Origin of the sequence: Cognatundibacterium jejuense (assembly GCF_014284255.1) — a bacterium.
GTDB classification, from domain to species: Bacteria; Pseudomonadota; Gammaproteobacteria; order Burkholderiales; family Burkholderiaceae_D; genus Undibacterium; species Undibacterium jejuense.
The window spans coordinates 115,344-172,396 of sequence record NZ_JACOFV010000008.1 but is presented as its reverse complement, the minus strand read 5'-3'; the positions used below and the strand labels follow the sequence as shown (position 1 = coordinate 172,396).

The 57,053-nt window shown below is 48.0% G+C and carries 59 protein-coding genes (2 of these 59 cut by a window edge); 24 read left to right on the top strand and 35 right to left on the bottom strand.

Going from position 1 to position 57,053, the window contains the following annotated elements:
- The 6 genes from H8K32_RS10445 to H8K32_RS10420 form a co-directional block, all read right to left on the bottom strand.
- Window positions 1-268, bottom strand: partial view of a M23 family metallopeptidase gene (locus H8K32_RS10445; protein ID WP_186912437.1) — the beginning only. The gene continues 704 nt to the left of window position 1, outside the view; the window shows 268 of its 972 coding nt (coding positions 1-268); it begins with the start codon at window positions 266-268; its stop codon lies beyond the left edge, outside the window.
- A 1-nt stretch (window position 269) separates the two neighbouring features.
- Window positions 270-869, bottom strand: a complete 600-nt coding sequence (locus tag H8K32_RS10440) for a hypothetical protein (RefSeq protein ID WP_186912436.1) — start codon at window positions 867-869, stop codon at window positions 270-272.
- Between the two features lie 25 nt (window positions 870-894).
- A complete protein-coding gene (locus H8K32_RS10435; RefSeq protein WP_186912435.1) occupies window positions 895-1,701 on the bottom strand; it encodes a tRNA-uridine aminocarboxypropyltransferase in 807 nt (268 codons plus the stop codon).
- Window positions 1,702-1,887: 186 nt separating this feature from the next.
- Entirely contained in the window at window positions 1,888-2,076 is a 189-nt protein-coding gene (locus tag H8K32_RS10430; protein WP_186912434.1) for a rubredoxin, read from the bottom strand.
- A complete protein-coding gene (locus tag H8K32_RS10425) occupies window positions 2,073-2,264 on the bottom strand; it encodes a rubredoxin (RefSeq protein ID WP_186912433.1) in 192 nt (63 codons plus the stop codon). The genes H8K32_RS10430 and H8K32_RS10425 overlap by 4 nt, the downstream gene beginning before the upstream one ends.
- Complete coding sequence (locus H8K32_RS10420) at window positions 2,261-3,457, bottom strand: alkane 1-monooxygenase (protein ID WP_246447260.1); 1,197 nt, start codon at window positions 3,455-3,457, stop codon at window positions 2,261-2,263. The genes H8K32_RS10425 and H8K32_RS10420 overlap by 4 nt, the downstream gene beginning before the upstream one ends.
- Window positions 3,458-3,630: 173 nt before the next feature.
- Between H8K32_RS10420 and H8K32_RS10415 the strand changes: the two genes are divergently transcribed.
- Complete coding sequence (locus tag H8K32_RS10415) at window positions 3,631-4,515, top strand: helix-turn-helix domain-containing protein (protein ID WP_186912432.1); 885 nt, start codon at window positions 3,631-3,633, stop codon at window positions 4,513-4,515.
- A gap of 165 nt (window positions 4,516-4,680) precedes the next feature.
- Window positions 4,681-4,875 (top strand): hypothetical protein, encoded by a 195-nt coding sequence (locus tag H8K32_RS10410; protein ID WP_186912431.1) that lies wholly within the window; start codon window positions 4,681-4,683, stop codon window positions 4,873-4,875.
- Window positions 4,876-5,121: 246 nt separating this feature from the next.
- On the opposite strand, the gene H8K32_RS10405 is transcribed toward H8K32_RS10410, so the two are convergent.
- From H8K32_RS10405 to H8K32_RS10390, 4 genes are all read right to left on the bottom strand, one after another.
- On the bottom strand, window positions 5,122-5,745 hold the full coding sequence (locus H8K32_RS10405) for a glutathione S-transferase family protein (protein ID WP_186912430.1): 624 nt from the start codon (window positions 5,743-5,745) through the stop codon (window positions 5,122-5,124).
- A gap of 43 nt (window positions 5,746-5,788) precedes the next feature.
- On the bottom strand, window positions 5,789-6,061 hold the full coding sequence (locus H8K32_RS10400) for a KTSC domain-containing protein (protein ID WP_186912429.1): 273 nt from the start codon (window positions 6,059-6,061) through the stop codon (window positions 5,789-5,791).
- Window positions 6,062-6,086: 25 nt separating this feature from the next.
- Window positions 6,087-6,461 (bottom strand): nuclear transport factor 2 family protein, encoded by a 375-nt coding sequence (locus H8K32_RS10395; protein ID WP_186912428.1) that lies wholly within the window; start codon window positions 6,459-6,461, stop codon window positions 6,087-6,089.
- A gap of 62 nt (window positions 6,462-6,523) precedes the next feature.
- On the bottom strand, window positions 6,524-7,006 hold the full coding sequence (locus H8K32_RS10390) for a hypothetical protein (RefSeq protein WP_186912427.1): 483 nt from the start codon (window positions 7,004-7,006) through the stop codon (window positions 6,524-6,526).
- 227 nt (window positions 7,007-7,233) lie between these two features.
- On the opposite strand from H8K32_RS10390, the gene H8K32_RS20585 reads away from it, so the two are divergent.
- The 3 genes from H8K32_RS20585 to H8K32_RS10375 all read left to right on the top strand — a co-directional run bounded on the left by H8K32_RS20585 (window position 7,234) and on the right by H8K32_RS10375 (window position 11,177).
- Complete coding sequence (locus H8K32_RS20585; RefSeq protein ID WP_281388519.1) at window positions 7,234-9,207, top strand: methyl-accepting chemotaxis protein; 1,974 nt, start codon at window positions 7,234-7,236, stop codon at window positions 9,205-9,207.
- 389 nt (window positions 9,208-9,596) lie between these two features.
- Window positions 9,597-10,379, top strand: a complete 783-nt coding sequence (locus H8K32_RS10380) for a bestrophin-like domain (protein ID WP_186912425.1) — start codon at window positions 9,597-9,599, stop codon at window positions 10,377-10,379.
- A gap of 18 nt (window positions 10,380-10,397) precedes the next feature.
- Window positions 10,398-11,177, top strand: a complete 780-nt coding sequence (locus tag H8K32_RS10375) for a bestrophin-like domain (protein ID WP_186912424.1) — start codon at window positions 10,398-10,400, stop codon at window positions 11,175-11,177.
- A gap of 123 nt (window positions 11,178-11,300) precedes the next feature.
- On the opposite strand, the gene H8K32_RS10370 is transcribed toward H8K32_RS10375, so the two are convergent.
- Window positions 11,301-11,792, bottom strand: a complete 492-nt coding sequence (locus H8K32_RS10370; protein ID WP_186912423.1) for a 3'-5' exonuclease family protein — start codon at window positions 11,790-11,792, stop codon at window positions 11,301-11,303.
- 107 nt (window positions 11,793-11,899) lie between these two features.
- Here H8K32_RS10370 and H8K32_RS10365 point away from each other — a divergent pair, with 107 nt between their 5' ends.
- Both H8K32_RS10365 and H8K32_RS10360 read left to right on the top strand, forming a co-directional pair.
- Window positions 11,900-12,697: an HNH endonuclease gene (locus H8K32_RS10365; RefSeq protein ID WP_186912422.1), complete on the top strand. Its 798-nt coding sequence runs from the start codon at window positions 11,900-11,902 to the stop codon at window positions 12,695-12,697.
- Between the two features lie 45 nt (window positions 12,698-12,742).
- Entirely contained in the window at window positions 12,743-13,039 is a 297-nt protein-coding gene (locus H8K32_RS10360) for a hypothetical protein (RefSeq protein WP_186912421.1), read from the top strand.
- Between the two features lie 22 nt (window positions 13,040-13,061).
- Here the strand turns inward: H8K32_RS10360 and H8K32_RS10355 are convergent, their stop codons facing one another.
- The 5 genes from H8K32_RS10355 to dnaA all read right to left on the bottom strand — a co-directional run bounded on the left by H8K32_RS10355 (window position 13,062) and on the right by dnaA (window position 19,233).
- Complete coding sequence (locus tag H8K32_RS10355; RefSeq protein ID WP_186912420.1) at window positions 13,062-13,397, bottom strand: nucleotidyltransferase family protein; 336 nt, start codon at window positions 13,395-13,397, stop codon at window positions 13,062-13,064.
- Window positions 13,394-13,813 (bottom strand): nucleotidyltransferase substrate binding protein, encoded by a 420-nt coding sequence (locus H8K32_RS10350; protein ID WP_186912419.1) that lies wholly within the window; start codon window positions 13,811-13,813, stop codon window positions 13,394-13,396. The genes H8K32_RS10355 and H8K32_RS10350 overlap by 4 nt, the downstream gene beginning before the upstream one ends.
- A gap of 77 nt (window positions 13,814-13,890) precedes the next feature.
- The gene (gene gyrB, locus H8K32_RS10345) at window positions 13,891-16,395 is read right to left on the bottom strand and encodes a DNA topoisomerase (ATP-hydrolyzing) subunit B (protein WP_186912418.1); all 2,505 of its coding nucleotides are present in this window, start codon (window positions 16,393-16,395) and stop codon (window positions 13,891-13,893) included.
- 239 nt (window positions 16,396-16,634) lie between these two features.
- The gene (gene dnaN / locus H8K32_RS10340; protein WP_186912417.1) at window positions 16,635-17,741 is read right to left on the bottom strand and encodes a DNA polymerase III subunit beta; all 1,107 of its coding nucleotides are present in this window, start codon (window positions 17,739-17,741) and stop codon (window positions 16,635-16,637) included.
- A gap of 103 nt (window positions 17,742-17,844) precedes the next feature.
- Window positions 17,845-19,233, bottom strand: coding sequence for a chromosomal replication initiator protein DnaA (gene dnaA / locus H8K32_RS10335; protein ID WP_186912416.1), 1,389 nt, complete (start codon window positions 19,231-19,233; stop codon window positions 17,845-17,847).
- 604 nt (window positions 19,234-19,837) lie between these two features.
- Between dnaA and rpmH the strand changes: the two genes are divergently transcribed.
- The 5 genes from rpmH (at window position 19,838) to mnmE (ending at window position 24,087) form a co-directional block, all read left to right on the top strand.
- A complete protein-coding gene (gene rpmH, locus H8K32_RS10330) occupies window positions 19,838-19,972 on the top strand; it encodes a 50S ribosomal protein L34 (RefSeq protein ID WP_061535510.1) in 135 nt (44 codons plus the stop codon).
- A gap of 40 nt (window positions 19,973-20,012) precedes the next feature.
- Window positions 20,013-20,423, top strand: coding sequence for a ribonuclease P protein component (rnpA, locus tag H8K32_RS10325; protein ID WP_186912415.1), 411 nt, complete (start codon window positions 20,013-20,015; stop codon window positions 20,421-20,423).
- Window position 20,424: 1 nt separating this feature from the next.
- Window positions 20,425-20,724, top strand: coding sequence for a membrane protein insertion efficiency factor YidD (yidD, locus tag H8K32_RS10320; protein WP_186912414.1), 300 nt, complete (start codon window positions 20,425-20,427; stop codon window positions 20,722-20,724).
- A 19-nt stretch (window positions 20,725-20,743) separates the two neighbouring features.
- Complete coding sequence (yidC, locus tag H8K32_RS10315) at window positions 20,744-22,504, top strand: membrane protein insertase YidC (RefSeq protein WP_186912465.1); 1,761 nt, start codon at window positions 20,744-20,746, stop codon at window positions 22,502-22,504.
- 176 nt (window positions 22,505-22,680) lie between these two features.
- Window positions 22,681-24,087 (top strand): tRNA uridine-5-carboxymethylaminomethyl(34) synthesis GTPase MnmE, encoded by a 1,407-nt coding sequence (gene mnmE / locus H8K32_RS10310; protein WP_186912413.1) that lies wholly within the window; start codon window positions 22,681-22,683, stop codon window positions 24,085-24,087.
- 159 nt (window positions 24,088-24,246) lie between these two features.
- Here mnmE and H8K32_RS10305 read toward each other — a convergent pair whose 3' ends face one another.
- The 3 genes from H8K32_RS10305 to H8K32_RS10295 are packed head-to-tail and all read right to left on the bottom strand — an operon-like array spanning window position 24,247 to window position 26,172.
- On the bottom strand, window positions 24,247-24,642 hold the full coding sequence (locus tag H8K32_RS10305) for a RidA family protein (RefSeq protein ID WP_186912412.1): 396 nt from the start codon (window positions 24,640-24,642) through the stop codon (window positions 24,247-24,249).
- A 1-nt stretch (window position 24,643) separates the two neighbouring features.
- Window positions 24,644-25,000: an antibiotic biosynthesis monooxygenase family protein gene (locus H8K32_RS10300; protein ID WP_186912411.1), complete on the bottom strand. Its 357-nt coding sequence runs from the start codon at window positions 24,998-25,000 to the stop codon at window positions 24,644-24,646.
- Window positions 24,997-26,172 carry a cytochrome P450 gene (locus H8K32_RS10295; protein ID WP_186912410.1) on the bottom strand — a complete coding sequence of 392 codons (1,176 nt, stop codon included), beginning with the start codon at window positions 26,170-26,172 and terminating at the stop codon, window positions 24,997-24,999. Before H8K32_RS10295 ends, H8K32_RS10300 begins: the two co-directional genes overlap by 4 nt.
- Window positions 26,173-26,251: 79 nt before the next feature.
- Between H8K32_RS10295 and H8K32_RS10290 the strand changes: the two genes are divergently transcribed.
- The 3 genes from H8K32_RS10290 (at window position 26,252) to H8K32_RS10280 (ending at window position 28,866) form a co-directional block, all read left to right on the top strand.
- The gene (locus H8K32_RS10290; protein ID WP_186912409.1) at window positions 26,252-26,950 is read left to right on the top strand and encodes an ArsR/SmtB family transcription factor; all 699 of its coding nucleotides are present in this window, start codon (window positions 26,252-26,254) and stop codon (window positions 26,948-26,950) included.
- Between the two features lie 201 nt (window positions 26,951-27,151).
- Window positions 27,152-27,943 carry a class II glutamine amidotransferase gene (locus H8K32_RS10285; protein ID WP_186912408.1) on the top strand — a complete coding sequence of 264 codons (792 nt, stop codon included), beginning with the start codon at window positions 27,152-27,154 and terminating at the stop codon, window positions 27,941-27,943.
- Window positions 27,940-28,866: a LysR family transcriptional regulator gene (locus H8K32_RS10280; protein WP_186912407.1), complete on the top strand. Its 927-nt coding sequence runs from the start codon at window positions 27,940-27,942 to the stop codon at window positions 28,864-28,866. The genes H8K32_RS10285 and H8K32_RS10280 overlap by 4 nt, the downstream gene beginning before the upstream one ends.
- A 139-nt stretch (window positions 28,867-29,005) precedes the next feature.
- On the opposite strand, the gene H8K32_RS10275 is transcribed toward H8K32_RS10280, so the two are convergent.
- From H8K32_RS10275 to H8K32_RS10255, 5 genes are all read right to left on the bottom strand, one after another.
- On the bottom strand, window positions 29,006-30,154 hold the full coding sequence (locus H8K32_RS10275) for a BMP family ABC transporter substrate-binding protein (protein ID WP_186912406.1): 1,149 nt from the start codon (window positions 30,152-30,154) through the stop codon (window positions 29,006-29,008).
- A gap of 85 nt (window positions 30,155-30,239) precedes the next feature.
- Window positions 30,240-31,151, bottom strand: coding sequence for an ABC transporter permease (locus H8K32_RS10270; protein WP_186912405.1), 912 nt, complete (start codon window positions 31,149-31,151; stop codon window positions 30,240-30,242).
- 5 nt (window positions 31,152-31,156) lie between these two features.
- Window positions 31,157-32,224, bottom strand: a complete 1,068-nt coding sequence (locus H8K32_RS10265; protein WP_186912404.1) for an ABC transporter permease — start codon at window positions 32,222-32,224, stop codon at window positions 31,157-31,159.
- Window positions 32,217-33,773, bottom strand: coding sequence for an ABC transporter ATP-binding protein (locus tag H8K32_RS10260; RefSeq protein ID WP_343067979.1), 1,557 nt, complete (start codon window positions 33,771-33,773; stop codon window positions 32,217-32,219). Before H8K32_RS10260 ends, H8K32_RS10265 begins: the two co-directional genes overlap by 8 nt.
- 214 nt (window positions 33,774-33,987) lie before the next feature.
- Complete coding sequence (locus tag H8K32_RS10255) at window positions 33,988-35,253, bottom strand: glycerate kinase type-2 family protein (RefSeq protein WP_186912403.1); 1,266 nt, start codon at window positions 35,251-35,253, stop codon at window positions 33,988-33,990.
- 131 nt (window positions 35,254-35,384) lie between these two features.
- On the opposite strand from H8K32_RS10255, the gene H8K32_RS10250 reads away from it, so the two are divergent.
- The 4 genes from H8K32_RS10250 (at window position 35,385) to H8K32_RS10235 (ending at window position 41,870) form a co-directional block, all read left to right on the top strand.
- Window positions 35,385-36,530 (top strand): serine hydrolase domain-containing protein, encoded by a 1,146-nt coding sequence (locus H8K32_RS10250; RefSeq protein WP_186912463.1) that lies wholly within the window; start codon window positions 35,385-35,387, stop codon window positions 36,528-36,530.
- Between the two features lie 161 nt (window positions 36,531-36,691).
- Window positions 36,692-38,131 (top strand): metallophosphoesterase family protein, encoded by a 1,440-nt coding sequence (locus H8K32_RS10245; protein WP_186912402.1) that lies wholly within the window; start codon window positions 36,692-36,694, stop codon window positions 38,129-38,131.
- A 301-nt stretch (window positions 38,132-38,432) separates the two neighbouring features.
- A complete protein-coding gene (locus tag H8K32_RS20580; protein ID WP_186912401.1) occupies window positions 38,433-40,022 on the top strand; it encodes a methyl-accepting chemotaxis protein in 1,590 nt (529 codons plus the stop codon).
- Between the two features lie 108 nt (window positions 40,023-40,130).
- On the top strand, window positions 40,131-41,870 hold the full coding sequence (locus H8K32_RS10235) for a methyl-accepting chemotaxis protein (RefSeq protein WP_186912400.1): 1,740 nt from the start codon (window positions 40,131-40,133) through the stop codon (window positions 41,868-41,870).
- Window positions 41,871-41,960: 90 nt separating this feature from the next.
- On the opposite strand, the gene H8K32_RS10230 is transcribed toward H8K32_RS10235, so the two are convergent.
- The 6 genes from H8K32_RS10230 to uraH form a co-directional block, all read right to left on the bottom strand.
- Window positions 41,961-42,545 carry an ATP-dependent Clp protease proteolytic subunit gene (locus H8K32_RS10230; protein WP_186912399.1) on the bottom strand — a complete coding sequence of 195 codons (585 nt, stop codon included), beginning with the start codon at window positions 42,543-42,545 and terminating at the stop codon, window positions 41,961-41,963.
- 48 nt (window positions 42,546-42,593) lie between these two features.
- Complete coding sequence (locus H8K32_RS10225) at window positions 42,594-43,802, bottom strand: M20 aminoacylase family protein (protein ID WP_186912398.1); 1,209 nt, start codon at window positions 43,800-43,802, stop codon at window positions 42,594-42,596.
- A 765-nt stretch (window positions 43,803-44,567) separates the two neighbouring features.
- Window positions 44,568-45,062 carry an ureidoglycolate lyase gene (locus tag H8K32_RS10220; protein WP_186912397.1) on the bottom strand — a complete coding sequence of 165 codons (495 nt, stop codon included), beginning with the start codon at window positions 45,060-45,062 and terminating at the stop codon, window positions 44,568-44,570.
- A gap of 75 nt (window positions 45,063-45,137) precedes the next feature.
- A complete protein-coding gene (gene alc, locus H8K32_RS10215; RefSeq protein WP_186912396.1) occupies window positions 45,138-46,148 on the bottom strand; it encodes an allantoicase in 1,011 nt (336 codons plus the stop codon).
- Between the two features lie 37 nt (window positions 46,149-46,185).
- Window positions 46,186-47,388 carry a urate hydroxylase PuuD gene (locus tag H8K32_RS10210; RefSeq protein ID WP_186912395.1) on the bottom strand — a complete coding sequence of 401 codons (1,203 nt, stop codon included), beginning with the start codon at window positions 47,386-47,388 and terminating at the stop codon, window positions 46,186-46,188.
- 9 nt (window positions 47,389-47,397) lie between these two features.
- Complete coding sequence (gene uraH / locus H8K32_RS10205; RefSeq protein WP_186912394.1) at window positions 47,398-47,751, bottom strand: hydroxyisourate hydrolase; 354 nt, start codon at window positions 47,749-47,751, stop codon at window positions 47,398-47,400.
- A 249-nt stretch (window positions 47,752-48,000) separates the two neighbouring features.
- Here uraH and H8K32_RS10200 point away from each other — a divergent pair, with 249 nt between their 5' ends.
- The 5 genes from H8K32_RS10200 (at window position 48,001) to H8K32_RS10180 (ending at window position 53,121) form a co-directional block, all read left to right on the top strand.
- The gene (locus H8K32_RS10200) at window positions 48,001-48,720 is read left to right on the top strand and encodes a GntR family transcriptional regulator (RefSeq protein ID WP_343067978.1); all 720 of its coding nucleotides are present in this window, start codon (window positions 48,001-48,003) and stop codon (window positions 48,718-48,720) included.
- A gap of 52 nt (window positions 48,721-48,772) precedes the next feature.
- Window positions 48,773-49,750 carry an allantoinase PuuE gene (gene puuE / locus H8K32_RS10195; protein WP_186912393.1) on the top strand — a complete coding sequence of 326 codons (978 nt, stop codon included), beginning with the start codon at window positions 48,773-48,775 and terminating at the stop codon, window positions 49,748-49,750.
- On the top strand, window positions 49,747-50,265 hold the full coding sequence (uraD, locus tag H8K32_RS10190; protein WP_186912392.1) for a 2-oxo-4-hydroxy-4-carboxy-5-ureidoimidazoline decarboxylase: 519 nt from the start codon (window positions 49,747-49,749) through the stop codon (window positions 50,263-50,265). The genes puuE and uraD overlap by 4 nt, the downstream gene beginning before the upstream one ends.
- Before the next feature lie 113 nt (window positions 50,266-50,378).
- Window positions 50,379-51,470 (top strand): porin, encoded by a 1,092-nt coding sequence (locus H8K32_RS10185; RefSeq protein WP_186912391.1) that lies wholly within the window; start codon window positions 50,379-50,381, stop codon window positions 51,468-51,470.
- A gap of 1,024 nt (window positions 51,471-52,494) precedes the next feature.
- Window positions 52,495-53,121, top strand: coding sequence for a hypothetical protein (locus H8K32_RS10180; RefSeq protein ID WP_186912390.1), 627 nt, complete (start codon window positions 52,495-52,497; stop codon window positions 53,119-53,121).
- Between the two features lie 233 nt (window positions 53,122-53,354).
- Here H8K32_RS10180 and H8K32_RS10175 read toward each other — a convergent pair whose 3' ends face one another.
- The 5 genes from H8K32_RS10175 to H8K32_RS10155 form a co-directional block, all read right to left on the bottom strand.
- On the bottom strand, window positions 53,355-54,080 hold the full coding sequence (locus H8K32_RS10175; RefSeq protein ID WP_186912389.1) for a tetratricopeptide repeat protein: 726 nt from the start codon (window positions 54,078-54,080) through the stop codon (window positions 53,355-53,357).
- A gap of 329 nt (window positions 54,081-54,409) precedes the next feature.
- Window positions 54,410-54,904, bottom strand: a complete 495-nt coding sequence (locus H8K32_RS10170; protein WP_186912388.1) for a GNAT family N-acetyltransferase — start codon at window positions 54,902-54,904, stop codon at window positions 54,410-54,412.
- 5 nt (window positions 54,905-54,909) lie between these two features.
- Complete coding sequence (locus tag H8K32_RS10165) at window positions 54,910-55,437, bottom strand: DUF6985 domain-containing protein (RefSeq protein WP_186912387.1); 528 nt, start codon at window positions 55,435-55,437, stop codon at window positions 54,910-54,912.
- Window positions 55,438-55,470: 33 nt separating this feature from the next.
- Window positions 55,471-55,815, bottom strand: coding sequence for a hypothetical protein (locus tag H8K32_RS10160; RefSeq protein WP_222613078.1), 345 nt, complete (start codon window positions 55,813-55,815; stop codon window positions 55,471-55,473).
- Window positions 55,816-56,042: 227 nt separating this feature from the next.
- A protein-coding gene (locus tag H8K32_RS10155) for an HDOD domain-containing protein (RefSeq protein WP_186912385.1) crosses the window boundary here: on the bottom strand, window positions 56,043-57,053 show its 3' portion. 168 nt of this gene lie beyond the right edge of the window; only the last 1,011 of its 1,179 coding nucleotides appear in the window; the start codon falls outside the window, past its right edge — the gene reads right to left on this strand; the stop codon is at window positions 56,043-56,045.

The window sequence follows — 57,053 nt, the reverse complement described above, 5'->3', positions numbered from 1 at the left end:
GCGTTTCACCTGCTGGTATCAAACGTGTAATCGGCCAACTCGTGCTGGAGGCGATATTGTTGGCACTAGTCAAGGTCAGAGTGACTGTTATCGGAATTTGGCTCAGATTTTTCGCAATGACCGTGTCGGCATTTGCCACCTTGACTGTCTCAACGTTGATTAATGGGGTTTCGGCTCCAGAGATTTGGGGCATCAGTAGGCAAGATAGAAACACACATTCCAGCATTTTAAAGATGCAGAACAGGCGACCTGGTTTTCTGGTTTTCATATTAATGCTCCGCCATATAAATTACGCGTGGACAAGTTGGATCTTGCTTGGTTTGTGGACACCAGAACGACACCGTGATCGACCAGCGTTGACAAGAAATTTCTATCAAATCAGGTCGGTTACCCATTCCCATATTGCAAGTCGATTGCAAAGCTTTGTCGATACTGAGTCCCTGAAAGTATCCGTAGCTACTGATTTTTTTCAGTGTAGTCACACCGCGTAAAGGGTCAACTGTGCCAGGACGTACGAGCAATTTGCGTTGAGCTAGTGGGACAATCGTTTCTAATTCTGCCTCCCCACAACTCCATTGGTTGCCATCCCGCCCGCACACGGCAACGTAATACGTGGGTTGACCTGCCAATTGTGCATGCGGGCGGCACTTTACATCGGCAAAATTGGCGCGACCATTGGCCTCCATAGAGCGGGCATCAATTTCTGCTACCGCCAATCCGTATTGAGCACCACACACCGTTTGTTCCAATTGCAGTCTTTCCTGACGCGATAACTTCGCCGGAAAACTGTCGTCACTTGCTTGCGTGGTTGAACACAACGCGGCGTAGAAAAATGCCAGGACATATCGCCACCGTTTCAGCTGTTTCATAAAGAACATACAGAAATGAGTTTGATTAGTTTTGAGGGCTATCGCAGTCAGGTTTATTCATGTTAGCACGTGTTAATCCTGTTATCGCCTGCAAACGCTGATGCAATTCATCATCCCAACTCACTTTGATTTGTTGTTTTGCACGTAAATAATGGTCACTGAACACATCCAGATAGGCATCTAGCGTCTGCGCTGCCAGCGTATCACCCGCCATGCCCAGGCATACTGCGGCGACTTCCGAAGTGCATAAATGATCATCACGTTTAGAGCGGCGTAAGCGATAACGGGATAATTGTTCCGGCGCCAGACTGAGAACGGGGAATGGCAGCAGGTAAGGACTCTTTTTAAAAATTTTGCGTGCCTCTGACCAGGTTGCATCAAGCAAAATAAACAACGGTCGTTTTTGATGAACGGTGGCGCATTCATCGCCATTCGCTTCTGGCAATAATTGATCGACGACACGTTCCGGCGCGACAAATTCTCCCGGAAACACTACATATGGCTGCCATTGCGGATCTGCTAACAGTGCTAATAAAGCAGGGTCCACTTCGGTACGCGCCCAGCCAAACGCCATGGTATCGGGCACTACATCGGCAATCAACCAACCAGTATTGCTGGGTTTCAGGGTTTCATGTTCCGCCATCAGCAGGCACACCCCAGCGCGTGTAGCAACGATGGGACGCAGATGGCATAGACAATGACTTAACACCAGTCGGCAGCCCGCACAACGCTCGCCATGCGGCCCGCCACGCGCCATAAATGGCCGCGTGCTACGTAACAGGCGATTCGCGCGCAAATGTGAGACGGCGTGGGGTGGATGCGTTGGTTTCATGATGACAGCAGGGCAGGAAAGTCCTGCATTTTAGTGCAATCCTGCTGTAGCATGTGCGTCGCTTACATTTTAAAACCTTTAAGTTTTCGTGCCTTAAAACCACGCAACGCAGAGGCGCGGACGCATGGAAGTAAAATAAATGACGTTTAAGGTGTCAATCTTCTTTTGTTTATCCTATTCCTATTCCTATTCCATTAATACAAAGTCACCTTTTGAGGCTGAACAATCGGGGCAGGTCCAGTCTTCCGGAATATCTTCCCAGCGTGTACCGGGAGGGAAGCCATCTTCCGATAAGCCATATTTCTCATCGTAGACCATTCCGCAAGTGACGCAGCAGTATTGGCGGAAGACAGCAGCTTCTGTGGAAGTAATCATACATTTGCCCCTTCCTGTTTATCCTCGGTAAGGGCAATAAAGTCCGGTTTCTCACGCACAAAACATTGCGGGCACGGAAAGTCCGCCGGAATCGCTTGCCAGCGCGTGCCTGCCGGATAGCCTTCGTGCTCGCAACCGTGTTGCTCATCGTAGATATAGCCGCAGTCGGGGCATTGATAGGCGCTCATTCTGGGCTCTCTGATGTTGGCTGATGATAACGTTGGAATAGGGCGTCGCGCTTTGCCGGATCCAGGTTGACCAGATTCATGTCGCCAGCTGCCCACGCCACCACACGTTGATTCATCACCGCAAACCACAGCGGCGGAAACAGCGCCAGAAAGAACATCGCAAAATAGCCTTGCGGCAATTGCGGCACATCATCAAAATCGCGCAACACCTGATACGGTCTGGTCGGATGGGCGTGGTGGTCAGAATGCCGCTGTAAATGAACCAAAAACAAATTCGACAATTTGAAATTACTATTCCATGAGTGTTTTGGCTCACACCGTTGGTAGCGACCATTTGCCTCTTTCTGACGTAACAAGCCATAGTGTTCTACGTAGTTCGCGGAAGTCAGCTGCCACCAGCCAAATATCGCTGCCAGAAATAAATACGGCAGCAAGACTACCCCCCAGAAATACAGCATCAAACCATAAGCAACCAAAGTAAAAGCCCATTGCTGCAAAATCTCATTCTGCGGTGACCACCAATGTTTATTCTGCCGTTGCAAACGACTCGCTTCCAGCTTCAATGCCCTTACCATAGTGCCGGGTAGCGCGCGGCAGGCAAAGCGGTAAATCGACTCACCCAAACGCGCTGACGCCGGATCTTCAGGCGTAGCAACGTCTTTGTGGTGACCTTTATTGTGCTCGACGATAAAGTGACCATAACCGCAACAAGCGATGACCAGTTTGCCAGCCAAAGTTTGTTGGCCATCGGTCACTTTGTGCCCCAATTCATGACCGATGGCGAGGCCAACACCATTCACCAATCCGGCACTCAATCCTGCTCCCAATATTGCGGGCCATGACCATTCCCAATGTGATACCACATACGCCACGCCGATCATCGCAGCCCAATGCATAGCGGTAGCGCAGTACAACACGCGGGCAAAGTAGCGATCGCTTTTTAGCAGTTCGACTTGTTCATCAGAGGGATTGGCGTGATCTTTTCCAAATACAAGATCCAGCGCCGGAATCAGCATATAGCCCACTGGCACCACACTCCAGAACCATGCGCCTTGCTGAAAATGCACTGCCGTATAAGCAGATACCAGCGGTAATGTTGGTAATACAAGCGAAATCAGATACCAGTAACGCTTATGGCTTAGCCACTTGCGTTCCAGCATATTCACCCAACGGTGATTGGTGATGGTTGTCATAAAGGTCTCCGTTATTTTTTGCTGACGCTTTTGATGGTTGGTATATGGTCTGCCAGTATGTTCATTTTGTGCCTTTCTGTTGTTCGAAAGTGCGATAAACTGAGCCTGTTTTTATCAAAAAACGATCATTTAGTGGTCATTGAGCGATTACTCGTCGGCACATCGGAGGTGGGATGAAAGTCTGGGAAGAAGTCAGCAAAATCCTTGGCGTAAAGCCGGTTGTCAGCGCAGAAATTGGCACTCGCTCAGATGATGGTATTGCCTTGCGGGCTGAACGTTACCTGTTCCGGATGACGCAGCGCCAGATACCAGCCTTACCCGCGATGGTCTTGCTCTCGCACCTGGGCGGTGGGCGCGCGCATGAAGGCCACCAACCTGAAGCTGGCTTTGATTCTATCCCTAGTTTTTCGGCGGTGATGCAAGCCAATTGTCCGACTGAATGGCTATTTGGTGGCGCCATCGATGTGGCGATTTTTTACTTTTTAGAACCGTATTCACGCAATGCGATTCGCTTACAAAATCTGATCAGCAGCACACCAACGCTTTACCCATTCAACGATGCGCTCGTCAATGCGCTGGCGCGGCAGATTGTCGATGAACTTAGCAAGGGCAGAGCGGCTGATGAGGTCTATCTAACGCAATTGAGTGCGCTGATGGTGGAGCAAAGTTGTCGTACGATAGAAGGCATGACAGGCAAAGGTATGCGCCCTGATACTTTACAAATCGGGCGTCTGGAAGCGGTTTTAAACTGGATACAAAAAAATCTGGCAGCAGAATTGCCAATTGCCGAGTTAGCACAACACGCCGGGGTCAGCGCCCCTCATTTCCGACGCTTATTTTTGCAAGCCATGAGTGTCACGCCGCATCGCTACGTTTTGCAATTGCGCTTGCAACGTGCCAGCGAGTTATTGACCCGTACCGACTTGTCCATAGAACGCATTGCTCAAGATTGCGGCTTCAGCAGCCAAAGCCACCTGACGGCGAGTTTTAAAACCGCCTACGGGGTCACGCCAGCGCGGATGAAGCAGAAGGCGCGCTTGTCGCAGTTTTCGGAATAAGGGGCGGACATTCACGCTAGCGCCATTTCGTTTTGTGAGGTAGGTTGCACCCGCCTTACGCACTGCTTTTCCGTTGATTTAATACAACTAATTATTGCTAATAATGCTTGTAAAACGCATAATCGTTCAGCAAAAAATCTTTCATACAAAATTTGAGGAGAATCTATGAACAAAACAATGCAAATCTGCAGCATCCTGGCCATGGTGTGTGCGCTGAGTGCCTGTGTTTCAGTCAGTGAGAGCAATATGGAAGGTGGTAAACGTATCGCTGAGATGTCACAGCAAGCTATTGCAACCTGTGGTCAGGGAAATGTAGATAAAGTAACGACGACGAGCTATACCTGCAAGGCAAATAAATAAGAGCAATGTAGATATTGTTATTACTGTTATCCAATGTAATTCAAACCTCATCTTTATTGCATTGATTTTCAATATCTAAAGCGGTCACATTTCGTAGAACCAAGCCGGGAGTCGTCCGGCAGCCGCTTTCTTTTCTTTGCGTCGCCAAAGAAAAGAAAGCAAAAGAAAGTAAAAGAAAGGCGATATTGCAACGACTCCAGTAGGTCTGGTCTGGAGCGCGTCGCACCCGCCCCACAAATACAGCGATTATTTTGCTTCAAACTTCGCGTAATACGCCTGTACCGCAGGCAATGCAGCGATACGTTTCATGTGGGCGTTGAGTGCCGGAGCGACTTTTTCTACCAGGTCGGTCGGTACGTGATCCAAACGGCCAGAATTCAGGCCGCGTACATCCACAAACACTTTTAAATCCGCGATCGTCAAGCGGTTGTCTGCAAAGTATTCGCCGCCGCGTGCCAGCAATTGTTTTTCTAACCATTGCAGATAGACTGGCATAGAACCATTGACCAAAGCCAGACGTGCAGCTCTTTGTTCCTCGCTTGTCATACGGAAAGTAGGGCCCAGTCTGACTGTCGATTCTTCGACAACGTACATCACTTCATCGCACAATAAAGCCTGCAAAGGATCGGTTGGGTACAGGTCTGCCAGTTTGCCTGCGTAGCGCAAGATAGCATCGCATTGCGTGATCACCACACCATCGATTTCCAGCAAGGGCACCTGACCAAACGGCGCGATTTTACGCACATCAGGAAACTCAGCAAATGTAAAACGATGGTCTTCAAACGCAATGCCGCCAATTGCCAATGCAAGTCGCACCGGTTCGCCACGACCGCCATGAAAGTCGAAATAAGTCAGTTTAAGTTGAGACATCTTGTTCTCCTTGAGTAGTGATTATTAATAATTTGTATTACTGTTAATTTTCGCCCAGCGGCTTGAATAAATCATCAAGCCCGGCAGGACGCGATTGAGAGCGCGCTACGCCGCGCTTACCCATAAATTCTTCTTCAATATTATCGCGGTAATAGCTCCACGCAGAACCAGAGCTTGATAGCCGACGCCACACCTCTTGGCCGACGCCTGAATAATCAATCGCGCTGCCATCATCAAACTCAACCCGTAGCACGCGTTCGCGTGGCTCGTAGCCTATGGCACGCAGCTTGCCGGCATTGATACGTTTCATTTCCATCGTGGTCTCCTACGCTTGAATCCGCTTACAGCTCTTCACCAGGCGTTTTCTTGCCGGGTATAAAAGTGATTTTTGCAATTTTATCTTCACGTGCCTCATAAATCACAATCGCTTCCAGCACGCCCGGTCCTTCAGGCAAGGTCATGCGCACACGTTCCTGATCGATCACGGTATTACCCATAACCATGCGTTTCACAATCACACAATGCAAAATCTCGTCCGCGAAGCGTAGCGTATAACGTTCACGCATTGTCGCTTTTCCTTGATACATCAGCGTCGCCGGAAATTCAAATACCTCAACGTCCTCCGTAAAATTGGACAGAAACGGTTCCAGAGCACGGGCATTGTAGGCAAGCAATTGCTGCTCAGCAGCGATTTCAGCGAGATGAGTTGTCGTCATGTATGGTTTTCAGAGGATAGCAGAAACGTTAAAAAAGGTCTGAGAGTGAGCCACAGTACAAATTATTTTGTCTTGCAAGAACTGGTTTGTGCATACACGCTGACTTGTGTATTTTTGCTGATCTCATCGTTGATTGCCGCCGCGGCGTATCCGCATGTCACGTTCTCCGATTGATAACCACGCACTGAAGGTAAGTTGCCAACACCTACACCGGCTTCTACCGAGCCAGAAATTTTTTTGCGGCTTTCGTAATTACCCAGACTCTTCTCAAAATCATCATGCATCGTCGTAAAGACGTCGGGTTTGACGTTGGTCTGGGGAGCGTCCTTGCTCATTTCTTTTGCAGCCTGCTTGATTACTTTGTCGTTAACTTTATCCACGTCGAGATGAATCGGCACGGGCGGTGGTGCTTCGGCGACAGATGATGCAGGGGAGGGCATCGTTTGTGCCGAAGCACTTGCACAGAAAAAGCCAAGGAACACCAGCGCGCATAGTTTTGGTAAGCGACAAGGATGCAGCATTTTTACGTGCATTTTATTGATCATTACTTCATCACTTTCGTGGGTAGACTTATTTTGTTTGACCAAAAAAACTCAATTCCGAAGTTTTATTGATTTAAATTATATTCAATTAAATATCGTTCAATTCTGGCAGCCGTTGGACATTCATTTTCACAACAAATTCAACGACAAATAGTGCTCTTTAGAAACTTGCGTCCATATTTTCTTTGATACTATCACACTCGTTTTCCAGCCAGAGCGAGCCCCATGTCATGTCAATAAGATTTAAAAAATATACAGAATGGACAGTCGGATCCAAACTCACGTTCATTATTACCGTTGTTTTCAGTATCATTTTGCTTTCTTTTACGTCTGTCGTAAATTACAACCTCAAGCAACAGGCTGAAGCGCAAGCGATTGCGAATGTCACTGACAGAACGCAGTTTGTTGCCGACATGCTCAATTTGTTTGATGCAGATTTGCGTAATCAAACCAGTGATGCCATCAAGGTATTTAAAGGCAATTTCAAAGATGGTTTTGCGCTGGATGCCAACCGCACTATTGATGTCGCAGGCGTAAGCACAACGGTACTTAAATCCGGTACGCAAGATTTGAATGGAGATTTCTCGAATACAGACCGACTCAGCAATGAGATCGGCGTCGTCGCTACCATCTTTGTCAAACAAGGCGATGAATTCATCCGCATTTCGACCTCACTGAAAAACGAAAAAGGCGAACGCGCCGTCGGTACACCTCTCAACCATGCCAGTCCGGCGTATCCTGCGCTGACAGAAGGTAAATCCTATGCCGGCCTGGCGATGCTCTTTGGTAAACAGTACATGACGCAGTACGATCCGGTGTTGGATAGCAATGGCAAAGTGATTGCCGTCTTATTTGTCGGTAAAGACTTTACGACCGCCATTGATCAGATGAAGGCCAAAATTCGCTCGATCAAACTAGGTCAATCCGGTTACTTCTTTGCGCTCGATGCGCGCGAGGGAAAAAACTACGGCGATCTTTTACTGCATCCGACCAAAGAAGGTAAAAACATTCTTGATGCCAAAGATCAAAACGGGCACGAATTTATCAAAGAAATGTTGGAACGCAAGCAAGGGGTGGTGCGCTATCCTTGGACCAATGCAGAATTAGGCGAGACCGATGTTAGAGAAAAAGTCGTCGCGTTTTACCCCGTCAAAGGCTGGAACTGGGTGGTCGCTGGCGGCATGTATGCCGATGAATATGCAGCAGAATCAAATCGTACCAATACGCGCTATCAAATGATCAGCATGGTCCTCATATTTATGCTGAGTGCACTGATGTTTAAGGTCATGCGCATACGCTTAAGCACGCCATTGCAACAAGTGATTTTTGCCGCCAGCAAAATGGCAAATGGTGACCTCACGGCGTCGCTTAACGTAACCCGTGTCGATGAGATTGGGCAACTCATGCACGCGATCAATGGCATCAGTAAAGGGCTGCGCGTATTGATCAATGAAGTGCATCAAAGTGCGAATATGATTGCCCACTCCGCTCAGGAAATGTCCGATGGCAATGCCGATTTGTCTGCGCGTACCGAATCACAAGCAAGCTCGTTGGAACAAACAGCCGCATCCATGGATGAGCTGACCAGCACCGTGAAGCAAAATTCTGAAGGCGCCAAACACGCCAATGAATTAGTACACGCCGCATCCGCAGTGGCGTCCCAAGGTGGCAAGGTGGTCAGCGACGTGATCGATACTATGTCGTCGATTAAAGACAGCTCCAAAAAAATCGTCGACATTATCAGCGTCATTGATGGCATCGCATTTCAGACCAATATCCTCGCCCTGAACGCCGCCGTCGAAGCCGCACGCGCAGGTGAACAAGGGCGTGGCTTTGCCGTCGTTGCCAGCGAAGTCCGCAACCTCGCACAACGCTCAGCCAGCGCCGCCAAAGAAATCGCTGCTTTGATTAAAGACTCCGTCGCCAAAGTAGAATCTGGCAACTTGTTAGCCGAACAAACCGGTAAGACCATGGGCGACATCATGAACTCGGTTGATCAGATCACCCAAATCACCTCGGAGATCTCAACCGCCAGCCAGGAACAAAGCGACGGTATCGAACAAGTCAACCAGGCGGTATCGCAAATGGACGACATGACCCAACAAAACTCCGCACTGGTAGAACAAGCCTCCGCCGCCACCGAAACCATGCGCGAACAAGTCGAACATCTGGTGCAGTTGATTAGCGCGTTTAAGTTGAAATAAGAAGTAATGGCATGTGGCTTAGGGGTTGGATTTTTCCAACCCCTAAGCGGCGATAAAAACATAGCCCGGCGCCACACATCTCAACAGTCAATCAACATAAGCGGACAGTTCAACTCAACGCGACGTTCCCAATTCCATCGCATCCGCTCTCACTTTTTCACTATCAATCGCATGGCAATTTGCCTTCGCGTCATGAGTTCAACAAATCTGTGGTGATCAGACGCGCTTACCGGGCAGGTGCCAAGATGATTGCAGTCTCGATCACAAAGTATTCACGGATCAAGCACATTGAAAAAACGCTAAAAAACTTATCAATTTGTCTTGCTAAAAATGCATTTGTCCGGTATGGTGCGCACCAGAAATATTTTTAGTCCATTGCGGAGAAATTGATGCACCTTATTTACAACTTGCCAGGCCTGGTACAACTGGCTATTTTTGCTGTAGCTGCACTGGCTTTAATGTTTGTCCAACATAAAATCACCAGAATTTTTCTGGATAAATTTTTCTCAGGATATAAATCCGATCTGGCACTCAATATCCATACCTCGGTATCGACGACGCTGGCGCTGATCGTTGCTTTTTCATTAGTTCAGGCTGTCACCACTTTTAAACAGGCCGATCAGGTTGTCCGGCAGGAATCGGTACGCATTAACAACCTCGATCGTTTGCTGGTACGTTACGGTGGCAGCGAAGACGTCAGTGTCATCCGCGCCAGCCTCAGAACCTATGCCAATTCCATCATCAAAGATGAATGGGATGCGATGCAATCGGGTAATGAAAGCGAAACCACAAACAAACTGTTTAAACCCGTTTCCAAAGGCATCATACAGCTCAAACCAAGTAATGCGCGCGAAAATTCGATTTATAGCGAAATGGTGAAGCTAGCCGATGCACTGGCTGATTACCGTGCTGAACGCCTGGAAGCCGCTAAACTGGAAATCCCCATGATTTTCTGGGCCCTGATTTATCTGCTGATGTTTGCCAAAAATACCTTATCCGCCTTCTTTGAACGCAGCAAAACAGCAGACATCGTGATGGCGCTGCAAATGATCTGCTTTTCCTCGTTGATCTTTTTGACCTATTACTTCGATGAACCATTCAAAGGTGAAAGCGGCATTAAACCCACCTTGATCGTGGATGTACTGGACAAAATTTCAAAAAGAACCGATTAAGGTACAAAGGAAAGCACAATGATTAGCTGGCTCTATACACTCCCTGATCTCGCCATCGTGATGATAGGCATGATTTGCGCGGCAGTGATCTTGTTTTCGTTGGAATACCTCACGCGAAAAACCCAATTTCTTTGCAAAATGTCCGATCATGAAAAAGAATTTCTGATCTCCTTGCAGTCCGGTCTGGTGGCTTTGAGCGCGGTATTGCTGAGCTTTTCTTTGGTCATGGTGCTCAATAATTTTGACAGTGCTGACAAAAACGTGTCCGTCGAAGCGAGCAAACTCGAAGAAGCCGATCGCACACTCTACCAATACAACAACAGCAGCACTATCCGCGCTGATTTGCAGCGTTATGCTCAGTCCATCGTGAATGATGAATGGTCGCAATTGCAAATCAAAAAATCATCCGCCGTCACCGCCGATTTGTTGAATAAGTATGACGTCCAGCTGGGAAAACTCAATCCAGGCAACTTGAGAGAGTCCGTCATTTTTGCCCAGATTCTCAAAAATGCCAATGAACTAGCCGAGTTGCGCACCAACCGTATCGAACGCGCACACCTCGGTTTGCACAGCATCTTTTGGTTGGTCAATTTGTCGATCTTATTTGGTGTCTTGCTCATTTCAGCGTTTGGGCTGGCATTGAACAGCGTTGTCACCAAAATCGGCGTCCTGCTTCAAGTCTTTGGTCTGGTCGGCTTGACAGCGATCGTGTTTATCGTTGACCAACCGTTCACGGGCAAAGTATCCGTCACCGCGGAACCGATCGTGAAAACCATCGAGGCGATGAAGCTCCGCTAACTGACGAAAAAAATGCCGTGGTACCAGACCACCGCGGTTTAGCAAAAAAAGCAGCGCCCAGATAACATTGCTATCTGGGCGCTGCCCACCTCAAAGTCGATCAACAAAAGATGGCAGCTAAATTCAGCGCGACTTTCTAAATTCCATCGTATCAGCTTTCACTTTTTCAATATCAAACGCATGGCAATTCGCCTTCGCATCATGCAAGGCGTGATGGTCTTTTAGCTGATTATCGATAAAGTACATCTGCAACGCCACCTTATCCAGATACGGATAAATATTCTTCCCACGTAACCAAGACGGCACCTGATAATCTAACGCATGGCAGAACAGCCGCCAGTCACCATCGTAATCAAAACAAATCACCGGCGCCTGCTCCGCAAATTGCTCCAGCCATAAAACGAGCCGTGTTTTTAGCTCCGCCACAGAACATTGCGCCCCCGGCATCTGCCCCAATTGCGGCACAATATTCGCCACCACAAAATCATTACACTTCGCCAGATTCACCGGCAACTCCGCATAAAACTCATACCGCCCACACTCAGACACCAAACCTATGCTGATGAGTTCGGCATCTTTGAAATCGGTGAATTCTGTATCGATGAAGATGAGCATGTGGGGCTTTCTTTTGAAATTGAATAGATTTCTTTTCTGAAGTCGTTAAATTATCAAAATAACCAGGTTATCATGGCACAAACTAAAACCTTTAGGAATACAAATCAATGAGCGAAACGTCAAATCATTGGACTAGGGAACAATTGTTGGTCGCATTTAATTTGTACTGTCAAATGCCTTTTGGTCGGTTTCATAGCCGTAATCCCGATATTATTCGCCTCGCTGCGCTGATAGGTCGTACTCCATCAGCCCTTGCAATGAAATTAGTCAACATTGCAAGCCTTGATCCACTCATTACCGACACGGGTAGGGTTGGGCTTAAGGGATCATCAAAATTAGATCGGGCAATGTGGAATGAAATGCAAAATGATTGGAATTCTTTCGCGATGCAAAGTCAGACTATGGTTGATAACTTAGTTGAGGCAAGTCAGCCATTGCTTGAAAGTGCCATCACTACAGAATTAGGAATTGTCGAAGATGAATTGGACTACTCTGCCGAAACAAAAGTAGCGCAGACAAAAATTCGTGTAGGTCAAAATTTCTTTCGCCGCTCCGTATTAAGTGCATATTCTGGACGTTGCTGCATTACTGGTTTATCGCATCCAAGTTTATTGGTCGCTAGTCACATCGTACCTTGGAAATCTGATAAAGATAATCGCCTCAACCCGCGCAACGGTTTATGTCTTTCTGCGCTGCACGATAAAGCGTTTGATCAAGGGCTTATCACAATTACGCACGACTACGAAGTCAAGGTTTCCTCTTCTGCTAGAAAATTAGAGAAGAATAAATTTACATCTGAATGGCTATTAGATTTAGACGGCAAGAAAATTTCTTTGCCTGAAAAATTTATACCTTCAAACAAATTCATTTCTTGGCATAACGAACATATATTTTTATCGAATTAAATATTGATTTTCTTAGGTTCTAACGTGAAAGTAAGATTTTTATACATGTATCGTGATGCAGGGAATTTCAAAAATTTTGGCGAAGCTTATTTTGAAAATCCACATGATCTCAGCTTGGAAAGCCTAACAGAAAAAATAAAATCCAATCTTTTAGACGACTTATTTTTTGATGCTTATGCTGTTGGTTTACCAGAATTATTCTTTGAAGATTACGACGACGAACTTGATCACGATTGGCATGAATTTGATCGGTTGGAGCAAGTTGTTGAAAACAACATTGAAGACGACTTGCAGTCGATAAGCGATTTTATTGAACAACTAGAGGCGAAAAGACTAACGTAAATGTCGCGCCGAAAATAGTTCGCTATTCATCTCGCTTAAGTGAAAAAGATTGCCAGACCTTCACTTTATCGTCGTCTATTAGCTGACGAAAACCCTCACTCATCGTCGCCCAATCCGCGATATCCACTTTGAATGGTAAATCGGATTCCGAAAAATCATGCTCAAGTGCTGCGATGAGGCTTAAAGATAAACCTGCCTTGCTTTCGATCACCAGATCAAGATCGGAGTAGGGTTTGGCTGTGTGCTTTGCACGTGAGCCAAATGCCCACACCGTGTCGTTGGGAACATGGCGTTGCAATATCGATGCGATAATCGCCCATTGCTCTGCCGTTACATCAATGTCCGGTTGTTGGCTCATGTTTTGGGTGTACCGCGTTTTTTCAGTTCCTGTAGTAAAGCTTGTCCTTCTGACAGAAAATCCGGCACGATTTGCATGACTTCGATTGCTTTGCTTTCGTCGTAAGTGTGGCTAGTGATACTTCGCGCCTTGCGGTAATCTTTCCAGCGATCCCAGCCGCTGCGCAGCAAACCTTGTTCGCTGCCAGTTCTGATTAAGTCCGCAAAAGGTAGTTCGTCGATTTCAACAGGATTCGCTGCGGCAAGCTCTAGATATCGCTTAAGCATTTTGTGTGACAGCTCATAGCAGAATTCAAAGCGCTGAATGCTGGCGTCGCGGTAGAGGGTGTTGCCAGTGTCTGCCTTATACGCCTGCAAAGCTTCGACAAGTCGCTGCAGAGCATTTTCTAAAGAGCTCAGATCGAGTTGAATTGCCATGTCTGCTCCCTGATTACTATCGATAAAAAAGGCCTGCCGGGAAACGGAAGGCCTTTTCATTGTGAGGCTAATTGATATTAAACGTCAATATTCCCCGCCCTCAACGCATTGGACTCAATAAACGCGCGGCGTGGTTCGACGTCGTCGCCCATCAATGTCGTGAAGATCTGGTCGGCGGCGATGGCGTCTTCGATCTGGACTTTCAAGAGGCGACGGACGGTTGGGTCCATGGTGGTTTCCCACAGTTGGCTTGGGTTCATTTCGCCCAGACCTTTATAGCGTTGTTTGACGACGACGCGCTCGGCTTCGTCGCGCAGCCACAGCATGGCGTGGTGGAAGTCTTTTACCGCGATTTCTTTGGCTTTCTCGCCTTCGCCACGACGCATGAAGGCGCCTTCGCCTAGCAGGCCTTTAAACGTTGCTGCGGCGCTTTCCAAGACCTTGTAGTCGGTTGCTTCGACAAAGTCTGCGTCGATGCTGGTGACTTTGATGTTGCCGTGGTACAGGCGTTCTATGCGCAAGCTGAAGGCGCCGGACAAATCGTCGCTACGTACGATGGCTTTGACGGCCGGATCATTGATCGCTTGGGTCATGTTGATCGCGGATTGTTCTGCGTGTTCCAGCGTATCCATTTTCAAGGTGACGCCGGTCATGATGGCAGTCAATGCAGCGCGGTCAATGACGCGGGTTAAGCGCATCATGATGGCGTTGGCCAGATTGTATTGGCGTACCAATTCTGCCAATGCGTCGCCGGTGATAGGGTCAGCGCCGGTACTTGGGATCAGCGATGCGCCCGACAATGACACGTTCATCATGTAGCTTGCTTCTTCGGCGTCGTCTTTCAGATAGCGTTCATCGCGACCGGCTTTGACTTTGTACAGTGGTGGTTGGGCGATGTAGATGTGGCCGCGTTCTACCAGTTGTGGCATTTGGCGATAGAACAGGGTCAGCAGCAAGGTACGAATGTGGGCACCGTCAACGTCAGCATCGGTCATGATGATGATGCGATGGTAGCGCAGTTTGTCAGCGTTGAATTCGTCAGGGCCGATGCTTGTACCCAGCGTGGCGATCAAGGTAGTGATCTGTTCGCTGGAGAGCATTTTTTCAAAGCGGGCTTTTTCGACGTTGAGCACTTTACCGCGTAATGGCAAAATCGCCTGGAACTTACGGTCACGACCTTGTTTGGCAGAACCGCCCGCGGAGTCACCCTCGACGATGTACAGTTCGCACAGGGCTGGATCTTTTTCCTGGCAATCAGCAAGCTTGGAAGATAAGCCCAGGCCATCCATGACGCCTTTACGACGGGTCAGTTCACGGGCTTTGCGTGCTGCTTCGCGGGCGCGGGAGGCTTCAACGATTTTGCCGCAAATGATTTTGGCGTCGTTTGGTTTTTCAGCTAAGAAGTCGGTCAGCGTTTTGGCGACGATTTCTTCTACCGGGCCACGTACTTCGGAAGAAACGAGTTTGTCTTTGGTTTGTGAGCTGAATTTTGGTTCAGGTACTTTGACGGACAAGACGCAAGTTAAACCTTCGCGCATATCGTCGCCAGTGACTTCAACTTTGGCTTTTTTAGCGTATTCGTGTTCTTCGATGTATTTGTTGATGACGCGGGTCATCGCAGCGCGTAAGCCAGTTAAGTGGGTACCACCGTCGCGCTGTGGAATATTGTTGGTGAAGCACAGTACTTGTTCGTTGTACGCATCGTTCCATTGCATAGACACGTCAACAGTGATGTTGGTACCTTGGTCAGAAACACGTTCGCCAGTTGCCTGGAAAATCGTTGGGTGCAATACGCTCTTGGCTTTGTTGATGTATTCCACAAAACCGCGGGTGCCGCCTTCAAATGCAAACAACTCTTCTTTACCAGTGCGGTGGTCGTTGAGTTTGATGCGCACGCCATTGTTCAGGAAAGACAATTCGCGGATACGTTTTGCCAGAATTTCGTAATGGAATTCAACGTGGGTGAAGATTTCTTCATCAGCCCAGAAATGCACTTCAGTGCCGCGTTTGTCGGTGTCGCCGACGACTTTGATCGGGGAAGTGACGACGCCGTCAACGGTTTCGAGTTCACGGTTTTGCGGTACGCCACGGACAAATTCCATGGTGTGAACTTTGCCGTCGCGACGAATCGTCAGCTTAAGTAATTTGGATAAGCCATTCACGCAAGAAACACCAACGCCGTGCAAACCACCGGAGACTTTGTAGGAGTTTTGATCGAACTTACCACCAGCGTGCAACTCGGTCATAACGATCTCAGCCGCGCTACGCTTAGGTTCGTGCTTGTCGTCCCATTTGATACCCGTTGGAATACCGCGACCATTATCGGTAATCGAAATGGAATTGTCGGTATGAATCGCGACGTTGATTTCTGTGCAGTGACCTGCCAGAGATTCGTCGATGGAGTTATCTAACACTTCGAAGACCAGATGATGCAAACCAGTGCCGTCCGACGTGTCGCCAATGTACATGCCAGGGCGTTTGCGCACGGCTTCCAGGCCTTCCAGAATCTGGATGGAGGATGCGCCGTATTGATTGGAACTGGCGGCTGGAGCTGGTTGGTTCTCTTGGTTTTGATCGGACATGGCTACCTTCGTTTGTGTTTACTGCGTGTTCATGGGTATTCAATCCCTTACTCGCTCATTTTGTTGTGGGCGGGGAAGGGTGGGGTGGCGGAGTGGATACTCTGCTAAAAAGACATTGAAGATCAGATTGAACAACTGGCTGCGTCTCGTGCAGTTGGCTGTAGTTCACCTTTATCAACGACCCTCACCCCTGTTCCTCTCCTGATTGCGGGAGAGGAGTGGCATGCTTCAATTCAGGTTTAAATTCTCATTGGCATGACAACGTATTTGAAGTCAGTGTTTTCTGGAACGGTGATCAATGCAGATGAATTGGAGTCACCGAGAGACACGCAGACTTGATCGCATTTCAGGTTGTTCAATACATCCAACAAATAGCTGACGTTGAAACCGATGTCGACGCTATCGCCGCCGTAATCGATTTCGATTTCTTCCATCGCTTCTTCCTGATCGGCATTGGTCGACAAGATTTGCATGCTGCCTGGTGTGATCACACAACGCACACCTTTAAACTTGTCCGACGTCATGATCGCTGCACGTTGCAACGAGCGCAGCAATTGTTCACGACCGAGTGTAAAGCTATTTTTGTAGCCTTTAGGAATCACGCGATTAAAATCAGGGAATTTACCTTCAACCAGTTTGGACACCAGTTCGATATCGGCAAACGTCAGTTTGACCTGATTGTTGGCGATGTCGATTTGTACCGGGTCTTCTTTGTCTTCCAGCAAGCGCTGCAATTCGATAATTGTTTTGCGTGGGATGATGACTTCATGGCGTGGGAACTCTTGTTCCACTTCGACCTGGCAAAACGCCAGACGATGACCGTCAGTCGCAACGGCAATCACGTTTTTACCATCGACCACCAACAAGAGGCCATTGAGGTAATAACGGATGTCTTGTTGCGCCATGGAGAAATGCACCATGTTGAACAAATGCTTCAATGTTTTTTGCGGCAAATTGACGCTGGCATTGAAGTGTTCAGCTTGTGCAACAGTCGGGAATTCTTCTGCTGCCAAGGTTTGCAAAGAGAAACGCGATTTGCCAGACTGCACGCTCATGCGCTTGTTGTCCAGCTTGAGAACGACGTCCTGATCATCCGGCAGTGCGCGCAAGATATCCAACAATTTGCGTGCAGCAACCGTGGTAGCGACAACATCGCCACCTGAACCGATCTCTGCCTTGGTCGTGATCTGTACTTCGATGTCCGTCGACAAGAAGGACACTTGTTCACCGTCTTTGCGAATGAGGATATTGGCCAAAATCGGCAATGTGTGCCGACGCTCGACAATACCACTCACAATTTGCAAAGGCCGGAGCAGTGTGTCCCGGTGGGTTTTTACCAATTGCATTTGAAGTCCTCGCTAATCGTGGTTGAATACAATAAATAATATTTAAAACTACTTTAATGCTTTAGTACTGCTGCTATTTTGTTTTAACCCGCATTAACCTGCATCAGCCCTTCAGGGTCTGTTCCAGCACGTGCAATTCATGATTGCATTCTGGATTTTTGCTGCGATCTGCGGTGATCTTGCGCACTGCATGCAAGACCGTGGTGTGATCGCGGCCGCCAAACAATTCGCCAATTTCTGGCAAACTTTTTTGCGTTAATTCTTTGGCCAGGTACATCGCAATCTGGCGCGGTCTGGCGATATTGGCCGGACGTTTTTTAGAATACATATCAGCGACTTTGATATTGAAAAAGTCGGCGACGGTCTTCTGAATATTTTCGACAGAAATCTGACGATTTTGTACTGACAACAGATCTTTTAAGGCTTCTTTGACGACATCAATCGTGATCTCTTTGCCATGGAAACGTGAGTAAGCAAGAATCTTGCGCAGTGCGCCTTCCAGCTCACGCACGTTGGAGCGCAAATGTTTGGCGACAAAGAAAGCCACGTCATCAGAAAAGTGCACACCTTCGGAATGTGCTTTTTTGAGCAAAATTGCGACCCGCATTTCTAATTCTGGTGGTTCGATGGCGACCGTTAAACCAGAGTCAAAACGCGAAATCAGGCGATCGTCCATGCCGGTGATTTCTTTGGGATACGTATCACTGGTGATGATGATTTGCTTCTTGGCAGCGATTAACGCTTCGAACGCATAGAAGAATTCTTCTTGCGTGCGGCTCTTGCCACCAAAGAATTGAATATCATCGATCAATAACAGATCGAGCGAATGATAGTAGCGTTTGAATTCGTCAAAGCCTTTGCGCTGGTACGCTGTGACCACGTCACGCACATATTGCTCGGCGTGGATGTAGCGGATTTTGGCATTCGGGTTATCGACCAGAATCTGGTTGCCGATCGCGTGAATCAAGTGCGTTTTACCCAGACCAACGCCGCCGTATAAAAACAGCGGGTTATACGAAACGCCAGGGTTGTTGGCAACTTGAATCGCTGCGGCGCGCGCCAATTGGTTGGCTTTACCGGTCACGAAACTATCGAACGTTAGTTCGACATTGATACGGCTCAGGTCGCGGCGAGGCGATGCTTCTGGTGCTACGACTTCAGCCTGAATTTCTGGTGCACTGTTGCTGCCTGGTATTTCGCCGTCCACACCGGGTCGAGTAGGCATCGGCGCTGGCGCTGCTTTTTTGCCGCCACGTGGATCGAGCACAAAAACGACTTCAACCTCTTCATCCCAATACTGATTTGCCAGCTCAGAAATACGATTGGCGAATTGGGCTTTCACCCAATCGAGCTTAAAACGATTGGGCGCAGCAATACTCAGCTTGCCTTCTTCGAAGGAGAGCGGTACGAGCGATTTGATCCATGCACTATATTGTTGCGGTGGAAGCTCTTGCTCAAGTTGGGACGAACAGGCTTGCCAGAAATTTTCCATGTATGACTTTAAATTATTAAATGCAAATGCGCGGTGCCGAATTAATCTTTCAGGGTGTATGTAAAACAGCCTCAGCAAGTGGGTAACAAATACCTGTCAGTAAAACTGATTGGTTTGCCATACATTGCGGGAACACTTTTCCATCAACCCCGATACTTTCGATTTTATGAATAAAATGCGAAACAGATAATAAATATCTTCATTCGCTCTTTTAATTCAGTTTTATGAAAGTTGCCATGAAGGCATAAACCGGTGCCGCGCTAATCCTCTATTTTAACCCCGACTGGGCGAGTTATCCACAGCCTTAGATTAAATTTATTCTTTGCACTGCACCAGCCTTGGTAAACCGCTTTTGATTAATTTTTACGCTAAGTGATTGACACGTAAGGTAAAAATGGTGTCTAATTACGGGTTCCCTACCCTCTTTTATTGGATGGTGCATTGTTTGTGGTGAGTTTTTCCGATTCAGCACATGCGTAGTACAGTAATGCAGCAAGCCATGAGCAGCGGTTTTGGGGCAGTAAAGGTGAAAAGCCTGACGTAAATAACGCAAGCCTTTACCCGTAATTCCGATTTTTTTTATTGCTCAAATAGCGAGACCAACATGAAACGTACTTACCAACCTTCCGTCGTTCGCCGCAAGCGCACTCACGGTTTCCGCGCACGTATGGCAACCCGCGGTGGCCGCGCTGTACTGAACGCACGCCGTGCTAAAGGCCGTAAACGCCTGGCAGCTTGATTTTAAATTTTTGGTCTGCGGCAGCTTTGGCTGACATCGCATGATCAATCTTTTAGCTGACCAAGTTCAGGCGGATGCCGGTGGTGCAGATTTTGCACGTGCCCGACGCATCATTAAAACGGATGAATTTTCATCCGTTTTTCGTTTGCGCCCCGTGCAAAAGACGCCCCATTTTGTGCTCTACGCCAGAGCCAATGAGTTGTCGCATGCTCGTTTAGGTGTGGTCGCTGCCAAGCGCTTTGCGCCGCGCGCAGTGACCCGCAACACGATCAAGCGTGTAACGCGTGAAATTTTCAGATGTTCAGCCTTACAAAACGTCGATTGCATTGTGCGCCTGTCACGACCCGTCAACAGCAAAGACGGTCCAGCTACGACTGCCCAGCTCAAACGCGAGCTGCGGGCGGAGATTCTGCGCCTGTTTGCCGCCCCTGCCTGTAAAAAAGTGGGATGACATGAAAACACTACTGCTCCTGTTGCTACGCTTTTATAAGTATGCAATCAGTCCTATGCTGGGGCAGAATTGTCGTTTTTACCCGAGTTGTTCTGAGTATGCGGCGCAGGCGATACAAATCCACGGCGCAGCTAAAGGCAGTTTTTTGGCTGGCAAACGCGTGTGTAAATGCCATCCGTGGCATCCCGGCGGCGTAGATCATGTCCCGCCAGCTAGTGAAAAACAAAAGATTGTCCCCACATCCGACCAATGCTGCCATGAACACTCTGGCAGCACGGGTCATTCCTCACACTTTTCCTGACATACACCAAATGGATAAAATGGATATCAAACGTACCGTCCTGTGGGTTATTTTTTCCATGTCGCTGTTGCTCCTGTGGGACAACTGGATGCGCCATAACGGCAAGTCATCTATGTTTTTCCCTGCAGCCGCAACGCAGCAAGCAAAAGATGCTAAGACAGCAACGGCAAATAATTCCTCAGTACCAACAGCCAACTCTGCTAATGCTGCCAATGGCACGACGGCAGTTCCTGCGAATGGCGAAGCTGTTGCAGTCGCGGTCAAAACTGAGCGTATTACTATTACAACCGACGTGATCAAGGCGGATATTGACACCCTGGGTGGTGAAGTGAAACGTCTGGAATTGCTGCAATATAAAGATCACCCTAAGCCAGAACATTTCTACTATCCGTTTTTGGAAGCTATCGGCTTGCGTGAAAAAGCACCTAGCGATAAAAATGTTGTGTTGTTTAGCGAGAACGATACCCGCACTTATCTGGCACAAACCGGCCTGGCGAATGCAGCTTATCCAAATCACAAATCCGTTTTCGTGGCGCAGCCAGGTAAGCGTAGTTTAGATGGTAGCGACAGCGTACAGTTAGTATTGGTATCTGAACAAGGTGGCGTCAAACTGACAAAAACCTTCACCTTCAAAAAAGGTGACTATGCGATTGACGTCAAACACACTGTGACCAACAACACAACAGCCGCGATTACGCCTGCTTTGTACTTGCAATTGATACACGATGGTACCAAGCCTGAAGGCGGTTCCATGTTCACTGGTCCTTCTGAATTCTATGCACCTGCGGTGTACACCGATGCAGAACATTTCCAGAAACTGGATTTTGAAAAAATTGGTAAAGCAGAACACGAACAGCCAGGTAGCAGCAATAACAACCACGCTAAGTCTGCGGACAACGGCTGGGTTGCGGTGATTCAACATTTCTTTGTTTCCGCTTTTGTACCGCAAGACAAGTCGACACGTGAATTCCGTACTGAAAAAGTGCGCGACAATATTTATTCTGTCAGCACGGTATTGCAACTGGGCAGCATTGCTCCGGGTGCAAGCAAAGATTCTGATGCCACTTTGTACACTGGTCCACAATCGACAGCGACTCTGGAAAAAATCGCTCCAGGTCTGGAATTGGTCAAAGACTACGGTATTCTGGCAATCATCGCTAAACCGCTGTTTGGTCTGATGAGCTTCATCCATGGTCTGATTGGCAACTGGGGTTGGACGATTGTTGTGTTCACCATTTCGATCAAATTAGCGTTGTTCCCATTGTCCGCTGCTGGTTATCGCAGCATGGCAAAAATGAAAGTGGTGACACCTAAGATGCAGGCTGTGCGTGAACGTTACAAAAACGATCCGCAAAAAATGAATCAAGCGATGATGGAATTGTACAAAACCGAGAAAATCAATCCGCTCGGTGGCTGCTTCCCTATTCTGATTCAGATGCCCGTGTTCTTGTCTTTGTACTGGGTATTGCAAGCCAGCGTTGAAATGCGTGGCGCACCTTGGATGGGTTGGATCACTGATCTGACTTCACCAGATCCACTGTTCATTTTGCCAGTGATTTACGCGATTTCTATGTACATCACCACTAAACTGAATCCGGCGCCAGCAGATCCTATGCAAGCCAAAATGATGATGTTTATGCCATTGGCGTTCTCAGTGATGTTCTTCTTCTTCCCGTCCGGTCTGGTACTGTATTGGGTAGTGAACAACATTCTGTCGATTGGCCAACAATGGGTGATCAATAACAAATTGATCCCACCTGAGCATAAAGTGAAGGCTTAAGCATTATTTGAGAAAACTGAAAGCTTCTCAAAAAGCGCCAAAGCCCAAAAAAGCCCGCTCGTCGCGGGCTTTTTTTATAGCAACCCGCTGAAGACATTAAAATTGTTTGTCGCATTTCCGTCACAAAGCTGCCTATATTTCTGCACTTCTGCAGTGCAAGCAAAGATAATTTGAACATGATCTACGAACCTATCCCCATCGCCGCCATTGCCACTGCTCCCGGACGCGGAGGTATCGGTGTTGTGCGTATCTCCGGCAAAAACCTGGCGCCCGTCATAAGCGCCTTATTTGGTACGACCCAATTTAAACCGCGTCATGCGAGTTACCTGCCATTTACCCAGGAAGATGGCACCGTTATCGATCAAGGTATTGCGATTTATTTCAAAGCTCCACATTCCTACACCGGTGAAGATGTGCTGGAATTGCAAGGTCACGGTGGCCCGGTTGTGATGCAAATGCTGTTAAGCCGCTGCCTCGAAGCAGGTAAAGCATCGGGTTTGCGTTTGGCCGAACCGGGCGAATTTACCCAGCGTGCATTTTTAAATGACAAACTCGACCTCGCTCAAGCAGAGGCAGTATCGGATCTGATTGAAGCATCGACGGAAGCCGCGGCCAAATCCGCATCGCAATCGTTGTCTGGTGCGTTTTCAAAAGTCATTCATGATCTGGTCGACAAGGTCGTTCACCTGCGCATGCTGGTCGAAGCGACGTTGGATTTTCCTGAAGAAGAAATTGATTTTTTAGAAAAATCGAATGCGCGTGGTCAACTCAGCACCATACAAACCGCTTTGCAAAAAGTGTTTGACCAGGCTGCACAAGGCGCTTTGTTGCGTGCCGGTTTAAATATTGTTTTGGCGGGGCAGCCTAACGTTGGCAAATCCTCTTTGCTCAATGCATTGGCAGGCGATGATGTGGCGATTGTCACGCCGATTGCCGGAACCACACGTGATAAGGTCACCGAAACAATTCATATCGAAGGTATTCCGCTCAATATCATCGACACCGCTGGCATACGCCATGAACATGATGATGTCGAACCGGGTGGCATTTTGAATGTGATCGACACCGTAGAACGTATTGGTATCGAACGCACCTGGGCGGAAGTTGAAAAAGCCGATGTGATTTTACATTTGCTCGATGCCAGCCGTGGCCCGACTCGCGCCGATGAAGCGATTGTCGCGCGCTTCCCGGATGGTGTTCCGGTGATACGCGTCTGGAACAAAATCGACATCTCTGGTCACCACGCCAGTGTTGACCAGATGGAAGATGCGACCCATATTTATCTTTCAGCACAAGACCATATCGGTATCGATTTACTGCGCAAAGAATTGCTGCGCATCGCAGGTTGGGAACAAACTGGCGAATCTTTATACCTCGCCCGCGAGCGCCACCTGATCGCCCTCAAGCACGCACACGAACATCTGCAAACCGCCGCAGAATACGCCGCACAAAACGATCAGTCACTGGATCTGTTTGCGGAAGAATTACGTCTGACCCAAGACAGACTCAACAGCATCACCGGTGAGTTTTCTTCGGACGATTTGCTGGGCGTGATTTTCTCGCGGTTTTGTATTGGGAAATAAAGCGGGCAAAAACCCTCTTACTACAAATTTATGCGAAAACTCCCCTCTACAGCAAGCGTGAGAGGGGGGGAGGGTGGTTACAAATTCTGATTTTTTGAGAGATGCACCCGCCCGATACATAATATCGATGCTTTATGTGTTTTATAAAACGTAGCTTTTTCATATCGCCGCAATGCAATCTATTTCAATATCGAAAGCGCCCGGCCACGCTGGCACACACACAAAAATTCTTGCTGGTGGATCATTGGGGAAATAGCGTTGATAGATCTCGTTCACCGCGGAAAATTTCTCGGTTGATGTGCAATACACGTTACATTTAATGACCTTGTCCAGTGATGACCCTGCTGTTTCCACACACAGTTTGAGTTGCGCCAAGACTAATTCAGTTTGTGTCTCAATCGATGCATTCAGCACGACTTCACCGGTAGTTTGATCAAATGGAGGTAAACCTGAAACGTAGACCATATCTCCGCTACGAACTGCGACGGAGGTTGGTGCTCTCCATTTTTCGAGATAGCTTGATAGTGGTTCTACTCTGATGATTTGTTTTCTCATGTTACTTCTCTCCACGATCATGAAAAAACTGACTATCATCAGGCGCTTGCTTTCTTTCATACATACCGTAGTCTCTATCTACGCTGGCAATACGTAGCCGGTATTGTGAGAATATTGAATCGCGTCCGGCACTTTGTGCAGCTCTGTGGTGTTCTGTATTTCGCCAGACTTTCACCGCATCTTCATCGCGCCAGAACGATAAAGATAATAACTTGTCGGTGGACTGCAAACTTTGAAAACGTTCAATCGAGATAAAGCCATCGATGGTACGCAATTCGTCAGCCAGACTGGCGGCGATACGTAGATAATCGGGACGATGCAGCTCTTTCATTTGCACTTCAAAAATGACGGCAATCATTCATTTTCCTTGGTAAAAAATTCCGGCAGGCGGCCATTCAACGAGCGCCGGTAGCGCCAGTTCAACTGCTCCCATGCAATGTGTTGAGCCAATAAAACTTCAATCGCGCTATGTGAAATCGCCAATGCGATCGCCGTTCCCGGGCAGGCATGACGACCAGAACCAAAGCTGTAAAGGCGATGTTTTGCTCGCGCAATATCAAATTCAAGTGGCTGTACATGGATTGCCGGATCAATATTCGCCGCGGCTAGTAATAACAAGATCCTTTCTCCAGCACGCAGATGGATGCCCGCAACGACGGTATCCGAGATGACAAAGCGGCGTGTATTTTGAACAGGGGAATGCAAGCGGCATGCCTCAGTGACAAAAGCGGGAATTAATTTGGGCTGTTGCGATAATTGCTCGCGCTGATCAGGATATTGAATCAAGCAAGTCAGCGCGTTGCTGATCAATCCGCTACTTGCTTCATAGGTTTGGGATAACAAGCCAATCAGATTGCAGAGAATGGCATTAGCATTATTCCATCCGAGCTCTTTTGCCCTCGTTTGTATTTGCGCAATAAGGCTGTTCGGTTTTACAGTTTGCGTCTGTACCAACATATGGAATTCAGTGAGTAAAGTTTGTGCAGCTTTACTCGCGCTTTCAATCTCTGTCGGGCCGCTCAGTGGTGACAGACAGAGCACAAATTGACCGATCGCATCAGTGATTAAAGGCAATGTCTTTGGTTCAAAACCGAGCAGGCTTGCAACGGTGTACAGAGGTAAGCGTTGAGCAAAATGATTGAGTGCATTTGCCTCTTCAAAATTTAACTCGGACGCAAGTTTGCTCGCGAGCTGTTTGCTGGTTTGATGTATCTGAATCGGTTCAAATACCCTCAGACACTGCTGCATAACCATTTTCCCACAATGATGGGCATCACCTTCATTCATCCGAATTAACAAAGAAAAAACCTCGCCAGCGCTAGTTCCTTGTAGCGCCAATGGCACTGCCTCACCGATAGGACGCACGGCGCAATCGGGTGAGGCTAAAATTTCCTCTATGTCTTGTGCTCGCGCGGCAATCCAGAGTTGATGCTGCTTGTCGTAGGATAGACCTGGTTGTTTTAGTAAGTGACTATAAAATTCATTTGCAGTTGGATGGTAAGCCGCACTAAGTAAGTCCATGGTATTCATCATTTTTCCTTTGGCATAATTCTTTTTCAGGTGCAGAATACGGACAAATTATCAATCACACTTCGTTGCCTATCAAACTATGGATGCAGATTTTGCCGACACCCGTTTAGCCCGACTGGCCGCCGCCATTGCAGAACCAGCGCGAGCGCGTATGTTATGCAGCTTGATGGATGGGCATGCGCGCACTGGCACAGAGTTGGCCGCAATCGCTGAGATAGGTACGTCAACCGCGAGCGTGCATCTGGCAAAACTTAAAGAGCAGCAATTGGTACAAGTGATTGCTCAGGGCAAACATCGTTACTACCAGCTTGGTAGCAGCGAAGTTGCCACGGCGCTTGAATCTTTGCTGGCGATCGCTGGTGCACCGCAGCCACGTTTTAAACCTTCAACCCCGCCGCGCTTACGCCATGCGCGTACTTGTTATGATCATATGGCGGGAGAGCTGGCGGTGAAATTACATGATTCTTGCGTACAACAAACTTGGCTGGTCGGCGACCAGCAAGATAACAGTGTTTATGAATTAAGCCAGGCTGGTGAGCAGGCACTGACTAACTTGGGCATTGATGTTGATTTGACGCGCCAGTCGCGCCGCCGCTTTGCATGTACTTGTCTGGACTGGAGCGAACGGCGTCCGCATTTGGGTGGCGCTTTAGGTGCTGCCTTACTCGCGTTGAGTCTGAAGCATAAATGGCTGGAACGTGATCTCGATAGTCGTGCCCTGAGTCTGACGCGGGAGGGGAAAAAGCAGTTTCAAAGGCATTTTGCGATTGTTATTTGACGATCGAATGTCCTTGAGAACGCCATCAAGTAGGTCGGGTGCAGCCCGAGCGGATCTTTGTGCAGCTGAAAATGGCGGGTTGCATCTGCCCGACTGTACTGTGTTTTCGCTGATTTTTCTGTATGGCAAATATCAAAAACTAGCAGCAAAATCGTAGCTGCCTATGTTAAGGTATGGGCACTTATTTTTACGTTTTGCATCATGTGTCAATTACTTGGAATGAATTGCAATACCCCGACGGATATCGTGTTTAGTTTCACGGGGTTTTCTACGCGCGGCGGTTTGACTGACGAGCATAAAGATGGCTGGGGCATCGCTTTTTTTGAAGGCAGTGGGGTGCGGCTGTTTGTCGATCATCAGCCTGCGGTCAGTTCTCCGGTGGCGGATTTGATTAAAAGTTATCCGATCAAGTCTAAAAACGTCATTGCCCACATCCGCAAAGCGACGCAAGGCGAGGTGATGCTGGAAAACTGTCATCCGTTTGTGCGTGAATGTTGGGGGCGTTATTGGGTGTTTGCCCACAATGGTGACCTGAAAAATTTTGCGCCTGCGCTCAATGGTAGTTTTTTACCGGTTGGCACCACCGATAGCGAGCAGGCATTTTGTTATCTCTTGCAACAAATGCGTAGCCGCTTTGGCGAGGTGATGCCGGGGATGTCGGAACTGGCAGACTTTATGCGTGAAATTACCGCAGAGATCGCTGCCTTTGGTACCTTCAATATGATGCTATCAAATGGTGAGGCGTTGTTTGCGCATTGTTCTACTAAATTGCATTACATCATCAGACAGTATCCTTTTCCTGTGGCCAATTTATCGGATGAACAAATGACAGTGGATTTTTCTCAAGTGACCACGCCGAATGATAAAGTGGCTGTGATCGTGACGGAACCTTTAACTGATAATGAAACCTGGACCCAATTTGCACCGGGACAAATGACGGTGTTTGTTGATGGCGACGTGGTGCAGTTTGCATCTGCCGGAGGTGCAGCATGAGTTCACGTCTGGTTGATCAACTCGATACTAATTTATTGCGCGTGTTGCATACCTTGCTGACGGAACGCAGCGTGACCCGCACCGCCATGAAGCTGGGGCAATCGCAACCAGCGATTAGCAATATGCTCAAGCGTTTGCGCGACATCACGGGAGACGCGATTCTGGTGCGTGGCAAAAACGGGATGACGCCAACCCAGCGTGGTCAGGAATTATTGCTGCTGGCGCGTCAGGGTCTGGGTGTGATGGAAAGTATTGCCAGCCCGGCACCTGCTTTTGTGGCTGCGACTACACAACGGGTATTTCATCTTGGCGCTCCAGACTATCTGAGTGTCTTGTTGATCCCGATGGTGATGGAAAAAGTGCGTGAACTGGCGCCGAATGCAGGTCTGGTGATCCATGCGTTGAACGCCGGATTTGACTATGCAGCGGCACTGGAAACTGGTGAGCTTGATTGCGTGATTGGTAATTGGCCAGACCTGCCACAGCATCTTCACATCGCGCAGCTATTTGAAGATGAAGTGGTGTGCATGGTGAACCGCAAACATCCGGTCGTCAGTAAAGGTTTATCGCTGAAATACTATCTGGAAATGTCGCATCTGGCACCAACACCGTACATGATCGGACACCGCAGTATTATTGATGGCACACTCGCCGAACAAGGTTTGAAGCGTAAAATTCAAATGACGATTCCGTATTTTGGTATGGTGCCGTATGTGTTGTCGAAGACCGATCTTGTGTTCACGACCAGCCGCAGCTTTGCGGTGCAATGCGCAAAAGACTGGCCAATCGAAGTCTTGCCTATGCCTATCCCTATGCCGAAAATGCAGTTCTTCATGCTCTGGCACGAACGCGTACACGCGGCGGCAGAAGTGCAGTGGTTGCGTAAAATTGTGGCAGAAGCTGCGGGCGAAGTTTACGCATAAGGTTGATGCAAGAAAATCAGGGCCCAATCTGATTGTTATCGATTGCAATCAAATAAAAAAACCTCGCTGCTTCATCATCTGAAGCGCGAGGTTTTTACTTGGTAAAACGGCTTAGTTCGTTCAGCAATGCGTCCAGAAATTAACCTGGTACTTTACCTTCTACGCCTTCGACGTAGAATTTAATTTCATGCAGGAATTTGTCGTCAGCAACGACATCTTTACCCAACACTTCTTTACCAGTATTGTCTTTCAGCGGGCCTTTCCAGATCGGTGCTGTGCCGTCGATTACGCCTTGACGTTTTTCGGCGATGAGTTTTTTCACATCGTCAGACAAAGTCGCGTTGAAGTACTTTAGATCGATCATGTTTTCTTTAAGACCCCACCAGGTGGAACCTGATTTCCATTTGCCGTCCATGACATCGCCAATGCGCTGGATATAGTAGCCGCTCCAGTCGATCGTCGATGCTGCAACGTGGGCTTTAGGACCGAATTTGGTCATGTCGCTGTCCCAGCCAAACGCCAATACATTTTTTTCTTCAGCAGTCTGTACGACGGCTGCGGAATCAGTGTTTTGCATCAACACATCGACGCCCTGACCAACCAAAGTGGTGGCCGCTTCACGTTCTTTGCCCGGATCAAACCATTTGTTCACCCACACGACTTTGGTTGTGGCTTTTGGATTCACGCTGCGTGCGCCGAGTTCAAACGAGTTGATATTGCGCAGCACTTCTGGAATAGGTACAGAAGCGACGATACCCAATTTGCCAGATTTGCTGAGCTTACCAGCCGCAACACCAGCGAGGTAAGCACCTTCGTAAGTGCGAACGTCGTATTGCGCTAAGTTGTCGGCGGTTTTGTAGCCAGTGGCGTGTTCAAATTTGACGTCAGGGAAATCTTTAGCGACTTTCAACATCGCTTCCATGTAGCCAAAGGTGGTACCGAAAATGACTTTGTTACCTTGGTTTGCCAGATCGCGGATCACGCGTTCTGCATCAGCGGCGCTTTCAGGGACGTTTTCTACAAACGTGGTTTTGACTTTGTCACCGAATTTGGCTTCGACCAGTTTGCGCGCAGCATCATGCGCAAACGTCCAGCCTGCGTCACCGACAGGGCCAACGTAAATAAAGCCAACTTTTAATGGTTCAGCAGCGGCAGCCGGTGCTGCAGCAGGACTAGCCGGAGCAGCAGCGACTTCTGGTTTGGCTTCTTCTTTTTTACCGCAAGCTGCCAGACCAAGGGCGGCCAGCGAGATTGCTGCGACCAAGGTTTTTCTACGGGAAATTTTCATCATCAGTTTCCTTCGGTGAACAAAAAATGGTTTTTAAACTTTAATCTAATTTCTAACACTTGCTGCAAAACACCCACGTTACAAATCAAGGACGGAATGGCTTACCCAGCGAGGCTGGCATATTCAAACGTATCCAATCCGGATTGCGTGAAATCAGTACCAGTACCACGATGGTTGCCACATACGGCAGCATAGACAAAATCTGGGAAGGAATCGCAATGCCGATTGACTGGAAATAAAACTGCAATATCGTCACGCTACCGAATAGCAATGCACCGAGCAAGACTCGTGCCGGACGCCAGGTCGCAAAAGTGGTCAGCGCCAAAGCGATCCATCCGCGTCCCGCAACCAGACCTTCTACCCACATTGGCGTGTAAACGATAGACAAATACGCACCAGCAATCCCGCAGCATGCACCACTAAACAGCAGCGCCACATAACGGATTTTACGAACCGGATAACCCAGTGCATGTGCTGATTCTGGCGATTCACCAATGGCACGTAAGACCAGACCGGCACGGGTGCGATACAAAAACCAGATGATGCCAGCACACAAAGCCAGGCTGAAATACACGGCCCAATGCTGATCAAATAAGGCTTTGCCAAAAAATGGGATCTCCGCCAGGAACGGTATGCCGTGGCTGCCTGGTGCCAAAGATTGACCAACAAAGGACTGACCGATAAACGCCGAAAGACCCGCGCCAAAGATCGACAACGCCAGACCGGTGGCGACCTGATTGGTTGCCAGTACCAATGCCAGCCACGCGAATAAGCTCGCCATCAACATGCCTGCAACGGCACCTGCTAAAAAGCCAAGCGCTGGTACATTCGTTTGATGGGCGACGGCAAAACCAACAATTGCGGCGACCAACATCATGCCTTCCGCACCCAGATTGAGCACACCTGCACGTTCATTGATCAGCAAGCCAAGGGCGGCGATCAGTAACGGTGTTCCAGAATTGATGGAGGCGGCGATAAGAGCTGCAAAATTTTCCATGATGCTTATTTCTTCCAACGAAGGCGGTAATTAATCAGCGTGTCGCAAGCCAACAGCAAGAACAACAACATGCCTTGAAACAGACCGGTAATGGCAGAGGGCAAACCAAGGCGTGATTGCGCTAATTCGCCACCGAGATAAAACAGCGACAACACCAGACCACCCAAAATACTGCCGATCGGATTCAGGCGCCCGATAAACGCGACAATAATCGCCGCAAAACCATAGCCAGGTGAAATCGAAGGCAGCACCTGACCGATAGGTCCCGCCACTTCAAACGCGCCCGCCATGCCAGCAAAACCACCGGAGATCAGCAAGGATGTCCACAAGGCTTTGCGGCTCGAAAACCCGGCATAACGTGCCGCCAGCGGCGCCAGCCCACCCACCGTTAAGCGATAACCGGCAAAGCTGCGATACACAAACACCGCCATCACTGCACTGGCAATCAACATCACCACAAAACCAATATGCAAGCGGCTGCCAGCCATTAAATGTGGCAATAGGTATTCGCTGGAAAATACTTTAGATTGTGGAAAATTCATGCCATTCGGATCTTTTAATGGACCATTGACTGCATACATCAACAACAATTGCGCGATGTAGGTCAGCATCAACGAGACCAGAATTTCATTGGCGTGAAATTTATCCTTCAACAGCGCAGTGATCGATGCCCACAAACTGCCACCGATGACACCAGCCAACGTTGCCAGCACCAATACCGTGCCGCCAGATAAGCCAGGCGTACCATTATCAAAAAACAAAATCGTTGAACCTGCTGCCAGACCACCCGCAATCAGTTGACCCTCCGCACCGATATTCCAGACATTGGCGCGATAACAGACCGACAAACCAAGTGCGCATAACACCAGCGGCGTGGTTTTCATGAGCAGCTCGGCAATCGCCGGGGCATTGCGGACGGGTTCAATCAAAAAGACTTGCAGGCCAACCAAGGGATTTTTGCCCAAGGCCAGAAATACCAGACCACCAAAAAATATCGTCAGCGCCAAGGCCAGGACGGGCGACAAATACGCCATATTGCGCGACGACGCAGCGCGTAGTTCCAGCTTAAGCATAAGCGACCCCTGTATTTCTGGTCGCGTTCACGTCCCATAAACCACTCATCCACAATCCTATCTGTTCTCTGCTGGCCAGTTCGGTCGCAATGGATGGCGACAAACGGCCTTTGGCGATCACATGCATGCGATCACATAATTCAAACAATTCGTCGAGTTCTTCAGAAATGACTAACACCGCGCAACCCGCTTGTTTCAGTTTGCGGATTTCTGCATGAATTTGTGCTGCGGCACCGACGTCCACGCCCCAGGTAGGCTGAGCAACGATGAACACTTCCGGTTCACGCATGATTTCCCGACCGACAATAAATTTTTGTAAATTGCCGCCCGACAAGCTGCGCGCCAGCGCTGCCGGGCCAGAGGCTTTCACGCGGAAACGGCTGATGATGTCGCTCGCGGCCTGTATCGTGTGTTTAAAATTAATCATGCCATGCCGGACAAACGGTGCTTTTTGCTGAGACAGCAACATATTGTCGGTCAGGCTCAGTTCTGGCACGGCACCGCGACCGAGGCGCTCTTCTGGTACCAGACTTTGTCCCAGATCACGTCGGGCGTTCGGGCCGCGGTTGCCGACTGGCTGGCCTTTTAGCGTGATCATTTTGGCTGCCGGACGACGGTCTTCGCCGGACAAAGCGGCAAGTAATTCTTGTTGCCCATTGCCTGAAACGCCAGCAATACCAACGATTTCTCCGGCAAATAATTCCAGATTGATATCATCGAGTGCGGTTGCAAACGCATGCGCTTTGGGTAGTGTCAGTTGTTGTATGCGCAATTTTGATGCGCCAGTCTGACTTGTTTTATCCGGGGTGTGTTGTGGAATCGTATCGCCGATCATGAGGCGCGACAGGCTGGCGGCAGTTTCTTTCGCCGGATCACAATGCCCGGTCACTTTGCCCATACGCATCACGGTCGCTGAATGGCAGAGTTCGCGGATTTCATCGAGCTTATGGCTGATGTACAAAATGCTGCATCCTTCAGCGGCAATTTTGCGCAAGGTCACGAAGAGTTTTTGTACTGCCTGGGGAGTCAGAACCGAGGTCGGTTCGTCAAGGATCAACAATTGTGGATGGGTGAGGAGGGCGCGGACAATTTCTACACGCTGTCGTTCACCGACGGACAAGGTATGCACATGGCGATGCGGTTCCAGCTCTAGACCGTAATTCGCACCAGTTTGACGAATTTGTTCTGCCAGCGCCTCCATATCAACACCAGCATCCAGACCCAGTGCAATATTTTCTGTGACTGTGAGCGTGTCAAACAGCGAAAAATGCTGAAACACCATCGAGATACCTAACTTACGCGCATCTTGCGGGTTGGCAATGTTGACCTCTTGACCATTCCAGAGCATGCGACCAGAATCAGGTTTGACGGCACCAAAAATAATTTTCATTAACGTGGATTTGCCAGCACCATTTTCGCCCAACACTGCATGGATTTCACCAGGGGCAACGCTCAGATGAATATGGTCGTTGGCGACGACCGCAGGGTAGCTTTTGCAAATATCAGCGAGCGCTAATCGGGGCAATATCGGTGAAGCAGTAGAAGTCACGTGTACCTTTCCAACATGTATATCAGCGCTCAATGCGAGAGGGAGCGCTTAAAATAAGCCTGAGGGCAGCAGAAAAAACCTGATCCCTTGAAGCAAGATGACCAGCATAAAAACAGCGACAACAACTCAGGTTAGGGAGATTGCAGCGCGGACATCATCATGAAATAGGCATGTTGAGTATTCAGGCAGCATTATAAATCCCCTTGGGGTAGATTCACAAAACCAAAATTGCTCTGAAATCATTCACGTTGGTGCGGGTGGGGCCACTAATGATTAAATTTTCTAATGTTGAGAAAAACGTATAAGCATCGTTGTTTTCCAACATCGTTTTTGGATATAAATCATTTTCACTCGCGCGCTGCAACGATCCGGGGTCGCAAACCGCGCCGGCATTGTCTTCTGAGCCATCAATACCATCGGTATCACAGGCCAGTGCATAGATGTCAGGATGACCATCTAAGGCGACCACCAGACTCAATAAAAATTCTGCATTACGCCCGCCGCGACCATTACCGCGCACGGTGACCGTGGTTTCTCCACCTGAAAGTATGACGCACGGCTTTTGAAAAGGTTGACCGTTTTTGGCAACTTGCCGGGCAATCGCTGCATGCATGACGCCGATATCGCGCGCCTCGCCTTCGATGCCGTCAGACAAAATATGAGCCGTCATACCCGCCTCGCCCGCGGCATACGCTGCGGCGTCTAAAGCGTGTTGAGCGGTCGCGATGATGTGGTGGCTATGGCGGGCAAAACGCGGGTCGCTGGAATCGGGTGTTTCGCCACGACCTGATTGCAAGTGTTCAACAATCGTCGCTGGAACGGCGATCGCATATTTTTGCAAAATCGCTAAGGCATCGGCGCATGTGCTGTCATCCGGTAGCGTTGGCCCACTAGCGATGATATTCGCATCATCACCTGGTACATCGGAGATCAGCAAAGTCACGACCCGCGCCGGAGCGCACGCCAGTCCAAGGCGTCCGCCTTTGATTGCTGATAAATGTTTGCGTACGCAATTCATTTCATCAATCGCTGCGCCACTTTTGAGCAGGGCTTTGTTGATGGCTTGCTTTTGTTCTAAGCTAATCCCTTCCGCTGGCAATGCCAGCAGCGCCGAACCACCGCCAGAAATCAGACACAGAACCAAATCATCCTCACTTAAACCTTGTACCATTTGCAAGATACGCTGCGCTGCTTGTTGTCCGGCGACATCTGGGACAGGATGCGCTGCTTCGATCACTTCGATATGCTGGCATGCTGCGCCGTGACCATAACGCGTCACCACGAGTCCGGACAATTCTCCTTGCCAATGTTGCTCCACCGTGCGCGCCATGGCCGCCGCGGCTTTGCCAGCCCCAATCACAATGGTGCGCCCTTTGGGTGGCGGTGGTAAAAACGCAGGCAAACATTTGTCGGCGCTGACGGCATCGACAGCGGTCTGGTAGAGAGAAAGCAGAAAATCACGTGGCGAAGAGATGGTCATGGTGGCAGAGTAGTAAGATAGCGACTTAAATAAAAAAGCAGAGTCTGGGCAACTATGATTCAAACCGTTGCCGCATTTTAAAATTGATCATAAACGATATGACTTACGATTTCAGTGAAGTAAATTCATCAATGCAAAAATACGTCGATCGCCAGATACTGGCCGGCGTATCAACCGCGGTGCTAGTGGGGCAAGATCTGGTGCACCAACATTGTCTGGGCTGGGCGGATAAAGAAAACGACATTGCCTTACGTGATGATCATTTGTTCAGGGTATTTTCAAATACGAAACTGATCACGTCGATCGCCATTTTGATCTTGATGGATGATGGCAAGCTGGCGCTGGATGATGCAGTTGAGAAATACTTACCGCAACTCGGAAACCGTCGAGTCTTAAAGCCGCATGCGACCAGTCTCGACGATACCGAGCCTGCACGTTCATCTATCACCATCCGTCAGTTACTGAATCACACTTCCGGTTTAAGTTATGGTTTGTTAGACCATGGCAGCATGATGTACAAAGCGTATAACGAGCGCAAAGTCTTAAATGCATTTCAAACACTGGAAGAAATGATTACCGTGTTGGAACCTCTGCCTTTAAGTTTTCATCCAGGTACTGCGTGGCAGTATTCCATTGCGACCGATGTCTTGTCGCGCGTTGTTGAAGTGGTCAGTGGCAGAAATTTTGAACAATTTATTCGTCTGCGCATACTCAATCCTTTGGGCATGGACGACACCAGTTTCTTTGTGCCAGAAAGTAAGCAAGACAGATTGGCGGCCTACTACGCTGGCGCAGACCCTGAAAATATCTTAAAGCGTGGTTTGCGCCGTCTGGATAAATCACCCTACCCGGGCGCATTTGTGACGCCAGTGCCACGCCTGTCGGGTGGCGGTGGTCTGGTCTCCAGCATGCACGATATGCTGGCGCTGCTGCGCAGCATGCTTCCCGGTGGTGACGCATTGTTAAAGCCAGAAACTTTACATCTGATGATGCAAAATCACTTGCCTGCCGGCACAGGTATTAGTTTTCCGGGCATAGGCGATGTACCAGGCAAGGGATTTGGCTACGGCGGTGCGGTCACTTTACGCCCTTCTTCGATCGATCCACAAGGATCGGAAGGCGAGTTTGAGTGGGGCGGCATCGCGGGGACACACTGGTGGATTTCACCTCGTCACCATATTGCTGGTGTGTTAATGACACAGCGGTTGATGAGCTTCTGGTATCCGTTTTCGTTTGATTTTAAGCGCCTGGCGTATAAGGCGGTTGGGGCGAAATAAGAAAAATTTGCAGGATGGGTTGCACTTGCCCTGCAATACCTTCATGGTGTTTTTAAGCCAGGTTTAATTTTCCAGCCATGCTCCTCGCATACTATGGCGCCTGCGATTGAGCCTCACTACTTTTTGGTCACAACAGAACTTCACTCAATAGGAGAAGTAAATTGAAACAACAATGGATGCGTCGCCTTGCGCTGATGAGCAGCATTATCAGTCTGGCCGCGTGTAGCAGCTTGGCGACGAAGCAGGCAGTACCTGTCAGCGTCAAAAATAATAGTCCTTCTTTGCAGGCCTCCTGGGTTGTGATGGGTGAGAATGGGCAAGCGATTGCGCGGGCAATTACCACTGATACCGTATGTCCGGCGTTGATGCAAGATGGCGTAGCGCAAACGATGTCGGTACGTGCAGCAGCGGCAACGGTCGCGCAGCGCAAAACGGCAAGTAAGCCTGATGCTTCTAAGCCTTCCGAGTTTCCAGTACTGACTTGTGAAGCGTCTCTGTCTAAAACGACTAAAACCGCCAGCATTGCTGGCCACGATTTACCAGTGCCCAAAGCCGTGGTGCAGAAAATCGTCGTGGTCGGTGATAGTGGCTGCCGTTTAAAGGCGGCTGATAATTATTTTCAGCCATGTAATGACGGCGAAAAATGGGCGTTCCGTTCTATGGTAGAAACGGCGGCTAAATTTAAACCGGATCTCGTATTGCACGTTGGCGATTATCAATATCGCGAGAACTCATGTCCGGAAGGTCATCCTGAATGTGCGGGCAGTCCTTGGGGTTATGGTTGGGATACCTGGCAGGCAGATTTTTTCAGCCCGGCGCAAGCTTTATTGAATGCCGCACCATGGGTGGTGGTACGTGGTAACCATGAAAGCTGCGTTCGCGCCGGACAAGGCTGGTGGCGCTTCATGGATCCACGCGCTTTGCAAGCGGGGCGTGATTGCAATCTGGATCAGGATGATATGACTGGCGATTACAGCGCGCCGTATGCAGTTCCATTGGGTAGCGTCGGCGGTCAATCAGCACAATTCATTGTGTTTGATTCCTCTAAAGTGCCTTATAAAAATATCCCTAAAACAGATCCTTCGCATCAGATCTATCTGGATCAGATGAAAGCAGTCAATCAATTGGCAGAACAAGCAGATTTTAATTTGTTCACCAATCATCATCCGATTCTCGGTTTAAGCGTAGAGAAGAAAGTCAGTGGTGGACTCGACGTCAAACCTGGTAATGGTGCTTTGCAAGACATCATGCAAGAAGTGAATCCGGCGCGTTTGTTTTCACCTAAAATCCAGGTCGCAATATCTGGCCACGTGCATTTGTTTGAAGCCTTAACTTTCTCGAACGATTATCCTACCCAGTTTGTGTCAGGCAACGGCGGGTCGTCATTGGATATCCCTTTGAAAACGCCGTTGGCTGCTGGCGTAACTCCTTATCCAGCGGCGCAGCTGGCGCATTTTAGTAATTCCAATGACGTTGGTTTTATGACTCTCGAACGCCAGCCAAATTACTGGAAAGTTCAGGCCTGGAATAAAAATGGTCAGCTGATGACCGAATGCCGAATGCAAGAAAAAAGCACGGAATGTCATCACGTTGCTGAATAAATAAACACCTCGCTGAGCGTATTTTTATCAACGGAGCCACAGGGCTCCGTTTTTTTTTGAAAATTGAAATTTTGATGAAAATTAAGAATATTGCGCGAAGTTGTGTGTATTTTGTTGGATTTTGCAGAATAATAGCCTTATTTTAATTGGCCTTAGTGCAATCTGAATTTAATATTTTCACAAAAAGAATTATAAATTTCTTATGCTTGTCATTTCTCTTTGATATTTAAGTAGTATAGTCAAATCTGATGTTCGGTCTTTGTAGCATTTTTTGATGTCTGGATCTTTTCTGGAGCACGTCATGAAATTGTTTTACGATTTACGAATTGCATCAAAGCTCTTATTGGGCTTCGTTTCTTTACTGATATTGACCAGCTTTCTTGGCATCTTCTCGGTCTATCAACTTTCTAGTGTTAATCAAACTACCGTCGATCTGGGTGCGAACTGGATGCCCAGTGTGAATGCCGCGATGGGCATTAAAGAGCGTATGTCACGTTTGCGCACACAAGAAATGCAGATAGTCTTGTCTGCCGGTGACCCCGCCAACGTAGATAAATATGCCAAGCGTTTTGACGAATACGCAGTCGAACTTAAAAAATACGAAGAACAATACGTCAAATTGATTTCGACCAATGAAGAAAAGGTCTATTACGCCGATTACCTCAAATTGTGGGATCAATACCTGACTGAATCAAAAAAAATCAGAGAACAAGCCCGCGCGGGAGATAAAGACGCAGCGATGGCAACCCTACGTGGTGCTTCGTCAACTTTAAATGCGCAGATATTGACCTTTGCTGACAAGATCGTGAAGATCAATGTCGATGGTGGGATGGCGTCGTATCAAACCAGTGCTGAAATTTATAAATCATCCAAAATCTGGATTATTTTTCTTTGTGTTGCCAGCGTTAGTTTGGGCCTGGTACTCGCATTTTGGATAGCACGTGTGGTTTCCAGACCTTTACAAGCAGCAGTGCGTATCGCGAAGACGGTCGCTTCGGGTGATTTAAGTAGTGATATTTATGCCGATACAAAAGACGAAACCGGACAACTACTGCAAGCCTTAAAAGAAATGAATGGCAATCTGTTGTCTGTTGTGCGTGAAGTCCGGCAGGGCACAGATACGATTGCCACGGCATCCACCCAAATCGCCAACGGTAATATGGATTTGTCTGCGCGTACAGAAAGTCAGGCGGGTTCGTTAGAAGAAACCGCATCCTCGATGGAGGAGCTGACTTCTACCGTGAAACACAATAGTGATAATGCCCGCCAGGCGAATCAATTGGCACAGTCGGCAACCGCGATTGCGCTGCGTGGCGGCGACGTGGTGTCGCGTGTGGTGAATACCATGGACTCGATCAATGTTTCTTCTAAAAAAATCGTCGATATTATTTCGGTTATTGACGGTATTGCATTTCAAACCAATATTCTGGCATTGAATGCGGCTGTCGAGGCGGCACGTGCGGGTGAACAAGGGCGTGGGTTTGCGGTGGTTGCATCGGAAGTCAGAAATCTCGCACAAAGGTCAGCAAGCGCTGCCAAAGAAATTAAAGTGCTTATTGATAACTCCGTCGCACAAGTCACACAAGGCACGCAGCTCGTTGCAGAAGCGGGCGCCACCATGAATGAAGTGGTAAGCAGCGTGCAAAAAGTCAATGACGTCATCAATGAAATCACTTCCGCTTCGACTGAACAGAGTTCAGGTATTGATCAGGTCAATACTGCCATCATTCAAATAGATCAGATTACTCAACAAAACGCGGCACTGGTCGAAGAGGCCGCAGCTGCAGCTGCTTCGTTGCAAGAGCAGGCGAGCCACTTAAGTCGCGTCGTTGGTGTGTTTAAACTTGATCATAGAGAGCATACAAATAAAGCTATGTTGCAACTTGGTTAGTGTGACGAGTTTGGTACGTGTCCAATGAACGATGCAACGTAGCTGGTTGGAAATTTTCAGTGTCGTATTACTTTTTCTAGCGTCAATACATGAATGATGGAGTTGAAAATGATGTTTTTTAATGATCTGAAAATATCCGCCAAGTTATTGGTTGGTTTTATTTTGTTGTTGATACTCACGGCTTTTATCGGGATTTTCTCGATCTATGAGCTGTCGAGTGTCAACAATTCCGCTACAGAATTAGGTACCAACTGGATGCCAAGTGTGAAAGCCGCAATGGGAATCAAAGAAAGAGTCTCGCGGATTCGCTCTCAGGAGGCGCAGATGGTGTTTGCGGAAAGCCCTGAAGAAATTGATAAGTATGTAGGGCGTATCAAAGAAGCGGTGACAGGTCTCAAAGAAAGCGAGGCAGCATATAGTGCTTTAATTTCTGAGCCCGATGAAAAGGCGGTGTACTCGGAATATGCGCAAAAAGCGGCTGAATATTTACAGATCACAGACAAAATGATCGCTTTAAAAAAAGCAGATAATTCTCCTGATGCTGTGGCTTTGATGCGTGGTGATTCATCGAAAATCAATACTAAAATGCGGGAATTGGTTGATAAGATGGTTCAGATTAATTCTGATGGCGGGATCAAGGCGTATCAATCCGGCATCAGCGTGTATGAACATTCACGGATGTTGATTATTATTTTGTTGGCGGCGAGTCTGGGTATCGGCTTATTTCTGGCGTTCTCTATCGCTGGTATCGTTGCACGACCTTTGGAACATGCCGTCAAGGTTGCTCAAACTGTGGCAGCTGGTGATTTGACCAGCCATATTAAAGTGACGAGCAAAGACGAAACGGGCTTATTACTACAGGCACTCAAAGATATGAACGACAGCTTGATGAAAGTCGTGACGGAAGTGCGGAACGGTACGGACGAAATTGCGCATGCTTCGTCAGAAATTGCTCACGGCAATATGGATTTATCGAATCGTACCGAAAATCAAGCAAGCTCATTGGAAGAAACGGCATCATCGATGGAAGAAATTACCTCGACCATACAACATAATGCTGATAATGCACGTCAGGCTAATCAGTTGTCCCATTCAGCTTCAGAGGTCGCGCAGCGCGGTGGACAAGTGGTTTCGCAAGTGGTGAGTACCATGGGTTCCATTAACGATTCATCGAAAAAAATCGTCGATATTATTGCCGTCATTGATGGCATTGCGTTTCAAACCAATATTCTGGCTTTAAATGCTGCTGTGGAAGCCGCACGTGCAGGCGAGCAGGGACGCGGGTTTGCGGTGGTTGCTTCGGAAGTGCGTAATCTTGCGCAACGTTCAGCCAGCGCCGCAAAAGAGATTAAAGAATTAATTAATGATTCGGTTGATAAAGTGTCAGAAGGTTCACGTCTGGTGGATCAGGCAGGCAGCACGATGAGCGAGGTCGTCGACAGCGTTAAGCGTGTGAGTGACATCATCAGCGAAATTACGGCGGCGGGTCTGGAACAAAGTACCGGTATAGGTCAAATTAACGATGCTGTGATAGAAATGGATAGCATGACGCAACAAAATGCGGCCTTAGTTGAAGAAGCCGCTGCTGCTGCTGCATCTTTGCAAGAGCAAGCACAGCGTTTAAGTCAGGTGGTGAGTGTGTTTAAGCTTGATCGTGTACACGAAATGGAAAGCCAGCAGCATGTAGCAAGATCCGTTGCTAAGCCCGTTGCGAAAGCGACGCCGGCTGCGAAAACAAATAAACCTGCGACCAAGGTATTGCCGAAACCAGCAAATGTCAGCAAAACTCAGGAAGCGAAAAAGACTGTGCCGCAGGCAGGTGGCGCAGAAGATTGGGAAGAGTTTTAGGCACTTCGTAGCTTCGCAGGGCGGCTTGTATCCGCCCTACGTTTGGCCGCTATTCCGATCCGGTTTGAACGGGGAGGCGGCCAATAATGATTAGCTCAATTCACTTTGCTTAACGATAGTGCGTGAGATTAAGCCGTATTCTTTGGCTTCTTCTGCGGTCATCCAATAGTCGCGGTCGATATCGTTGGTGACGCGTTCCAGACTCTGGCCTGATTCGCGTGCGATCAAAGCGGCGATGCGTTCGCGGACTTTGACGATTTCACGCGCTTGAATGGCGATATCGCTTGCCTGGCCACCGGCACCACCGCTTGGTTGATGGATTAAAAAGCGTGTATTTGGCAAGCAAACGCGGCGTTCTTTTGGTACTGCCAAAAAGACGCTGACCGCTGCGCTGCCAACCCAACCAGAGCCAATCATGTTAACCGGTACATCAATGAATTTGATCATGTCGTGAATGACATCGCCAGATTCTACGTGACCGCCAGGTGAGGACACCAGCAGCGTAATCGGCTCTTTAGATTCAGCCGCCAACGCAATCAGACGTTTGCTGACATCCGCAGCAAGCTTGTCATTGATGGTGCCAAACACCAGCACGGTGCGGGATTTGAATGCTTTCTCTTCCAGGAAAGGGCTGCGCGCTGTGTCGATGTTGTCGTTGTCTTTTTCGTCGGCCATATTGATGTCTATCGTTTAAGGGTTGAAATTGAATAGTGTTGTGCGGCCTTAGATGGCTGCGACTGCTGGTTTTTTCAAGTAAGTTTCTGCCAGTCTGACCCAATAAGTAGCGCCGATAGGCAGCAAATCATCATTGAAGTCATAACTTGGGTTGTGCAGGTTGCAGGGGCCTAAGCCGTGGCCGATATCGCGATGTTCGCCATCGCCGTTACCGATGAATACATAACAACCGGGTTTTTCTTGCAACATGAAGGCAAAGTCTTCTGCGCCCATGGTTGGTTCGACTTGTGCGTCAACGTTTTCGACACCAACAACGGCGCGCATGACTTCGGTCGCAAATGCAGTTTCTTTGGCGTGGTTGACCAGCGGTGGATAGTTGCGCTTGAATTCAAAATCGACTTCAGCGTCAAATGCAGCAGCAGTGTGCTGGGCGATTGTCCGCATGCGCTGTTCTATCATATCGAGCATAGATGTGCTGAATGTACGCACCGTACCGACTAATTGTGCTTCATCCGGAATCACATTGGTGGCGCTGCCGGAATGAATTTGCGTGACCGATAATACGGCTGATTCTAGTGGGCTGGCATTTCGGCTGACGATGGATTGCCAGCTTTGCGCAATCTGAATGGCGGCAATGATGGGGTCTATGCCTTTATGCGGCTGCGCCGCGTGCGCACCTTTGCCTTTAACGGTGACATAAAATTCATTCGACGATGCCATCATCGGGCCAGGTGTAACACCAAAGGTGCCGACTGCTGCCCCTGGCCAGTTGTGCATGCCAAATACCGCTTCCATCGGGTATTTTTCAAATAAACCGTCATCAATCATCGCGCGCGCACCGCCGCCACCTTCTTCTGCCGGCTGAAAAATCACGTACACCGTACCATCGAAAGGTTTGTATTTTGATAAATAATGTGCTGCGCCAAGCAACATCGCAGTGTGACCATCATGGCCGCAGGCGTGCATTTTTCCAGCATGTTTCGATGTATGGGCAAACGTATTGATCTCTTGCATCGGCAAGGCGTCCATATCGGCGCGTAAACCAATGGCACGCTCGCTGCTGCCGTTGGTGATAATGCCGACGATGCCAGTACCACCCAAACCACGCGCTATGGGGATGCCCCATTCTTGCAGCTTATTGGCGACAATTTCTGAAGTGCGGTGCTCTTCATAGCAAAGTTCTGGGTGGGCGTGGATGTCACGCCGGATTTGTTGAATTTCGTGCTGAAACTCAACAATAGGATCAATCAGTTTCATCGTAGTCTCCGGATGCTGCTGCAGTGGTTTTGTATATATGGCTGCAGATCGTGGCTTGAATGAGAAAGATACCAGATTCTTAGTCCCGTCGTGTTATGTGTGTCGAGACAAGGTGATAAAAAGATAAAATTTTCTTTAATGCTTTTGAATGAGATGAGGTTTTTAAGGCTGTAAACGGCAAAAATGGCGTACTTGCGTAGTTATTCGCGACAGTGATGAGCGGTATACGAATAATAAAGCAGACATCTATGTTGCGGTGCACTATAGTTACACCTGTCTCCTCCAACACCTCCTAAGGTTTGGATTTACCCGCAACCGCAAGGTCGCGGGTTTTTTTTTGCCGTTTGTCCTTGATAAACGGATAGCAAAGGGCAAAAATCGACACTGTCGATGGCTGAATATAAAGATTAAACTTGATTTAACGAAAATTTGTGAAAGTTAATACCTATTTAATGCGATGTTAGATACGTATTGAATGTTGGACGATACACGCTGCTGTTTGGCTCTCATGCTGTAAAGTTCTCATGCGCATTCCGCATATGGCGCGAGTATTTCTGCAAAGAAATGAATAAGCCGATTAGATATATGATTTATGAATGTTTGATATACGAAAATAGTAGTTGGTGTATTTGTTGCGCTGCGATATAGTTACACCTGTCTCCTCCAACACCTCCTAAGGTTTGGATTTAAGCCCGCCTCGAGCGGGCTATTTTTTTATCTGCGTTTTGCGTTGTACGCTATCGCAAGTTCAACGGCGCTGAGTGATTAACCAACCGTCCAACTGCCATCGAGCGCGATTTCGTCGCAATTAAAACCCTCGCCAATGCGATCCATAACGATAAAGTCACTTTGCTTGTGCAAGGCAATCAATGGATGGTGCCAGACCCCACGCGCATAATTGACTCCCTGTAAGCCTTTGCAGATAAAAGCCTGCATTTGATCGGCAGCGAATTCACCAGGCGGCGCAACCACCACCAGATATTCATCGTCTTTATCTGAGGTCAATGGAACAAAAGCCTGACTGCCCAGGGGATGGCATTCCATCACCTCAATTGCCAGTGGCAAGGCTCTTGGTTGTGCGCGAAACACGCTGAGTATGGTTTTGCCATCCTGCGTTTGTGTATCAGCCATGGCTAAGGCATGAAAGCGCTCGGTGGTGCCCTGATTGATAGGGTAATGGCGTGCGCCTTCTAGCATGATGACTTCACCAAATGGGGCAAACGCTTGTCGCGAAAGTGTTTGTAACGGTAGCTGTGGCATGGTCTTCTTTCTTTTTCAGGACTTTCGCTATCCAAAATGAACGAAAGCCCTGTCGATCTTGCTACGATCTTGCTATTACGCCAGCCTACTCAATAAACGCAAACGGGATACGCCGCCATCCGGGAAAATATTCAGGCGGATGTGGGTGATTGCCCCCAATGCCTGAATTTCTTGCTGGTAGTAATGCTGGTGATCCATTTGCAGTTTTTGTTGTGGCAACAAAACAGGCCAGAACATCGATTGGGTAGTCAGAGACGTCTCTGTGCCGCCAGCCATCGATGCGGCTTGTATCGAGCAGCTATCCGGGAAATTACCTTTGAAATGGCAAGTATCGACTTCGATTTTTTCCACGATACCCGGATGTGCCAGCGCAATAATGCACCAGTCATTGCCAGGTTCGCGACGACGGCGGGTTTCCCAGCCATCGCCCATGTTGACGCCGCGACCCGGCATGAGCAGATTTGATGCCAGACCAAAATGTTGGTTATTGGTGGCGACCACATAGCCACCGTTTTCCATTGCGATCAGATCAAATAAACTATGTTTGTCCGCCGCTGCCCAATCATTTTCAGGTTGTGCATACACACGCAAACGCGCTACACCGCCGTCTGGGTAGATGTTCAAACGCAAGTGGGTAAAGGCTTGCGTGTGCTTGATCTCGTGGTAATGATGGCTATTGCCTTGCAAGTTCACCGATGGCAATACCTCGTGCCAGACCGTGTCGGCATTTGGCTCGCCTGCTGGTACTAAAGCACCTTCCAGGGAAGCCGCAGGCGGGTAATTGCCCGTGAAATGGCTGGTATCAATATCGACACCTTTCAATACGCCAGCACGCGCCAGTTTAAGCACGCACCAGTCGTAGCCATTGGCGCGCTTACGACGTGATTCCCAGCCGTCCATCCATTTGCCATTGGTATCGTATTTGCCAGGAATAAATACAGCTGGATCAGGATTGAGCATGCGCGACATTTCTGCAAAAAAGTCATCGCTACACGCCAATGTTTTTGCACCTAAACGTGGATCAGCCAGATTCGGATAACGACGGGTAAAGTCAGGTGCGTTCGGGTCGAGAGTGATAATAGCCATAAGATACTTTCTATTTTTTTATCAATAACCAAATTGTTTATTTTGAAGCTGGTGCAACAGCATTGCCGCTTTCAAACCAATGAGCGATGGTTGCACGCTCTTGTTCGGTGATATTGGTCAGATTTCCCAATGGCATAATTTTTTGCTGTACCACTTGCTGGTAAATCAGTTGTGACTTGGCTTCAATCACACCTGGTTGATCAAACATCAAACCTTTCGCCGGACTATCCATCATGGTTGGGTGGGTAGCGTGACATTGGATGCAACGTACCTGAACAATTTTTTGTACTTCTGCAAATTGATTTTCTGTCGTTTGCGCGGCATTTGTTACTACTGGTTTCGGTGCAATCCACGCTGCTACACCGGCCAGAATAGCAATTGCCAAAATCGGATAAATCGGTTGGGTATTCCCTTTGTGGCGCAGGATGAAAAACTGCCGCACCAGCACTCCGGCAACCATGATCAACACTAATACTGCCCAATTATTGCTGGCGCTGTAGGTCATGCTGTAATGGTTGGACAGCATCGCGAATAGGACAGGCAAAGTAAAATACGTATTGTGAACACTGCGTTGTTTGCCACGTTGTCCGTGTACTGGATCAATAGGCTGACCGGCTTTCATTGCAGCGACAACTTTGCGCTGACCTGGAATAATCCAGAAGAACACATTGGCACTCATGATGGTCGCAATCATCGCACCGATGATCAGAAACGCGGCACGTCCTGAAAACAAATGGCAGGCGCCCCATGCCGCAGCAACGACATAGCCAATAATCAAGCCTGATAAGAGCTTTTCATTTTTGCCGAACACGCGACACAATATGTCGTATACGATCCAGCCCAGCGCCAGAAAGCCTAAGGCAGCTGCAATCGCGATGGCTGGTGTGAGTTGTGCTACTGACGGATCGATCAGATAGGTACGTGCATTAAAGATATACACCAATAAAAACAAACTGAAACCAGACAACCAGGTGCTATACGATTCCCAGTAAAACCAGTGCAGATGCTCTGGCAAACGTGGCGGTGCGCCGAGATATTTTTGTGGATTATAAAAACCCCCACCATGCACAGCCCACAATTCTCCGCCAACGCCTTGCTTTTTCAATTGCTCATCGGTCGGTGGTGTCAGATGGTTATCCAGCCACACGAAATAAAATGAAGAGCCTATCCATGCAATGGCGACAATCACATGCAGCCAACGCAATAGCAGGTTAGCCCAATCTAAGAAATACGCTTCCATTGATGATTCCTAACTACCGCGATAGGTTGAGTAACTCCATGGCGTCGTCACCAGGGGTACATGATAGTGCTGACTTGCATCGGCTACGCCAAAGCGCAAAGTTACGATGCCGAGAAATGCTGGCTCCGTCAGTTGGACGCCCATCGCCGCAAAATAACGACCGATATCAAAATCGAGTTCATACGTGCCGCTAATGAGTGCATCGCCTTCTAACAAAGGCTGGTCACAACGACCGTCAGCATTGGTTAAACGTTCACATAACAGCTGTCTTTGCTGATCCTTGATGCGGTACAGGCGTACCTGTATGCCTTGTCCGGGTTTGCCGTGCGCAGTGTCGAGTACATGTGTCGTGAGACGTCCCATGCCTATCCTTTATAAAATACCGAAAATAAAACAACAATATTGTCGACAATCTTAAGCCTCTGAAAATCTCTATGTCAAACAAAACTTCAGTAAAGCCTTGTTATTACGGTGAAATTTATCTTATTTAGCAACGCGAAACTAAAAATAATTGGTATTCCATTTAAAAATTGTCGACAATTTATTGGATGAAGTGCTTAAATGAGGAAAATATCATTTACTTCGTTTTCACTTAATCCATAGAGCCAGAACGTGAACAGTAACACCCCCGGGGAAGCAGAAAATACAGACAACGCTGATAACCTTGATAAGGAACAGCGCATGTACCGCGATATTTACGATGCCATCATGGATCATCGTCTGCCTGCGCGTACCAAACTGACCGAGCAATCCTTGAGCGAAATTTATGCCATGGCTCGCCATGGCGTGCGCAAGGTATTGAGTCAGCTTGCAGCCGATGGTTTGGTCGATCTGGAGCCCAATCGCGGTGCATTTATCGCCAGTCCGGGCGAAAAAGAAGCACAAGACATGTTTGAATTGCGCCATAACCTGGAGCAGTTAGCGTTAGAAAAAGTATTAGCGAATGATGATAGGCAGGCTTTGCAGGGATTGCGCCAGATGGTAGAGCGCGAACGTGACGCCTATCAGCAGGGTGACAGGCCACAGTGGATCAGGCTGTCAGCTGATTTTCATATCGAGCTGGCACGCCTTAGCGGCAATGATTTACTGGTCGATATGCTGCGGCGTCTGGTCTCACGTACCACTTTAATGATTTCGAGTAACGACGTGCCGGGTACTCGTCCTTGCTCATTTGATGAGCATTTCAAGGTACTCGAAGCATTAGAACGGCGTGATAAAAAATCCGCTTTGCATGAAATGGCACAACATTTGCATCAGTGTGCATGCCGTACACCGAAAAATGTTGGGAAGAGTTTTGATTTAAAAACAGTACTCGGACAAAGAAATAGTTAAGTCGATCACAGACAAACAAGTTCAGTTTCCACATTGACGGAGAAAACAACGAATGACAATCACCTCAGCTTATCCGCGTGATCTGATTGGTTATGGCCGCCACGTGCCACACGCACAATGGCCAGAGCAGGCAAGAATTGCCGTGCAGTTTGTATTGAATTATGAAGAGGGTGGCGAAAATTGCGTCTTGCATGGTGATAAAGCCTCAGAACAGTTTTTATCAGAAATCGTCGGCGCGGCGGCGTATGAAGCGCGGCACATGTCGATGGAATCGATTTATGAATATGGTTCACGCGCCGGGGTCTGGCGCATTTTGCGCGAATTTGAAAAACGTGGCTTGCCACTGACCGTGTTTGGCGTGGCGATGGCATTGCAACGTCATCCGGAACTGACGCAAGCGTTTGGTGAATTAGGTCATGAGATCGCGTGTCACGGTCTACGCTGGATTCATTATCAAAATTTAGATGAGGCGATAGAGCGCGAACATATGCAGCAAGCGGTGCAGATCATGCGTGAACTCACTGGTAGTGCGCCGTTAGGCTGGTACACCGGACGTGATTCACCAAATACGCGCCGGTTGGTGGTTGAGCATGGTGGTTTTGCGTATGACGCTGATTATTACGGTGATGATTTGCCATTCTGGACTGAAGTCAGCACCAGTGTTGGTGAAGTCAAGCCGCATCTGGTCGTGCCTTATACATTAGATAGCAACGATATGCGCTTTGCCACACCACAAGGATTTAATACGGGCGAGCAGTTTTATACCTACTTAAAAGATAGTTTTGATGTGTTGTATGCGGAAGGGGATCCACAAGGCGATAACGCACCAAAAATGCTATCGATAGGCATGCATTGCCGCTTGCTTGGCAGGCCGGGACGCTTCCGCGCCTTGCAACGCTTTTTGGATTATGTGCAATCGCATGACAAGGTGTGGATTTGCCGACGGATTGATATTGCGCAGCACTGGATGCAGCAGCACCCGTATGCAGCAGCGGTAAATACTGTAGCAAACACAGGAGTAAAACCATGAGCCACACTTACAGCTTAGAAGCCATAAATCAGGTTGCTGATACAGAATTTGTCAGCATACTGGGTGGCATTTTTGAACATTCGCCATGGGTAGCCGAAGCGGTTGTAGCACAAAGACCATTTTTGAGCGTGCATGATTTGCACGCGGCGATGGCACATGCGGTACGCAGTGCGGATGAAGAAGCGCGTCTGACCTTGATCCGTGCCCATCCGGAATTGGCGGGTAAAGCGGCAGTCCGCGGAGAGTTAACTGCCGAATCGACACGTGAACAGAGTGGTGCCGGACTGAATCAATGTAGTCCTGACGAATTCGCGGAATTACAACGTTTGAACGCTGAATATAATAAAAAATTCGGTTTTCCTTTCATCATCGCTGTACGAGGCCACGACAGACAAAGTATTATCCGGCACTTCACGCAGCGGCTGAACTCAGACCGCGTCACCGAAATGCAGGAATGTATCGAGCAAATTGTCCGTATTGGCGGCTTCCGGCTGGCTGATTTAATAAGACCATAAGCCGCCTGCTTAAGAATGATTATTCGCCGATTTCGTGTCAAAGACGATCCAGGATTTGCGCAACGCGCACCGCTGCAAAAGAATTTTTTTACTACTTCGATAAAGGAAGAACCATGAAATGTAAATTCAACAGTCTGGTCATTGCAGTTGCGGCTACTTTAGCTGCGGGTAGCGCACTGGCGCAATCTACTGTATCCGTTGAAGGTCTGGTCGATATGTCGGCTGGGTCAATTAAGTACAGTGGTGACAAAGCTAAAACACTTGCCGTCAACAGCGGCGGCATGACGACCTCGTGGTTGGGTTTTAAAGGCGTTGAAGACTTAGGCAACGGCATGAAAGTTGACTTCGCATTGACCAGCTTCTTGCGCGCTGATACTGGCGAATCCGGACGTTTTTCTGGTGATACGCTGTTCTCACGCGATGCCAACGTAGGTATTTCTGGTTCCTTTGGTAAAGTTTCTTTAGGTCGCAACTTGTCGCCTAATTTCTTGCCAGTCGTTATTTTCAATCCGTTCGGCGATTCGTTTAACTTTTCCCCATTGGTACTGCATACCTGGGTACCTAACGGTAATTTCGCTGCACGTACCTGGGTGAATTCTTCCGCTGGCGACTCTGGCTGGAGCAATGAAATCATTTACACCACGCCAAACTACAATGGTTTGAGTGCTAATTTCCATTATCAGGCAGGTGAGAAAGCTGGTCAGACTGGTGTAAATAACGTCGGTATGAACGTCTTGTACTTCAATGGTCCACTGGCATTGACTGCCTACTACCACCAGGTACAAGTCGGTAACCCGACCCCTGGCGCGATTGTTGACGCGACTAGCTCACCGATCAACTACGCATCAATCAACTATCAAAAATCGTATTTCGTTGGTGGTAGCTATGATCTGAACGTTGCTAAATTGTTTGCGACATATTCCAACACCAAAGACGACAGCAGCACAAGTGCAGCGATGACTGACAAAACCTACAGTCTGGGTGCGAAAGTGCCAGCAGCTGGGGGCAATATTTTGTTGGCATACGCTGACACTAAACGTACTGGCAGTCTGGTTGGTGCAGATTTGAGCCGTGACACATTCTCAGGTGGTTATGACTACGATCTGTCTAAGTGTACTGACGTTTATGCAGTCTTGATGAGCGACAAAATCAACACGGCTGACCGCGCTAACAGCGTTGCAGTCGGTATTCGTCACAAGTTCTGATTGCTTGGTTTTTTGTATAACATCGTAGCTTGTTGAACTTAAAAAACCACGTGATTTAAATCAAGCCTTGAAAAAAAGCTCAAAAAAGAGTCGAACTATTTTTTGAGCCGGCTAGCATAGTTTTTTAATTCAAATTGAGAGGTCCAGAGAAATCTGGGCCTCTTTATCTTTAGTCCGCAATTAATTTTGTCTTTGCTACCAATTTGACTTAAATGAATAGTGCGCGAATTAGGATGAAATAAGCACTCGAATGGTCTTCAAAAAAAGCTACTCAGTCACATTCCAAAGAATGCTTTGCTTCATTGATCAATAATGACCGGTGAACAAGGGTTTGCAGACATTTATGTTTTAAAGCGACTGACAAGCCTTAACCTGTGCGGCCAGTCGCGCGTCGCAAGAGCGGAAATTCCGAAGACGAACAGTTACAGAAGCCAGTGGTGTGAATAATCAATATTTACGAAAATTACCCATATCGCTGGACCGACCAAGTCCGTAAAGTTCAATTGCCATTCTCTTGTTTTATAAAATGAGATAGTGCCTTAGACGAACCAATAAAAATACGCCGCTCAAAAATAGCAAAAGTGTTAGATGTTCATGTGCTCTAATATCGGATTTAGATGCAGATGGTGAAGGGTCACCCAATTGAGATAGTCCACCGTAAATGGAGAGCATCCAGCCTAATCCAACCGTGATCAATGCAAGGTTTGCTGGGCAGGTTGGTTTCAATTATACGCGACAAAAAGCCGCTGCAATTTGGTCGATTTACACCTATGGAGGCGAGGCTCAAACTTATTTCCCTTCTTCGTTCGAGTTAATGCGGTCAGAAATTATCAGATCTAAACGATGCCGTAATAGCCTACAGAAATTGTGGCATGTGTTCAAAAATCCCCATTTATGCAGATACAGTAAATTTTTAATTTGAATTGATAAATTATGCCCAAGCATGTTGTTCAGCATGCTAAGGATTTAAGGATTCGATGATAAATAAGCTTCGTTCGAAAAAATAAAATTTGGAGGTACTTGAATGACTTTAAATAATCCACGCAACATTTTTGTTTTGTTATTAGCAGAAATGCTTTGTGTATTTTCGCTTCACTCAAATGCTCAAGATCTACCTGTACCTGCAAATGAAGCTGCAAATGCTAGCAAAAATAAGATAAATAAATTTGATCCTCCGTACCCATTTACTGCAGATGAATTGTGGGAAAAGTTGCTGAATGTAGCTGCGAGTTTTCCTGATGGACTCACTCGCACCAATATAGATAAGATTTTTTCCACGAGTTTGGAGAGGGAAGCTTATTCAAACCCACAAATATCCAAATTTGAAACTGAAGCCTGGCAGGTTTCGCAGGGAAAGGATTGGTTTTTTTCTATGGGCGCTGTTTTGAAAAATCATAAGGCTATCAGCTTTAGTTTTTCTTGGGGAGACGGTCCTCTCGTGTTGCCACCTAGAGGTATGTGCATACCAATGAAAAAAATGGAAAGCACCTTATTAAAGTATGGTTGGGAATCGACTTCTAAACTTCGAATGTATCCGCAGTATTGGGTTGATTATCATTTTATTAAGTATATGCACGGTTCAATGCGTATTACTTCAGATGGAGACGGTGACGCCGCTTGTCTCATAGATTTTTTCATGGTTAATAATTAAATTTTTTCGGGTTTAATAAATGGTTGAATAGCCTTAGTGGGATGAAAATTCATTGAATAGCACGGTGCACTTCCTACAAATTGTAGCGTTGTCGCGAAATTCAACTTTGTGCCGAAATTTACCTTTCAGGCAATAACTTATTTATGCAGTTTCGTACCCTGAACGGCCTTAATTAGATATGAGAAGTGGTCATTCAACGTCGGTGTAAATAGATGAGTTAGGTCGGTACACTGTTACATTTCGCCGACAAGTCGTTGAGCACTCTTCAGACCCTCTTGTGCCCTCAACGTCAAGGGCGTGAGCTCAGCTTTCCACTGGGCGACGAACTGCTCTGCTCTTTCAATCTCATTTTCAGACATCGACTTCTTCAAATCTTCAAGCGTGGTCTGTGCATTAGGATTGATTTTCCCCTCCGCGACAAGCTTTGCTAATTTAAAGTAACCATAGCTGAGGGTTTTGTCAGCAGGAACCCCTTTGCCATCTTTGTAGAATACCGATAGGTTGTAAAGTGCCATTGGGTATCCTTGGTCCGCCGCTGCTTTGCTCCACTGAACTGCTTTCTCGAATTCACTTTTTCGCAGATATGAAACGGCAATATCCTGCTGGGCTAGAGAATAGCCCGCTTCCGCAGACCTCAATTTATAGTTAAAGGCCATGGCCGCGTCCAATGGAACGACATTTCCAAATTGGCCTGCGAGATAGCATCCAACTTTGTATGAGGCCAGAGCATCACCGTTACGGGAGCTTTTTTCAAACCATTCATAGGCCTGTTTAAAATCTTTCGATACGCCTATACCGTTGTTCAGCAGCATCCCAACGTGGTATTGAGCATCGACGTTACCTTGTCGTGCCAACTCGGTCAGCTTTGCATAGAGGTTATCTTGGGCAAAGGTGTAACAAGGGATCAGGCTTAAGACCATTAAGACTGTCACTACTTTTACTCTTGCACTCAAAAACATTATTGTCTCCTGTTAAGAACCTAAGTTTGAAATGATCGGATGTCCGCCCACAGAAAAAAAAGAACATAGCCGCATCGCAGCCAATCCGGTCAATCGTCATGACATGCAAAAGCCAAATCTGTGCTGTTGTGAAACAAATCACCATATGTTATACCATGTTCTTTTGTGGCGAAGAAGGTGCGGCAGGTGGTGATGTGTACTGATAGAGAAGTTAAATTCAATCGCAAATAAAGTACCCCATCAAAACCCAACCTTGAGATCGTTGGCATACTGTCCCGGTTTTCAACACTTTTTGTTAAGGCTTGGTTTCGTACGTAGCTTTTTTGGGCTCAGGTATCGGCAGAAATGTGCTTGATCCAATTCACTAGAGGTTCACCATCTTCATCAATGATCAATTCCTCGTACAAAAAACCATTCTTTTGCACGACGTGGATAGATGGTAAGTTGTCTGGATTTACTCTCGCCAATAGTCTCTTAGCACTACCAAGTTTTGTGGCGGTGCGAATTAATTCAGCCACGGCAGCACTGGCTATACCTTGTGCGCGTGCAGACGGAGCCACGCCATACCCGATTTCCACTTGTTGATCCAGTGGTTCACTTTTAAAACCACAACTACCGACAATTGAGTTGTCAGCTAGTCGCACGATATAAAAAGTCGAACACCAGGCTCCCGATAAACCGCTGCCTAGTTGTTGCAATGACCGCTCTGCGACAAAACTTGGTGGCAGGGCATCAGGTAGTGCTCTTTGTAACAGATGCGCAGGGTAGTCAGATACGGCCAATTTTCTCAGATCTGCAAGTGGAATGGACTCCAGTCTGATCATAGAAATTATCCGCGGCTTTGATAAATGACTTTTTCCAGCTCAGGTAGTCCATAGACGTCCGCGTTGCTTAAAAAATCATCAAAGGGGCCAAGCTTATTGATTACGTTGCCATTTTTGAAAACGATTTGTAAGCCTTCTTCTTCGTTCCAGTCGCAATCACATTCCAGCAATACGTACACGCCTTGATCGCCGGTCTGGCGGCGGCATACTAATATTTCGTCGCCAAATTGTATGTGCTGCCAGACTTGATCAGCGCTGGAGATATCGACGACATCAAATCCTTCACTTTTGGCAAATTGGACGCAATCCCGATAGTAAGAAAAAATCTCATTTTCAACGGCGAGCAGCACCGTTTTATCCAACGCCAGAAAATGGCTGATGGCATCTGAAAACTCTTGCGGGCGCGCGTCTTGTGCATAGCCTTCCAGCAAAAATTCGCACTCCTTGTTGAGCGCAGAGACGGCGATAGGTTCACTGACCAGCCAATCGTTTTCTGTATCTTCGGTCAGTAGTCCAAGCGGTGCGATTTGCATAGAAATCCTAGTTAAAATGTGATGACGATGTCATTAACGATTACACGAAGACATAGCCTTCGGGGAGATCAATAACAACAGAAAAATGAATAATAAGCCAAACAGCAGAAACACATGCATACCTGGCAAATGATTGAGACTATTTTGCGCCCAAACACGACTGACCAGACGATAAAGTTGAAACGCACTGGCCGCTAACCCCAGCCACCATGCCCACGCATAACGCCCACACAAACCAATCGCAATCAACAAACCAATGATCGCGATGAGCCAGTTTGTCAGTTGACTAAAACTAAGATTAACGCTGAGATGATCGCTATTGGCTGAGATATTAAGTAAAGAACTACCCACTGCGACAACAACATAGGCAACTGCCACGGCAGCTGCAATAAGAATACGAGTTCTGGCCACAACAAACCTGTAAAAAAATCCATCAACGGATGGTATTGATCGAATTGATCCGGCTTGAAAAAAAACGCTTGCCGGATGATGCTGCGCCAGTTCAGCGTGGCGCGTAGCAGTTATCGATTTAGATAACCGCGTTGCATTCTATCAATTTCTGTCGATGTGCAAATGCTTAAAATACGTTTTTGTTTGACGCTCATCTAACCGTTGGTGCTGACGTTACGCAGCTCATATGCTTGCAGGGTATTGAGGTTATCGAAACAATCTGCCATTGTCGGGTTCAAGCCGGATTTGAGCTGCTGATCATTGCGACTAAGTTGCGCCTGATTGACCAGAACACGCATTTTGCTAATCAGGTCGGCGTCATGTAAGAGTTGTCCTAAAGCCGTCCATTCAACCGCTTTTCTGCCACCGGCTTGTTGCTGCAATGCTTGTATCACAGTCGGTGGGAAATCCCAACGCTGTGCAATCCGGTATGACAATGTCGCAGCGACCGAGGCCATTGCGTGTTGGAATCCTGCCGAATATCTGAATTTCGGTTGTTCGCATTCCTGATCCAGCAAACGGAATGCGATGATGAGGCCAACGTTTTTCATCAAGCCAGTCAGAAACGCTTGAAATGCATCGTAGCCATTGTTTTCTTTGTGATCGCTGAGCGCATGACAGGCCAATGCGCATTTTTCGGATTGCAACCAGAGGTGTGGTGCGGCACGGCGCGTGTAGGGGCCTGCACTGAGATTAATGATGGGGCGGAAAGCGACTTTGGCGATGACAAAGCGTAAGCCGTCTTCACCTAGCATGATCACCGCTTTTTCCAGACTACTGATGCGATCAGCTGGATTGTATAGCGCGCTATTAACGGAATTTACAACTTCACCCACCAACACCACGTCTTTGATGATGAGCCGGGTTAATTCATGCACCGCTACTGACTTGTTGCGTAAGCTGGCCAACAGTTGTGGAATGACCGAGGGCATACGCGGCACGACCACCGCATCATTCAGATCGGAGGCCAACAAACCATACAAGGCTTGTAGCACTTTTTGTTCCGTATCAGCGACACTGCCTTCGCCGGGGTAACCCATAATCCAGTCAAAAAATAAAGTATCGATCGGGATCGCAGGTTTCCAGATCTGTAATTTTTCAGTGGAGGGCGTGGCGTTATTGATTTCCACTATTTGAGTAGCGGCTGCAGCAGGCACGACGGTGGT

Coding starts and splice junctions, on each gene's coding strand:
- H8K32_RS10350 (WP_186912419.1), bottom strand. CDS start 13,813: ATGGCAATTCAACTCGATCTGAGCTCTTTAGAAAATGCTCTGCAGCGA.
- H8K32_RS10380 (WP_186912425.1), top strand. CDS start 9,597: ATGCACCTTATTTACAACTTGCCAGGCCTGGTACAACTGGCTATTTTT.
- dnaN (WP_186912417.1), bottom strand. CDS start 17,741: ATGCAATTGGTAAAAACCCACCGGGACACACTGCTCCGGCCTTTGCAA.
- alc (WP_186912396.1), bottom strand. CDS start 46,148: ATGGCTATTATCACTCTCGACCCGAACGCACCTGACTTTACCCGTCGT.
- H8K32_RS10395 (WP_186912428.1), bottom strand. CDS start 6,461: ATGACGACAACTCATCTCGCTGAAATCGCTGCTGAGCAGCAATTGCTT.
- H8K32_RS10375 (WP_186912424.1), top strand. CDS start 10,398: ATGATTAGCTGGCTCTATACACTCCCTGATCTCGCCATCGTGATGATA.
- H8K32_RS10400 (WP_186912429.1), bottom strand. CDS start 6,061: ATGGAAATGAAACGTATCAATGCCGGCAAGCTGCGTGCCATAGGCTAC.
- yidC (WP_186912465.1), top strand. CDS start 20,744: ATGGATATCAAACGTACCGTCCTGTGGGTTATTTTTTCCATGTCGCTG.
- mnmE (WP_186912413.1), top strand. CDS start 22,681: ATGATCTACGAACCTATCCCCATCGCCGCCATTGCCACTGCTCCCGGA.
- yidD (WP_186912414.1), top strand. CDS start 20,425: ATGAAAACACTACTGCTCCTGTTGCTACGCTTTTATAAGTATGCAATC.
- H8K32_RS10410 (WP_186912431.1), top strand. CDS start 4,681: ATGAACAAAACAATGCAAATCTGCAGCATCCTGGCCATGGTGTGTGCG.
- H8K32_RS20585 (WP_281388519.1), top strand. CDS start 7,234: ATGTCAATAAGATTTAAAAAATATACAGAATGGACAGTCGGATCCAAA.
- H8K32_RS10440 (WP_186912436.1), bottom strand. CDS start 869: ATGAAACAGCTGAAACGGTGGCGATATGTCCTGGCATTTTTCTACGCC.
- H8K32_RS10405 (WP_186912430.1), bottom strand. CDS start 5,745: ATGTCTCAACTTAAACTGACTTATTTCGACTTTCATGGCGGTCGTGGC.
- H8K32_RS10415 (WP_186912432.1), top strand. CDS start 3,631: ATGAAAGTCTGGGAAGAAGTCAGCAAAATCCTTGGCGTAAAGCCGGTT.
- H8K32_RS10270 (WP_186912405.1), bottom strand. CDS start 31,151: ATGGAAAATTTTGCAGCTCTTATCGCCGCCTCCATCAATTCTGGAACA.
- H8K32_RS10210 (WP_186912395.1), bottom strand. CDS start 47,388: ATGGAAGCGTATTTCTTAGATTGGGCTAACCTGCTATTGCGTTGGCTG.
- H8K32_RS10420 (WP_246447260.1), bottom strand. CDS start 3,457: ATGACAACCATCACCAATCACCGTTGGGTGAATATGCTGGAACGCAAG.
- H8K32_RS10165 (WP_186912387.1), bottom strand. CDS start 55,437: ATGCAAATCGCACCGCTTGGACTACTGACCGAAGATACAGAAAACGAT.
- H8K32_RS10305 (WP_186912412.1), bottom strand. CDS start 24,642: ATGAGAAAACAAATCATCAGAGTAGAACCACTATCAAGCTATCTCGAA.
- H8K32_RS10360 (WP_186912421.1), top strand. CDS start 12,743: ATGTATCGTGATGCAGGGAATTTCAAAAATTTTGGCGAAGCTTATTTT.
- H8K32_RS10425 (WP_186912433.1), bottom strand. CDS start 2,264: ATGAGCGCCTATCAATGCCCCGACTGCGGCTATATCTACGATGAGCAA.
- dnaA (WP_186912416.1), bottom strand. CDS start 19,233: ATGGAAAATTTCTGGCAAGCCTGTTCGTCCCAACTTGAGCAAGAGCTT.
- H8K32_RS10180 (WP_186912390.1), top strand. CDS start 52,495: ATGACTTTAAATAATCCACGCAACATTTTTGTTTTGTTATTAGCAGAA.
- H8K32_RS10300 (WP_186912411.1), bottom strand. CDS start 25,000: ATGATTGCCGTCATTTTTGAAGTGCAAATGAAAGAGCTGCATCGTCCC.
- rpmH (WP_061535510.1), top strand. CDS start 19,838: ATGAAACGTACTTACCAACCTTCCGTCGTTCGCCGCAAGCGCACTCAC.
- H8K32_RS10435 (WP_186912435.1), bottom strand. CDS start 1,701: ATGAAACCAACGCATCCACCCCACGCCGTCTCACATTTGCGCGCGAAT.
- H8K32_RS10370 (WP_186912423.1), bottom strand. CDS start 11,792: ATGCTCATCTTCATCGATACAGAATTCACCGATTTCAAAGATGCCGAA.
- H8K32_RS10285 (WP_186912408.1), top strand. CDS start 27,152: ATGTGTCAATTACTTGGAATGAATTGCAATACCCCGACGGATATCGTG.
- uraD (WP_186912392.1), top strand. CDS start 49,747: ATGAGCCACACTTACAGCTTAGAAGCCATAAATCAGGTTGCTGATACA.
- H8K32_RS10430 (WP_186912434.1), bottom strand. CDS start 2,076: ATGATTACTTCCACAGAAGCTGCTGTCTTCCGCCAATACTGCTGCGTC.
- H8K32_RS10365 (WP_186912422.1), top strand. CDS start 11,900: ATGAGCGAAACGTCAAATCATTGGACTAGGGAACAATTGTTGGTCGCA.
- H8K32_RS20580 (WP_186912401.1), top strand. CDS start 38,433: ATGAAATTGTTTTACGATTTACGAATTGCATCAAAGCTCTTATTGGGC.
- H8K32_RS10290 (WP_186912409.1), top strand. CDS start 26,252: ATGGATGCAGATTTTGCCGACACCCGTTTAGCCCGACTGGCCGCCGCC.
- H8K32_RS10175 (WP_186912389.1), bottom strand. CDS start 54,080: ATGTTTTTGAGTGCAAGAGTAAAAGTAGTGACAGTCTTAATGGTCTTA.
- puuE (WP_186912393.1), top strand. CDS start 48,773: ATGACAATCACCTCAGCTTATCCGCGTGATCTGATTGGTTATGGCCGC.
- H8K32_RS10280 (WP_186912407.1), top strand. CDS start 27,940: ATGAGTTCACGTCTGGTTGATCAACTCGATACTAATTTATTGCGCGTG.
- H8K32_RS10255 (WP_186912403.1), bottom strand. CDS start 35,253: ATGACCATCTCTTCGCCACGTGATTTTCTGCTTTCTCTCTACCAGACC.
- H8K32_RS10250 (WP_186912463.1), top strand. CDS start 35,385: ATGCAAAAATACGTCGATCGCCAGATACTGGCCGGCGTATCAACCGCG.
- H8K32_RS10235 (WP_186912400.1), top strand. CDS start 40,131: ATGATGTTTTTTAATGATCTGAAAATATCCGCCAAGTTATTGGTTGGT.
- H8K32_RS10170 (WP_186912388.1), bottom strand. CDS start 54,904: ATGATCAGACTGGAGTCCATTCCACTTGCAGATCTGAGAAAATTGGCC.
- H8K32_RS10275 (WP_186912406.1), bottom strand. CDS start 30,154: ATGAAAATTTCCCGTAGAAAAACCTTGGTCGCAGCAATCTCGCTGGCC.
- H8K32_RS10220 (WP_186912397.1), bottom strand. CDS start 45,062: ATGCCACAGCTACCGTTACAAACACTTTCGCGACAAGCGTTTGCCCCA.
- gyrB (WP_186912418.1), bottom strand. CDS start 16,395: ATGTCCGATCAAAACCAAGAGAACCAACCAGCTCCAGCCGCCAGTTCC.
- H8K32_RS10265 (WP_186912404.1), bottom strand. CDS start 32,224: ATGCTTAAGCTGGAACTACGCGCTGCGTCGTCGCGCAATATGGCGTAT.
- H8K32_RS10390 (WP_186912427.1), bottom strand. CDS start 7,006: ATGATCAATAAAATGCACGTAAAAATGCTGCATCCTTGTCGCTTACCA.
- H8K32_RS10295 (WP_186912410.1), bottom strand. CDS start 26,172: ATGAATACCATGGACTTACTTAGTGCGGCTTACCATCCAACTGCAAAT.
- H8K32_RS10355 (WP_186912420.1), bottom strand. CDS start 13,397: ATGAGCCAACAACCGGACATTGATGTAACGGCAGAGCAATGGGCGATT.
- H8K32_RS10225 (WP_186912398.1), bottom strand. CDS start 43,802: ATGAAACTGATTGATCCTATTGTTGAGTTTCAGCACGAAATTCAACAA.
- H8K32_RS10185 (WP_186912391.1), top strand. CDS start 50,379: ATGAAATGTAAATTCAACAGTCTGGTCATTGCAGTTGCGGCTACTTTA.
- H8K32_RS10230 (WP_186912399.1), bottom strand. CDS start 42,545: ATGGCCGACGAAAAAGACAACGACAACATCGACACAGCGCGCAGCCCT.
- rnpA (WP_186912415.1), top strand. CDS start 20,013: ATGATCAATCTTTTAGCTGACCAAGTTCAGGCGGATGCCGGTGGTGCA.
- uraH (WP_186912394.1), bottom strand. CDS start 47,751: ATGGGACGTCTCACGACACATGTACTCGACACTGCGCACGGCAAACCC.